Annotated in this window: 51 protein-coding genes (2 of these 51 only partly in view); 25 read left to right on the forward strand and 26 right to left on the reverse strand. The window is 48.3% G+C overall.

The annotated features are described in order from the left end of the window. The 3 genes from msrP to ilvY (IMCC21906_RS12565) all read right to left on the reverse strand — a co-directional run. Nucleotides 1-612, reverse strand: partial view of a protein-methionine-sulfoxide reductase catalytic subunit MsrP gene (gene msrP, locus IMCC21906_RS12555; protein ID WP_047012453.1) — the 5' portion only. 366 nt of this gene lie to the left of the window's left edge; only the first 612 of its 978 coding nucleotides appear in the window; it begins with the start codon at nucleotides 610-612; its stop codon lies beyond the left edge, outside the window. Nucleotides 613-690: 78 nt separating this feature from the next. Further along, entirely contained in the window at nucleotides 691-1,545 is an 855-nt protein-coding gene (gene pssA, locus IMCC21906_RS12560) for a CDP-diacylglycerol--serine O-phosphatidyltransferase (protein ID WP_082117558.1), read from the reverse strand. A 45-nt stretch (nucleotides 1,546-1,590) separates the two neighbouring features. Further along, nucleotides 1,591-2,502 carry an HTH-type transcriptional activator IlvY gene (gene ilvY / locus IMCC21906_RS12565; protein WP_047012454.1) on the reverse strand — a complete coding sequence of 304 codons (912 nt, stop codon included), beginning with the start codon at nucleotides 2,500-2,502 and terminating at the stop codon, nucleotides 1,591-1,593. Between the two features lie 162 nt (nucleotides 2,503-2,664). Here ilvY (IMCC21906_RS12565) and ilvC (IMCC21906_RS12570) point away from each other — a divergent pair, with 162 nt between their 5' ends. Together ilvC (IMCC21906_RS12570) and IMCC21906_RS12575 are read left to right on the forward strand one after the other, a co-directional pair. Then, nucleotides 2,665-4,140, forward strand: coding sequence for a ketol-acid reductoisomerase (ilvC, locus tag IMCC21906_RS12570; RefSeq protein ID WP_047012455.1), 1,476 nt, complete (start codon nucleotides 2,665-2,667; stop codon nucleotides 4,138-4,140). A gap of 176 nt (nucleotides 4,141-4,316) precedes the next feature. After that, nucleotides 4,317-5,096 (forward strand): RMD1 family protein, encoded by a 780-nt coding sequence (locus IMCC21906_RS12575; protein WP_047012456.1) that lies wholly within the window; start codon nucleotides 4,317-4,319, stop codon nucleotides 5,094-5,096. Between the two features lie 7 nt (nucleotides 5,097-5,103). Here the strand turns inward: IMCC21906_RS12575 and IMCC21906_RS12580 are convergent, their stop codons facing one another. Then, complete coding sequence (locus IMCC21906_RS12580; RefSeq protein WP_047012457.1) at nucleotides 5,104-5,985, reverse strand: fatty acid desaturase; 882 nt, start codon at nucleotides 5,983-5,985, stop codon at nucleotides 5,104-5,106. Between the two features lie 136 nt (nucleotides 5,986-6,121). Here IMCC21906_RS12580 and IMCC21906_RS12585 point away from each other — a divergent pair, with 136 nt between their 5' ends. After that, nucleotides 6,122-7,141, forward strand: a complete 1,020-nt coding sequence (locus IMCC21906_RS12585; RefSeq protein WP_047012458.1) for an AraC family transcriptional regulator — start codon at nucleotides 6,122-6,124, stop codon at nucleotides 7,139-7,141. An 18-nt stretch (nucleotides 7,142-7,159) separates the two neighbouring features. Here the strand turns inward: IMCC21906_RS12585 and IMCC21906_RS12590 are convergent, their stop codons facing one another. From IMCC21906_RS12590 to IMCC21906_RS12605, 4 genes are all read right to left on the reverse strand, one after another. Further along, nucleotides 7,160-7,984: an alpha/beta fold hydrolase gene (locus tag IMCC21906_RS12590; protein ID WP_047012459.1), complete on the reverse strand. Its 825-nt coding sequence runs from the start codon at nucleotides 7,982-7,984 to the stop codon at nucleotides 7,160-7,162. A 451-nt stretch (nucleotides 7,985-8,435) separates the two neighbouring features. Next, on the reverse strand, nucleotides 8,436-9,815 hold the full coding sequence (locus tag IMCC21906_RS12595; protein ID WP_008251345.1) for a cytochrome P450: 1,380 nt from the start codon (nucleotides 9,813-9,815) through the stop codon (nucleotides 8,436-8,438). Between the two features lie 50 nt (nucleotides 9,816-9,865). Next, nucleotides 9,866-10,186: a 2Fe-2S iron-sulfur cluster-binding protein gene (locus tag IMCC21906_RS12600; RefSeq protein WP_008251347.1), complete on the reverse strand. Its 321-nt coding sequence runs from the start codon at nucleotides 10,184-10,186 to the stop codon at nucleotides 9,866-9,868. 150 nt (nucleotides 10,187-10,336) lie between these two features. Beyond that, entirely contained in the window at nucleotides 10,337-12,856 is a 2,520-nt protein-coding gene (locus IMCC21906_RS12605; RefSeq protein WP_231580266.1) for a TonB-dependent receptor, read from the reverse strand. A 301-nt stretch (nucleotides 12,857-13,157) separates the two neighbouring features. On the opposite strand from IMCC21906_RS12605, the gene IMCC21906_RS12610 reads away from it, so the two are divergent. The 4 genes from IMCC21906_RS12610 (at nucleotide 13,158) to IMCC21906_RS12625 (ending at nucleotide 17,710) form a co-directional block, all read left to right on the forward strand. Continuing rightward, a complete protein-coding gene (locus IMCC21906_RS12610) occupies nucleotides 13,158-14,678 on the forward strand; it encodes an aldehyde dehydrogenase (protein ID WP_008251352.1) in 1,521 nt (506 codons plus the stop codon). 48 nt (nucleotides 14,679-14,726) lie between these two features. After that, nucleotides 14,727-15,917: an iron-containing alcohol dehydrogenase gene (locus IMCC21906_RS12615; RefSeq protein WP_008251353.1), complete on the forward strand. Its 1,191-nt coding sequence runs from the start codon at nucleotides 14,727-14,729 to the stop codon at nucleotides 15,915-15,917. Nucleotides 15,918-16,016: 99 nt separating this feature from the next. Beyond that, nucleotides 16,017-16,442, forward strand: coding sequence for a hypothetical protein (locus tag IMCC21906_RS12620; RefSeq protein WP_047012461.1), 426 nt, complete (start codon nucleotides 16,017-16,019; stop codon nucleotides 16,440-16,442). A 254-nt stretch (nucleotides 16,443-16,696) separates the two neighbouring features. Continuing rightward, nucleotides 16,697-17,710, forward strand: coding sequence for an AraC family transcriptional regulator (locus tag IMCC21906_RS12625; protein ID WP_047012462.1), 1,014 nt, complete (start codon nucleotides 16,697-16,699; stop codon nucleotides 17,708-17,710). Nucleotides 17,711-17,724: 14 nt separating this feature from the next. Here the strand turns inward: IMCC21906_RS12625 and IMCC21906_RS12630 are convergent, their stop codons facing one another. From IMCC21906_RS12630 to ilvY (IMCC21906_RS12645), 4 genes are all read right to left on the reverse strand, one after another. Continuing rightward, complete coding sequence (locus IMCC21906_RS12630) at nucleotides 17,725-18,123, reverse strand: PaaI family thioesterase (protein ID WP_047012463.1); 399 nt, start codon at nucleotides 18,121-18,123, stop codon at nucleotides 17,725-17,727. Further along, nucleotides 18,116-18,640, reverse strand: a complete 525-nt coding sequence (locus IMCC21906_RS12635) for a PaaI family thioesterase (RefSeq protein ID WP_052763527.1) — start codon at nucleotides 18,638-18,640, stop codon at nucleotides 18,116-18,118. Before IMCC21906_RS12635 ends, IMCC21906_RS12630 begins: the two co-directional genes overlap by 8 nt. A gap of 150 nt (nucleotides 18,641-18,790) precedes the next feature. Further along, nucleotides 18,791-19,570: a VC_2705 family sodium/solute symporter gene (locus IMCC21906_RS12640; RefSeq protein ID WP_369795775.1), complete on the reverse strand. Its 780-nt coding sequence runs from the start codon at nucleotides 19,568-19,570 to the stop codon at nucleotides 18,791-18,793. A gap of 45 nt (nucleotides 19,571-19,615) precedes the next feature. Next, complete coding sequence (gene ilvY / locus IMCC21906_RS12645; RefSeq protein ID WP_047012454.1) at nucleotides 19,616-20,527, reverse strand: HTH-type transcriptional activator IlvY; 912 nt, start codon at nucleotides 20,525-20,527, stop codon at nucleotides 19,616-19,618. A 162-nt stretch (nucleotides 20,528-20,689) separates the two neighbouring features. Here ilvY (IMCC21906_RS12645) and ilvC (IMCC21906_RS12650) point away from each other — a divergent pair, with 162 nt between their 5' ends. The 5 genes from ilvC (IMCC21906_RS12650) to IMCC21906_RS12670 all read left to right on the forward strand — a co-directional run bounded on the left by ilvC (IMCC21906_RS12650) (nucleotide 20,690) and on the right by IMCC21906_RS12670 (nucleotide 27,455). Beyond that, entirely contained in the window at nucleotides 20,690-22,165 is a 1,476-nt protein-coding gene (ilvC, locus tag IMCC21906_RS12650) for a ketol-acid reductoisomerase (RefSeq protein WP_047012464.1), read from the forward strand. A gap of 307 nt (nucleotides 22,166-22,472) precedes the next feature. Next, nucleotides 22,473-23,624 carry an NAD(P)/FAD-dependent oxidoreductase gene (locus tag IMCC21906_RS12655; protein WP_231580354.1) on the forward strand — a complete coding sequence of 384 codons (1,152 nt, stop codon included), beginning with the start codon at nucleotides 22,473-22,475 and terminating at the stop codon, nucleotides 23,622-23,624. Between the two features lie 89 nt (nucleotides 23,625-23,713). Next, nucleotides 23,714-25,381, forward strand: a complete 1,668-nt coding sequence (locus tag IMCC21906_RS12660) for an NAD(P)/FAD-dependent oxidoreductase (protein WP_047012465.1) — start codon at nucleotides 23,714-23,716, stop codon at nucleotides 25,379-25,381. 153 nt (nucleotides 25,382-25,534) lie between these two features. Further along, nucleotides 25,535-27,079: a PAS domain-containing sensor histidine kinase gene (locus IMCC21906_RS12665; RefSeq protein WP_047012466.1), complete on the forward strand. Its 1,545-nt coding sequence runs from the start codon at nucleotides 25,535-25,537 to the stop codon at nucleotides 27,077-27,079. Beyond that, nucleotides 27,066-27,455, forward strand: coding sequence for a response regulator (locus IMCC21906_RS12670; RefSeq protein WP_047012467.1), 390 nt, complete (start codon nucleotides 27,066-27,068; stop codon nucleotides 27,453-27,455). Before IMCC21906_RS12665 ends, IMCC21906_RS12670 begins: the two co-directional genes overlap by 14 nt. Before the next feature lie 46 nt (nucleotides 27,456-27,501). On the opposite strand, the gene IMCC21906_RS12675 is transcribed toward IMCC21906_RS12670, so the two are convergent. Beyond that, nucleotides 27,502-27,939: a BLUF domain-containing protein gene (locus IMCC21906_RS12675; protein ID WP_047012468.1), complete on the reverse strand. Its 438-nt coding sequence runs from the start codon at nucleotides 27,937-27,939 to the stop codon at nucleotides 27,502-27,504. 215 nt (nucleotides 27,940-28,154) lie between these two features. Between IMCC21906_RS12675 and IMCC21906_RS12680 the strand changes: the two genes are divergently transcribed. Then, nucleotides 28,155-29,936, forward strand: a complete 1,782-nt coding sequence (locus IMCC21906_RS12680; RefSeq protein WP_047012469.1) for an SLC13 family permease — start codon at nucleotides 28,155-28,157, stop codon at nucleotides 29,934-29,936. A gap of 576 nt (nucleotides 29,937-30,512) precedes the next feature. Here IMCC21906_RS12680 and IMCC21906_RS16885 read toward each other — a convergent pair. Further along, nucleotides 30,513-30,830 (reverse strand): hypothetical protein, encoded by a 318-nt coding sequence (locus IMCC21906_RS16885; RefSeq protein ID WP_156166047.1) that lies wholly within the window; start codon nucleotides 30,828-30,830, stop codon nucleotides 30,513-30,515. Between the two features lie 31 nt (nucleotides 30,831-30,861). Between IMCC21906_RS16885 and IMCC21906_RS12690 the strand changes: the two genes are divergently transcribed. Beyond that, nucleotides 30,862-32,408 (forward strand): IS3 family transposase gene (locus IMCC21906_RS12690; RefSeq protein ID WP_369795754.1). Its coding sequence is split into 2 segments (ribosomal slippage): nucleotides 30,862-31,324 and nucleotides 31,324-32,408, totalling 1,548 coding nucleotides; the frame shifts between segments, so codons are not numbered across the junction. A gap of 12 nt (nucleotides 32,409-32,420) precedes the next feature. Here IMCC21906_RS12690 and IMCC21906_RS12695 read toward each other — a convergent pair. From IMCC21906_RS12695 to hsdR, 5 genes are read right to left on the reverse strand one after another with little or no spacing between them, the layout of a single operon-like run. Next, a complete protein-coding gene (locus tag IMCC21906_RS12695; RefSeq protein ID WP_156166048.1) occupies nucleotides 32,421-34,394 on the reverse strand; it encodes a hypothetical protein in 1,974 nt (657 codons plus the stop codon). Beyond that, nucleotides 34,391-35,551 carry a hypothetical protein gene (locus tag IMCC21906_RS12700; RefSeq protein WP_047012471.1) on the reverse strand — a complete coding sequence of 387 codons (1,161 nt, stop codon included), beginning with the start codon at nucleotides 35,549-35,551 and terminating at the stop codon, nucleotides 34,391-34,393. The genes IMCC21906_RS12695 and IMCC21906_RS12700 overlap by 4 nt, the downstream gene beginning before the upstream one ends. Next, the gene (locus IMCC21906_RS12705) at nucleotides 35,548-37,311 is read right to left on the reverse strand and encodes a restriction endonuclease subunit S (RefSeq protein WP_047012472.1); all 1,764 of its coding nucleotides are present in this window, start codon (nucleotides 37,309-37,311) and stop codon (nucleotides 35,548-35,550) included. The genes IMCC21906_RS12700 and IMCC21906_RS12705 overlap by 4 nt, the downstream gene beginning before the upstream one ends. Next, nucleotides 37,311-38,804, reverse strand: a complete 1,494-nt coding sequence (locus IMCC21906_RS12710) for a class I SAM-dependent DNA methyltransferase (protein WP_047012473.1) — start codon at nucleotides 38,802-38,804, stop codon at nucleotides 37,311-37,313. Before IMCC21906_RS12710 ends, IMCC21906_RS12705 begins: the two co-directional genes overlap by 1 nt. Before the next feature lie 20 nt (nucleotides 38,805-38,824). Further along, entirely contained in the window at nucleotides 38,825-41,164 is a 2,340-nt protein-coding gene (hsdR, locus tag IMCC21906_RS12715; protein WP_047012474.1) for an EcoAI/FtnUII family type I restriction enzme subunit R, read from the reverse strand. Nucleotides 41,165-42,163: 999 nt separating this feature from the next. On the opposite strand from hsdR, the gene IMCC21906_RS12720 reads away from it, so the two are divergent. From IMCC21906_RS12720 to arfB, 5 genes are all read left to right on the forward strand, one after another. Next, entirely contained in the window at nucleotides 42,164-43,141 is a 978-nt protein-coding gene (locus IMCC21906_RS12720; RefSeq protein ID WP_047012475.1) for a glutathione S-transferase family protein, read from the forward strand. 37 nt (nucleotides 43,142-43,178) lie between these two features. Beyond that, a complete protein-coding gene (locus IMCC21906_RS12725) occupies nucleotides 43,179-45,032 on the forward strand; it encodes a monovalent cation:proton antiporter-2 (CPA2) family protein (protein WP_047012476.1) in 1,854 nt (617 codons plus the stop codon). A 153-nt stretch (nucleotides 45,033-45,185) separates the two neighbouring features. Then, the gene (locus tag IMCC21906_RS12730; RefSeq protein ID WP_047012477.1) at nucleotides 45,186-45,461 is read left to right on the forward strand and encodes a YrhK family protein; all 276 of its coding nucleotides are present in this window, start codon (nucleotides 45,186-45,188) and stop codon (nucleotides 45,459-45,461) included. A 316-nt stretch (nucleotides 45,462-45,777) separates the two neighbouring features. Continuing rightward, a complete protein-coding gene (locus tag IMCC21906_RS12735) occupies nucleotides 45,778-46,341 on the forward strand; it encodes a hypothetical protein (protein ID WP_047012478.1) in 564 nt (187 codons plus the stop codon). Between the two features lie 73 nt (nucleotides 46,342-46,414). Then, nucleotides 46,415-46,828 carry an alternative ribosome rescue aminoacyl-tRNA hydrolase ArfB gene (gene arfB / locus IMCC21906_RS12740; RefSeq protein WP_047012479.1) on the forward strand — a complete coding sequence of 138 codons (414 nt, stop codon included), beginning with the start codon at nucleotides 46,415-46,417 and terminating at the stop codon, nucleotides 46,826-46,828. A gap of 84 nt (nucleotides 46,829-46,912) precedes the next feature. On the opposite strand, the gene IMCC21906_RS12745 is transcribed toward arfB, so the two are convergent. Continuing rightward, nucleotides 46,913-47,761 (reverse strand): universal stress protein, encoded by an 849-nt coding sequence (locus tag IMCC21906_RS12745; RefSeq protein ID WP_047012480.1) that lies wholly within the window; start codon nucleotides 47,759-47,761, stop codon nucleotides 46,913-46,915. Nucleotides 47,762-47,797: 36 nt separating this feature from the next. Further along, nucleotides 47,798-49,288, reverse strand: coding sequence for a SulP family inorganic anion transporter (locus IMCC21906_RS12750; protein WP_047012481.1), 1,491 nt, complete (start codon nucleotides 49,286-49,288; stop codon nucleotides 47,798-47,800). Nucleotides 49,289-49,639: 351 nt separating this feature from the next. On the opposite strand from IMCC21906_RS12750, the gene IMCC21906_RS12755 reads away from it, so the two are divergent. The 4 genes from IMCC21906_RS12755 to IMCC21906_RS12770 all read left to right on the forward strand — a co-directional run bounded on the left by IMCC21906_RS12755 (nucleotide 49,640) and on the right by IMCC21906_RS12770 (nucleotide 52,630). Then, complete coding sequence (locus IMCC21906_RS12755) at nucleotides 49,640-50,275, forward strand: glutathione S-transferase family protein (RefSeq protein WP_047012482.1); 636 nt, start codon at nucleotides 49,640-49,642, stop codon at nucleotides 50,273-50,275. Nucleotides 50,276-50,634: 359 nt separating this feature from the next. Continuing rightward, entirely contained in the window at nucleotides 50,635-51,105 is a 471-nt protein-coding gene (locus IMCC21906_RS12760) for a hypothetical protein (protein ID WP_047012483.1), read from the forward strand. 99 nt (nucleotides 51,106-51,204) lie between these two features. Further along, a complete protein-coding gene (locus tag IMCC21906_RS12765; protein WP_047012484.1) occupies nucleotides 51,205-51,924 on the forward strand; it encodes a DUF2971 domain-containing protein in 720 nt (239 codons plus the stop codon). Nucleotides 51,925-51,991: 67 nt separating this feature from the next. Then, complete coding sequence (locus tag IMCC21906_RS12770; protein WP_052763528.1) at nucleotides 51,992-52,630, forward strand: hypothetical protein; 639 nt, start codon at nucleotides 51,992-51,994, stop codon at nucleotides 52,628-52,630. A 236-nt stretch (nucleotides 52,631-52,866) separates the two neighbouring features. Here the strand turns inward: IMCC21906_RS12770 and IMCC21906_RS12775 are convergent, their stop codons facing one another. Continuing rightward, nucleotides 52,867-53,406 carry a hydrolase gene (locus IMCC21906_RS12775; protein WP_197085898.1) on the reverse strand — a complete coding sequence of 180 codons (540 nt, stop codon included), beginning with the start codon at nucleotides 53,404-53,406 and terminating at the stop codon, nucleotides 52,867-52,869. A gap of 101 nt (nucleotides 53,407-53,507) precedes the next feature. Further along, the gene (locus IMCC21906_RS12780; protein ID WP_047012485.1) at nucleotides 53,508-54,788 is read right to left on the reverse strand and encodes an NAD(P)/FAD-dependent oxidoreductase; all 1,281 of its coding nucleotides are present in this window, start codon (nucleotides 54,786-54,788) and stop codon (nucleotides 53,508-53,510) included. A 353-nt stretch (nucleotides 54,789-55,141) separates the two neighbouring features. On the opposite strand from IMCC21906_RS12780, the gene IMCC21906_RS12785 reads away from it, so the two are divergent. After that, nucleotides 55,142-55,576 (forward strand): hypothetical protein, encoded by a 435-nt coding sequence (locus tag IMCC21906_RS12785; protein WP_047012486.1) that lies wholly within the window; start codon nucleotides 55,142-55,144, stop codon nucleotides 55,574-55,576. An 8-nt stretch (nucleotides 55,577-55,584) separates the two neighbouring features. On the opposite strand, the gene IMCC21906_RS12790 is transcribed toward IMCC21906_RS12785, so the two are convergent. The 3 genes from IMCC21906_RS12790 to IMCC21906_RS12800 all read right to left on the reverse strand — a co-directional run bounded on the left by IMCC21906_RS12790 (nucleotide 55,585) and on the right by IMCC21906_RS12800 (nucleotide 56,960). Beyond that, on the reverse strand, nucleotides 55,585-56,022 hold the full coding sequence (locus IMCC21906_RS12790) for a DUF2721 domain-containing protein (protein WP_047012487.1): 438 nt from the start codon (nucleotides 56,020-56,022) through the stop codon (nucleotides 55,585-55,587). A gap of 62 nt (nucleotides 56,023-56,084) precedes the next feature. Then, nucleotides 56,085-56,450 (reverse strand): Rieske (2Fe-2S) protein, encoded by a 366-nt coding sequence (locus IMCC21906_RS12795; RefSeq protein WP_047012488.1) that lies wholly within the window; start codon nucleotides 56,448-56,450, stop codon nucleotides 56,085-56,087. Nucleotides 56,451-56,495: 45 nt separating this feature from the next. Then, complete coding sequence (locus IMCC21906_RS12800; protein ID WP_369795782.1) at nucleotides 56,496-56,960, reverse strand: Lrp/AsnC family transcriptional regulator; 465 nt, start codon at nucleotides 56,958-56,960, stop codon at nucleotides 56,496-56,498. A gap of 281 nt (nucleotides 56,961-57,241) precedes the next feature. Between IMCC21906_RS12800 and leuA the strand changes: the two genes are divergently transcribed. After that, nucleotides 57,242-57,671, forward strand: the beginning of a protein-coding gene (gene leuA, locus IMCC21906_RS12805; protein WP_047012489.1) for a 2-isopropylmalate synthase. Its footprint extends 1,256 nt past the window's final position; the window shows 430 of its 1,686 coding nt (coding positions 1-430); its start codon is at nucleotides 57,242-57,244; the stop codon falls past the right edge of the window.

Genomic DNA, 57,671 nt, shown 5'->3' on the forward strand with positions numbered 1-57,671 from the left:
TTCATCCATGCGCAAGCCTTCTACATAAGGCCAGTCAATAATGGCGAAAGAGGAACGCTGACCACGCATTTCACTGGGGCGATGAACGGTTTTAAATTCAACGTACTTGGCATCAGAGGTGGGCTGAAACCGTTTAAGAAGGTCAGCCAAGGGAAAGCCCACCCACGGTATGACCATCGACCACGCCTCAACACAGCGTAATCTATAGATGCGCTCCTCAAGAGTGACTTGCTTGAGAATATCTTCCAGATGAAAGGTGCCCGTCTTTTCAGCCGCCCCCGTCACCTCAATCGACCAAGGGTCTGTCGTTAGGCTACTCGCGTATTTGGCGGGATCAGATTTGTCAGTGCCAAACTCATAGAAATTATTGTAGTGCGTCGCCTCTTCAAAGCTGGGCTGGGCTTCATCGGTATAAAAGGGATTACCTTCTTTTGTCTTAACCGCCTTATACCTCAAACCCTGCGAGGAGGCTGCAAAAACCGAGGCAGGCATTCCCATCCCCGCTGCCGCAAGCATCGCCCCAGCGCCAAACATAAACTCACGACGCCGGAGATAAACCGATTCCGGTGTAATTTCACTGCTGAGAATATCTGACTTTTGGCGAATCAACATAATGGCCCCTTATTATGATTCCGAGTGGACATTGCCGTCCTGTTGGAAATGAGATGCTTGGGCCGACCCTTTGTTACATCATTTTTTTACAAAACGTCGGTACCCTGCCATTACGGGACCAGAGAGCGCATAGATCAACGCAGCGCAAAGCAACACTCTAGCTGGGTCAATAGATACCAGGCCAAACAGCAAGACTGTCGCGATCATCATGACAAAAGGCACCCGCCCTCGCAGATCGATGCTTTTAAAGCTGTTATAGCGAATATTGACGATCATCAATAAACCCACAAACGCCATTAGCAAACCAGCAATAACCGCAACTTCGGTAGGCAAGTCATATTCAACAAGGCCCTCTTCTGCACAAACCCACACCAAGCCCGCCATCACCGCCGCCGCCGAGGGACTCGCCAAACCGGTGAAGTAATTTTTATCGGCAGTATCAATCTGGGTATTAAAGCGGGCTAAGCGCAATGCTGCGCAGGCCACATAGATGAAGGACACTGCCCAACCAAACTTACCTAAGTCACCCAACGCCCAACTAAACACCACCAACGCTGGCGCCACACCAAACGAGACCATATCGGCCAAGCTGTCATATTCAGCACCAAATTTACTCTGGGCATTCATTAACCGAGCAACCCGGCCGTCCAGTCCATCAAAAATCATTGCGGCATAAATCGCGATGGCAGCATTGGCAAAATTACCGTGCATAGCAGAAATAATGGCAAAAAAACCTGAAAACAGCGCCGCGGTTGTAAACAGATTAGGCAATAAATAAATCCCGCTCTTAAGTTCGGTCTTACCGTCTACCGAGACCTCTTCTTCGTGATCATCAATCAGGGACAGCGCCTCCCGGTCAAATTGCAGCCGCGAGCTTTTACTGGTCTGCGCTTCGCCATTGTCCGATGTAGATGCCTCTTTCTCGTCTGACATGATTTTCCCTAAAATTCGATTAGCGTGGGCAAAGCCCATCATAAATTAAATCGCTGAACTGTACGATGATTGGGCGCAATCCCAAAAAGCTTTAACCAGCGGGTTCGTCAACCGTTGCTGTAAAGCCACCACCCCTATCGCCATAGTGGGCAACGCCGGTTCTACCGGCATAACGCGAACCCGCTCTCGTAAAAAACTGGTAGTCAACACCAGTTCTGGCACCACTCCTATTCCCAAACCCAGCCCCACCGTGCTGACAATCGCCTCGTGACCACTGACTTGGGCGTAAACGCTGGGCTTTATCTGCAATTGCCGAAACCACTGCTCAACCAAATTACGCGCAACCCCTCGCTCCGGAAGAATAAAAGGCAAGCCCGCCAACAACTCGGGGGTAATGTTCTCCCCCGCCGCGCTAATCTGTTCATTAACCGCACAGGGAATATTCGGCACCAATAATCGCAACGACGAACGCGTCAGCTCTTGGTAACTGACCCTCGAAGACATCTGACGAGGTTTAGCCGTAATACCAATATCCTCGCCCCCCTCCGCAATGCGCTCGATCGCGTCGGCCTGATCACCCGTATGCAGCTTTAACTCTATAGCAGGATAACGTTGCCGGAATATTTCCAACACATTGTTCAATACACCATACGACGCCGTTACCGAACAAAACACACTAATCTCACCTTGCAACGACTCGCCGCGAAACCCTAAGCGCTGCACAATCGACCGCCAGTTAACCAGCGCCTGTTCGGCATAGCGCAAAAACTCTCGTCCTGCCGCATTCAGTTGAACGCCCCGGTTATCTCTTTCAAACAATTTCGCGCCAACTTGCTCCTCCAGCCGCTGCAACGCCCGGCTAACAGCCGAAGCACTTAAATGTAGGGCATCGCCAGTGCGGCCAAAGTGTAACGACTGACTGAGATGAACAAATATTTCCAACTCTTTGTTATTCAAAAAAACTCCACGCTGCAAACATGTAACAATGCGAAAAACGCAACACAACATCAACTATATATCATTTTACGCAATGCGAAACCCTTGTTAAAGTGCCCGCCATTGTGGAGCAAACCACGCCTTATTCTTTTATTACATCTATATACCAACAGGAGCCCCACCATGGGACAGAACTACTTCAACAGCCTACCACTGCGCCTGCAGCTGGAAGAGCTTGGCAAATGTCGCTTTATGGACCGCAGCGAATTCGCTGATGGTTGCGAATACCTGAAAGGCAAAAAAATTGTCATCATCGGTTGTGGTTCACAAGGTTTAAACCAAGGCCTGAACCTTCGGGACTCAGGTTTGGACGTGTCTTACACCCTCCGCGCCGAAGCCATCGCTGAAAAGCGTCAAAGCTGGAAAAACGCCACCGAAAACGGTTTTACCGTTGGCACTTACGAAGAATTGATTCCACTTGCTGACGTAGTAATGAACCTGACTCCAGACAAGCAGCACACCCCAGTGGTGACCGCGGTTATGCCATTAATGAAAGAAGGCGCTTGCCTGGACTACGCCCACGGCTTCAACCTGGTTGAAGAAGGCATGCAAATCCGCAAAGACATCACTGTGGTGATGATGTGCCCGAAATGCCCAGGCACCGAAGTGCGTGAAGAGTACAAGCGCGGCTTCGGCGTACCGACACTGATCGCCGTTCACCGCGAAAACGATCCCAAAGGCGAAGGCCTGGCCATTGCCAAAGCACTGGCATCGGGTACTGGCGGCGACCGCGCTGGCGTTTTGGAATCCTCCCCCATCGCTGAAGTTAAGTCTGACCTGATGGGCGAGCAGACGATTCTGTGTGGCATGCTGCAAACGGGTGCTATTTTGAGCTTCGACAAAATGGTTGAAGAAGGCATTGATCCCGGTTATGCCTCCAAGCTGATTCAATACGGCTGGGAAACGGTCACCGAAGGTTTGAAATACGGCGGCATCACCAACATGATGGATCGCCTATCTAACCCCGCCAAAATCAAAGCTTTTGACCTGGCTGACGAGCTAAAAGACATCATGCGTCCGCTGTATCAAAAGCATCAAGACGACATTATCAGCGGCCACTTCTCCAAAACCATGATGGAAGACTGGGCGAACGACGACAAAAACCTGCACGGCTGGCGTGCCGCAACAGCGGAGACGGCGTTTGAGAAAACTCCCGCCACCGACGCTGACATCAGCGAACAAGAATACTACGACCACGGCATTCTACTGATTGCCATGTGTAAAGCGGGTGTTGAGCTGGCCTTTGAGTGCATGGTTGCTGCCGGTATGGAGCCAGAGTCTGCCTACTACGAATCGCTGCACGAAACGCCACTGATCGCTAACACCATTGCCCGTCGCAAGCTGTATGAAATGAACGTGGTTATTTCAGACACCGCTGAATACGGCTGCTACCTGTTCGATCACGCTTGCCGCCCACTGCTAGCAGACTTCATGAGCAAGGTATCTACCGACATTATCGGTAAAGGCCTGAACACCAAAGACCTGGGTGTAGACAACCAAGAGCTGATCACCGTTAACGCGGCGATTCGCAACCACCCTGTTGAAGTTGTTGGCCGCAGACTGCGCGGTTACATGACGGCAATGAAGAAAATCGTTTAAAAAACGCATTTTCAGCACAGCGAAGGGGCCTCACAAGGGCCCCTTTTTTTATGCCTGATTTTGTTCAAAATTCGACCAATAAATATTGCCTAAAAAATAGACTGCGAATATGATTCGCGACCAGTGGCATCCCGCCACTTTCCGACCGGCCGGCGCGCCCCGCACGAGGTGGCAATATGCCATTTTGCAGCTCTACCATTAGCGTTATCAACCTAGGAGACGCATTCCAAATACCAGAGCTTGAAAGCGCGGCCCTAGCGCCCTATGAGTTCACCCGCTATCGCGACGCCTATCACGTGCCCATGGCATCTGGCGAAGCTTGGCTGTTTCAGTACGGTATTGTGGTATTTTGGGCCGTGTCTGACGACGACCAACAGTTACTCATAACCCGCGTAACGCCTTACATCCTGCTGGAATCAACTAAACGCGGCCGCGAGCTATTTCAGTTTACCCTGAACGCCGAGCAGCTCAGCGTTCGCGGCGACCAAATATCGCTACCCAGCGACGACCACTTGCTCAGGTTGGCGGTATCTCACGCGCTGGCGCAGTCTACCCAGCTGATCGTGTTCGAAACCATGGTATTGGACAATATCAAGGCCACCGCGCATATACCTGCAACCCTAGCAGAAAAGGGTAAAATCCCGCTGCGGCGCAAAGAACTGGCCAAAATTCGCGGCCGCTTGTTCGCTGCCAAAAGCGATATTATTTTGCATTATGGCTTGCTCGATACCCCAGAGTTTTTCTGGGAGCACCCAAACTTAGAATCAACCTATATGCAGCTCGCGCGCTATCTCGATATTAAACCGCGGGTAGACGTATTATCGCAAAAGCTGGGCACCATACACGAGCTTTTAGAAATACTGGCCGACGAGCAAAACCACAGCCACAGTGTTTTTCTAGAGTGGATCGTTATTCTGTTGATCGGCTTTGAAGTTGTGATGGCGGCGTTTCACTAAGCTTTTACTAGGTCACTGGCGCCCGGCTCCAAATCCCTATGATTGGCGTACCATGCGCGCGGAGTATCGGCTCAATTTCGCGATGCAGCGCATGGTAACGATAGAACGGCACCCGAGGAAACAAGTGATGAATCGAGTGCAAATTCTGCCCCAACCAAAACCACTCCAAAGGCCGCATCCACTTAGGCATGATCAGGCTACTCGTGTTTTGATAGCGCTTTGTATTGTCATAGGGAAAATGCGGACGATAGGCAAACCAATACGCCGTAAAGAAGCCACCCATGAAATAACCAAGCAAAACAACAATAGCGATACCCGGCTGCTCGATCAGCAGAATAACAAGTAAGCGCCATGTTAAGGAAAGAAACAGCTCAGCACTGTAAATAACACGTTCACTAAGCCGAGCGGATCGCCAATTGTTTTTCGCGAAAAAGCTATTCTGGGTCCAAAAGAATTTGGCCGTAGTCAGTACAACGCTGACTAGCCCGCTGCGCATACCACTAATTAAAAAATCTGGGTCTTTACCTTCAATATTAGTAAAACGGTGATGGGTAAAGTGCTCGTGTTTATGCGACGCAAAGGGCACACCGATAATCGGTGCAACAAGATAACCACATAAATCGTTCAGCCATCGTAAACTCGCCTTACCGCCATGAATATTGCCGTGTACCGCTTCGTGCAAAGTCGTATACGACATATAAGTCAACACGCCGATGAACGGCGTAGCTAGCCAAACTGAAATCAAGCCCACAGCGAATGCCCAAATACATAGCGCGAAAAGGCTCGTTACAAGCAGTGTCAGGACAACTGTAGGCCACGCCACCTTCCCCATATGATGTATCGCTGCACCTAATGCCTTCTTATTTAAATCTATTAGCTCTTCCTGCATTATCATTACCATGTAACTATTAGAAAGTGAATGATTCAACAGTACCGAGAAGCCATCGAAAATAACATGGCACTTATGTCCTTTCGTGCGACACTTATGGCCACATACTAGTTCTACCTAACTCAGGTTTTATACAATGGGAAATACCCAGACCACCCGTCGCCCAATCGCAATAAGCAAAGTAATGATAAATTTTGCGAAAAATCACGGTGTAGATACGGAAACCTGTCTATTTGGAACCGACATCTCAGAGACCAGCCTTAACAACGGCGCTGCACTCATAGAGCGTGATCAGGAAATGCGGCTCATTGAAAACATCATGCTCGCACTACCCAATATACCCGCACTAGGCTTTAAAATTGGCCTTTGCTACAACATCGCCACTTTCGGGATTTGGGGTTTCTCATTGCGAACCTGTCGAACCCTCAGGGAAGCCCTCAACACCGCACTGCGTTTTCTACCTTTAAGCACCGCTTATTGCGAGATTAGCGCCTTTGAGGAAGACGGCTATTTTGGTTTGCTCATGAACCCACAGTCCATACCCAGCCATCTCCGTGCTTTCTTGTTAGAACGAGATATGGCCGCCAGCATAATAATCATCAAGGAGCTTAGCCTAAATGAAATTCAGACTATGCAGACCGAATTTAATACCTTGGATACCACAAACTCAGCCTACATAGAGTCGGTCTGCGGGGTTAAACCACTTTATCAAAGCAGGCGCAACGCCATTCGCGTTCCTATTAAATATATTGATAAACTACAGCCTACTTACGATGCCAACCTAGCGAGACTATTAAGCGATCAATGCACAAGGCAATTGCGCCAGCGACAAACTGGCGGAATTCGCGATAGCGTTAGGAATCAAATTTTAGGCGACTTAGGGCTAATGGCATCGCTAGACGATGTTGCGTCGGCAATAAACTTATCTAGCCGCACACTCCGGCGCAGATTAGATCATGAAAACACTAGTTTTCGCGCTCTGGTAGAGGAGGAGCGAAAACAAATGGCGTTCCAACTTCTAGTAAGTAGCGACATGAAAATAGATGAATTGGCTGCGCATTTAGGCTACACCGACACAAGTAGTTTTACTCGAGCCTTTCGACGCTGGAGCGACTGCTCGCCGAGAGATTACCGACAGACCCAAAACGGTGGGTAAGTAGCAAAAAAGCCTACACTAAGAGCTGACTGTAACAACGTTATGCTCATCACCCTTTGTTAGGAAGCTTTTAACTATTTCCATAACCTTTCTCGGGTCTTCATGGTGCGGGACATGAGCTACTCCGTCCATAATAACGGCCAAAGAGTGTCCTGACACAGAGCCGGCAATGAAATTGGGAAACGCGACTGATCCGTATTCATCATTGTCTCCGTGAATTGCCAACACCGGACACTGCACCTCCTTTAGATGGCAAACCAGATTCCAACCTCTAAACTCAGGATCAAGCCAAGTTTCAGTCCACGCAGCCAAGACCCAGCGAGCTTTATTACCATGGTATTTGGTAAGTTTTTCCATATTGATCGGATTACGGAAGTACTGCTTCGCAGCTTCGATCCCGCTTATTGTTTGTTCTTCAATAAATGGCTGCGCAGACTCGGCAATAAGACTAGAGCAGAGCTTCGCTCGGGAGTGAATAGCAGCAACTGCTATCGCCATACCACCGCCGACACTATGACCAAATGGAACCACCGCCTCCAAGCCTAGAGACGCACAAAGTGATGGGAAAACAATTTCCGCTTCTTCGTCAATGAATCTGCGCGACGGTCGTTCTAGGCGTTCGCTGGACCTGCCAAGCCCCAACCGGTCATAGGCGACAACTGTGCGACCAAGGCTAAGGGAAAGCTGAGCCGGGAACTCTCGCCACAGAGCTACGCAGCCTAACGAATCGTGCAACAGGACGATTGGAGGTGACAGTGACGGCTCTACTGGATGCCAAACCCGGACATAAATACTTCCACCCGGAACATCAACATATTTTTCTTCTGTTTTTCCGCGCCACATAAATTATACCGCCCCTATTAGCTTGAAGATGGCACGACAAGCATTGGGAAAATAGCATTCAGCGTTATCAAGGAAAAGTATCGCGATCATCCAGAATATCTCATTGTCGGTTAATGAACAAAATATCGCCTTCAACGAAATTCTGCCGCAGACGTTTAACGCAATTGACGGCAACCTAGAAAGTCGGCGCTAGCTACAATTAAGAACATGAATAAACGAGGATAAGCACTACAAAATAGACGATTATTTAACTATATATGTACTATATACGTAAAATTATTTCATAAAAAGGCCCCCGAAGGGGCAAGGGCAAGGGCATCGTCAATTACTCAGCTATAAACGCCGAGAAAACCAGAATATTAATTCTAATAAATTTAATTTAAATACAGTACAAGGGAAAGCTAATACACATTGGCACCAAGCTCACCCGTATTACTAACACTACTCTAAACTACTTCGATGTAAGTTTAACCATCATCTTCGAATAGCCTTTTACAAAGTTAGACTGCACATACTCGGGCTCGCCAACTACTTCGATTTTATCGAATCTCGCTAACAATTCTTCCCACAGTATACGCAACTGCAACTCAGCAAGACGATTGCCCATACAGCGATGCACGCCAAAGCCAAAGGAAAGGTGGTTACGCGCGCCTTTACGATCCACGATAAACTCATCAGGCCGCTCAATCGCGCGCTCGTCTCTGTTGCCAGAGGCATACCACATTACGACCTTGTCACCCTTTTTGATGGTTTTGCCATTTAGCTCCACATCCTGCTTCGCGATACGACGCATATACGCCAGCGGCGTTTGCCAGCGGATAATTTCTGACACCATGTTCGGAATCAAGCTAGGATCGCTCTTCAGCTTAGCAAACTCGTCAGGGAAGCGATTCAAGGCAAGAACACCACCGGACATCGAGTTACGGGTGGTGTCATTACCACCAACAATTAAGAGAACTAAATTACCAAGGAACTCCATCGGCTTATTAATCAGATCCTTAGTATCTGGATTATTCTGTAACATACCGATCAGATCAAAACCTACTTCGCCACCAGCAGCAATCTTTTCCTCTTTAACGCGCCAAAGTTGAGAAAAATGCTTGGCCATATCCCTCATGCCCTCGAACAGCTCGTCGGTATTGGTCGAGCCGCCAGTCATCTCGGCACCGCCGCCAGCCAAATCTGACCAATAAACAAGTTTTCGACGCTCCTCGTAAGGGAAGTCCAGCAGTGTTGCTAGCATTCTGGCAGTCAGCTCGATAGAGACATCCTCTACCCAGTCAAACGGCGTATCTAGCGGCAGCTGATCTAGGACCTCTTGAGTACGACTGCGAATCAGACCCTCCATTTCTTTGAGATTCTTCGGTGCCACAACACCCTGCACAGCTTGACGCTGCACATCGTGCTTAGGTGGATCCATCGCGATAAACATCTCAAGTGCGAGCTCTTTCGGCGTAGCGCCAATAATGATAAACGGTTCGGCAGAAAAGAGGTCGTGATGTTTATCTACGTAGACAATGTCTTCATAGCGCGTAATTGACCAGAACGGACCGAATGGACTTTTTTTCTGATAATGAACGGGGCATTCATCGCGCAACCGCTTGAAATACGACTCCCAACGATTTTGCTTAAACAGAAATGGATTACTAACGTCAATATCGTCGATCGCCAGCGTTGACACTTCAGGAACAGGTGCTTCTACAAACTCCGGGAATTTAGTGTACATACCTAGCTTATTTTTAGCCTTGTACAGCATATGACCGGCTTTAATTTGTAAGTGCATCGGGACGCTTGCGGCGCCCTTTTCAGCAACCAAATCAACAATTTTCATAGTCTTTCCACCTTTTCGCATTATTCGTTGAGTATTATTCTTGTACTTTTTTACATCTGAAATTCAGGCAAGCGAGCAACCATGCCATCCATCCCGTCAGTGGTGATAATCTGGCAAGCAAGCCTGGAGGTTTCACTACGCTCGGGAGTCAGATCTAACATTTGTAATTCATCCTCGGTCGCGCCGCCGGTAATATTGACAGCACCACCTTCAATAATTACATGACAGGTACCGCAGGCGCACACGCCACCGCAATCAGCGTCAATACCTGGAATTCCATTATCCAAGGCAATTTGCATCAAGGACTTCCCAGCCTCAAAATCTACTATGTGTTCAGTGCCATTGTGCTCAATAAAAGTAATACTTCCCATAGCGTTCTCCTTCGTAAAGCTGTTTGGCCGCATTAACCACTTGTACCCCAACCTTGTCGCACAAGTAGAAAATGCCCCAAGCAATATTTACGACTTAAATTTTATTAAATAATGTGACCGTAAAATAATTATTTATAACGAAATTGCTCATTAAAATTTATAGGTCGCATCCACACCAAAGGTACGCGGCGGACCTGCCTGGAAATAGTCGAACCCAAACCCAGCCTGAAGATTGATCGCATAACCATCATACTCTTCGTCTGTAAGGTTTTTCGCCCAGATTGAAACCGAGTAATCTTCATTAATTCCTCGCCAGGTCATACGAGTATTCACCAATGCATAGGCATCTTGTTTGATATTTTCATATCCGCCTTTATCGTTATAAGCGCTATACCACTGCTTATCCTGATAATTAGCATTAACATTCCAACTGAGATAGCCGCGATCGCCATTGTAAAGCTCGTAATCAATTGAGATATTACCGCTGACTTTAGGAGCCGAAATCAGCTCATTACCAGCTAAGTCAACTTCGTCATCTGGGTTGTTAAGGGTTTGGGTGTCTGACAAGGTCAGCTCGGTATACTCGGTATCAAGATAGCCAAGCCCCATCATCAACATTAACTTTTCTGTAGCGGCAAACATAATCTCAGCTTCTAAGCCTGCAATAGTAGAGCCACCGGCATTTTCCAAAAAGTTGGATACACCAACAACGTTGATAAACTGCTGATCTTTATAATCGTATAAAAAGGCTGCGGCATTAACACGAGCACGCTGATCATAAAAATCAGATTTGAAACCTACTTCATAAGCATCTATGTACTCAGGTCTCGCATAGGCATCTTCGAAATCGCGCTCACGATAATAAACACCGCCATTAAAATTACCGGAACGGAAGCCCTTGCTATAACTTGCGTACATCATGAAGTCGTCATTGAAACGATAATCTAAACCAAGCTTACCGGTAAATTCTTGTTCCTTTGCCGACATTGGCGTCGAGGAGTCTGTGGTATACGGTCCGTGGGTATAACCAACCTCACCCGTTGCAACTAAATCCTCGACCGTTGTTTCTCCACTAAGTAAATTTTCTAGAAACACATCGATTTCAGCAATACCGGCATCGCCACCAAGGTTCAGCGGTACAAAGGGCTCGTCATATCGACTAGTATTACCAGGAACATATGTACCGCGCGGGCTACCATCGTAACCTTCTCTAGATATATTAAGGTAGGCAAGGTCAATTTCGTCGACGGTATAGCGAATACCAAAGTCGATTCCAAAGTCTGCGGTTACGTCAAAACGAAGCTGCGTATAAGCGGCGTAACTTGTTTTATCGGTGATCATTTTCTGGTCTAGCTGACCAAAATCAAGCAGGTATGGATAGAACCCGGTCGCACCGGGATACGTTACCGCAACCCGAACATCGGGCGGTGTGCCGTAAATTGCGTATTCATTATGCATATCCATTTCTTCTTCGGCGTAATATAAACCGCCAATGAAATTGAACATGCCGTCGTAATTACTCGAAATTCGCAAGTCCTGACTAAACGCCGTAGTGTCTACCGCCCAACGTATCTCAAGCAGCTCTTCGGGTGAGCCGTCAGTATTCTGCTGCTGAGCGTAGTCAGAAATGCTAATTGACGAGATACTTGTGAGGGTGTGGCTATCGCCAATAAACTCTAGTTTGTTTACCAACATATCCGAATTAACTATTAACGGACCGGTAAAGTTATCTTCAACCTCATGATGCCCGAGGTTTTGCGACGACGCCGAATAACCCGTGTTATCCATATAACCACTACTGTCGTCACCTTGGGCCAGAGAGCCCGTCACAATACCGCCTACGCCAAGTAAGCCATCACCACCATCAAGATTTCCACGTGGTTCGTTTCTCGATGCATTGGCTAGTGAATCATTTTGCCCATGGGTTAATTTAAGAACGTTATTTAAATTCTCAGATATCTGCCAATTTAGCGTTAAACGCAAGGCCTGAAAATCAATAGAGGATAAATTTGGACCGCCTAACCGATTCTCTGTATAACCACTATTTCGGGAGAAGGAATATGCAAGGCGAGCAGCCAAGGTCTCGTCAATTAGCGTTCCCTCGACACCTAAATCGCCCACTCGAGAATCATAATTTCCCGCGCCCAACTTAAGATTTACATGCGTTCCGTCATCAATCATTGGGGTTTTTGTTATGATGTTTATAGCTCCACCCGTAGTGTTTTTGCCGTATAGGGTGCCTTGGGGGCCGCGCAATACCTCAAGACGCTCAACATCAAAAAAGTTCATACCATGGGTATACACGGCGCCCATATACGACTCGTCGGAGTAGACACCAATTGGGCTAGCCTGATTAGAGCTGTAGTCAGACATACTGACTCCGCGAATAGCGAAGATCGGTTGTACTTCACCAAAAGGCCCGCTAACCTGCATATTCGGTACTTGTGCAGAAATATCATTTGCACTCGCGAAACCGAATTTTTCTAACGAATCAGAAGTCATACCGGTAATCGCAACAGGAGTATCCTGCGTACTCTCCGAGCGCTTCTGCCCCGTAACAACCACTTCCTCGAGCATTGGCGCGGCCAACGAAGTCATTGGTATATAACTTAGACTAGCTAAAGATGCACCTAACGTGATCTTTTTTAAGTAACTCTGAGATATGCGCATTTAATTATTATCCCCTCTAACACTATCGATCAAGTGCACATAATCCACCAAAAGCAATCTCACGTCTTTTCCGATGCGGACAACTTTTTGGCAAATTAGGACAGCCGCATTGGCAATTCTCAAATGACAAAAAAACGTCCTAAAAAGCCAATACCAATCAACACTAAACATCAATAATCAGTTCAAACAAATAAACAAATAAACAAATAAACAAATAAACAAATAAACAAATAAACAAATAAACAAATAAACAAATAAATAAAACATTTATATCCATACAGACCAACATCAAGGACATTAAATGAACAACGCCCATGAATTACCGCTTTATCATCACATCATTAACGGCGATATAGTAAAGCCAAACTCTGGTCACTATATTGACGTGCATTGTCCTGCCACAGGCAATCTAATAGCGAAAACCGCCGATGGCGATGCGACCGATGTAGACCTCGCGGTAAACGCAGCCAGCCGTGCATTGAAAAGTACAGATTGGCGCAATATTAGCGTAACCGCGCGTTCCAAATTGCTGTATCAAATCGGTAACACGGTATTAGCGAATGCCCAAGAGCTAGCTATTCTAGAGGTTCAAGCCTCCGGCGGAACGATCAAGCGGGTAATGGGACTAGATATCTTGGCCATCGCCGATTTATTTTTCACTCTTGCCGAGTCCATCAAAAACTACCCATTTATCGAAAACCTTTCACCAAAGATTTTGCCAGAACAAGTTCACACCATGGTCGTCAAAGAACCTGTTGGCGTCTGCGGCATTATTACCGCGTGGAACTTTCCGCTTCTTTTACTTTCTTGGAAAATAGCCCCAGCCTTAGCTGCAGGTAACACCGTGGTCGTAAAAGCATCAGAATTAACGCCAACATCGACATTTCGCTTAATTGAGCTAATTAATCAATTTTTACCGGCTGGTGTATTGAATCTAGTAAGTGGTACGGGGGTAAAAGTGGGTGACGCCCTAGTCAAACACCCCAAAGTAAATAAAATATCTTTTACAGGTTCCACTCAAACAGGTAGAAATATTCAAGTTGCTGCAGCTGCCACGCTAAAGCGAGTCACGCTAGAGCTCGGTGGCAAAGGCGCGGCTATCGTAATGCCTGACGCCAATATCGACTTGGTCGCGCATGGCGCACTGTTCGGCATCATGATGAACTCTGGGCAGGCTTGTGAATCAGCTAGTCGATTAATTGTCCATGTCGATATCCACGATGAACTCATCGCCAAAATGAAGACCTTGGCAGAAAAAATAGTCGTAGGTAATCCACTCGATCCTGCAACTGGCATGGGCCCTATTGTTTCGGAGCAGCAGTTTAATCGGATTGAGGCCTATCTTAAATCGGCTCAAGAGCAAGGCGCCCACATCGTTACCGGAGGAAAACGCAAGATTGTGTCAGGCTTCGAAAATGGCTATTTCCTCGAACCGACTATTATCACCAATTGCCAGAATGATATGAAACACACCTGCGAAGAAATATTCGGCCCAGTTGTGTCTATTATAAAATTTACCGAGCTAGACGAAGCCATAAACATCGTAAACGATTCAATATACGGACTGTCGGCCGGCATCTGGACCGAGGACATCATTGGCGCCCAAGCCGTTGCTCGCCAACTCGAAGCTGGCTCAGTTTGGATAAATGACTGGCACATGATGCGTACAGACGCACCCTTTGGCGGAATGAAGCAAAGCGGCTATGGTCGGGAGATGAGTCATAACAGCCTAAACTCGTATACAGAATTGAAATCGATTTCGACAGCGTTTGAACGCGACCCAAGTAAAAAATCAACTTACCACTTGGTCCATACGTTTTAAGGTTCGCGACCCAGCTAATTGAACGCTAATTATTAATAGGATACCAGCATGTCTAGCTCACATTACTATCAGTACAATATGCGCAGCACGATTCATTGCGCCGCAGGCTCAGTTATTCGCATACCCGCGCTATTTGAAGGCATGGGTGCCAAAAGAGTGGTGCTATTTAGCGATATTGGTCTCGAACAGGCCGGCATCGTAGACCAAATAAAGGCAGTATTCGCCAGCTGCTCTAGCAATAAAGCCGTGCTAGTAGGCGTTTATACCGGCATAAGCCAAGACGCAGCCTGCCAATCCGTAAACGCTGCAACTGCTTATGCTAGGTCCGTGGCGGCCGATGCCATTCTGGCAGTGGGTGGCGGCAGTGTTCTAGATGCCTCAAAAGGTGTCAAATACTCCCTTCAACACGGGGCAACAGATATCGCCGACTTACTTCAGAGTGGGATTAAAATTGATGCCTGGCCAAGCTGCCAGCACTCGGGGATCCCTCATATCGGCGTACCTACCACTGCTGGCACAGGAGCAGAGGTTTCACCAGTAGCGGTGTTCTACAATGAAGCCTTAGGTATTAAAACCAACCTTGTCGCGCCTTTTCTAGAGCCCGACATGGCGGTACTAGACGGGAATCTGTGCTTAGGACTACCGGACTTCCTCACCGCTGCAACAGGAATGGATGCTCTAACACACGCACTGGAGGCTGTCGCCTCGCCAACTGCGAATGCCATGACAGATGCTCACGCATTTCATGCCGCACAAATGATTGTCGAAAATTTGCCCAAGGTGATCGATAATGGCAAGGACGTTGTCGCGCGCTCAAATATGTTACAAGCGAGCAGCCTAGCAATCGACGCCTTCGGCGGTAGCCTAAACGCAATCCCCATTCACAACTGCGCCCACGCATTCGGCGGCATGTTCCACATCCCCCACGGCGACGCCAATGCCGCGCTCCTTCCCGTCGTGATGGAAGCATGCCCTGAATTTTATGCAGGCAAAGGGCAGCGGCTCGCCAAAGCACTCAATCTTTCTCAAAATGGTAGTGACCAAGAACTATTGGGCAATTGCATTAAATTCTTAATAGACTTCCAACAGCGCATAGGCTGTACAACCAACTTTAAACGCTGGGAGGTCAACCAAGATAAGCAAGATGCTATTTACCATGCGATTGCATCTGACCCTGCCGCAATGTTTTACAATATACCCCCTGCAGCGATGGCTAAAATTGTTCAAGCGGTATGCTGAGAGGAGCGAATTAAAGCAGCGTAATACTGGATGTATTAGCTTACTCAAAGAGCATGGACGCTCGTATAACCCCGTCACTTTTATATACCGGAGAAAATAATGTTAAAAAAACTACTTCCGTACTCAACTTTAACCGCAGCATTAATGACTGGCCCATCACTTGTCAACGCCCAAAGCTTAGGTCCGCTTCAGGGTATTACCGACACATTGGGGAGCCTAAGCGGGGGATTAGTGGTGACGCTAGTTGACCCACTCCAAGCAACCACCGCAGCCATTGGGTTAAATTCGTCACCGCTATTCAATATACTGCCAAATAATCCATTACTAATCACTTATGATGTTCTATTAAAAGGGCCGGAAAATACTATCGTTATCAGCGATCTACTACAGGGCAACCTAATCATAAATAACGTTCTCTCCGGATTACCTGGTGGCGATGTAATACAGGCGACTTACAGTGAAAATTTAAAGCCATTTATTCCAACCCTTCCCCTAATCGATGGGCTGATTAATTCACAACTTTAAAACACCTTTCACCGCTCGCCCGTAAATGCGGGCGAGTGTTCCCGCGCTATATTTAGTTCGTCATACAGTAGCCCCCCGAAACCAATATAAACAAACAGCACCAAAGCAGCCGTGCAGACAATGGGTAGCTCCCCCGCCTACACCGAAGTGCCACTCATTCCCTGAGTAGGAAACTCTGCATATTCTTGCTATGCTCCGAGCAGATCAAAAACGTACCCACAACGATAACAATACCTATATACCTGTGAGACTCAATGACTGCACGCGTACGGGCCAGCTGCCTAAATAATTTTGTATCCCTAATTGAGGAGCTACAAGGTAATGCTGAGGATTTATGCCTCAAAGCAGGTATAGATTACAGTCAACTAGATCAGGAAGACTATTTTTTCCCATATCAAAGCTTTATCGACCTACTTGAGTTAAGTGCCACAAGCCTAAATCTACCCAATATTGGCTTACAACTTGCTATGCGACAGGATCACTCTATTCTTGGTCCAGTTGCTTTTTTAGCACTATCTGCGCACGATGTCAGGTCAGCATTAACAAGTGTAGGAAAATTTCTGTACCATTTCACCCCCGCCATTTCACTCACATTGAGAGAGAGTGAGGACCAGCCAAGCTATGCCTGCTTAGAGCTCGTCAACGCCAATAACAGCCGCCAGGCAGTAGAGCACGCTGTCGCTTGCACACTTCACATTATTCACCTGCTTACCGAAGGAAAATTTAAAGCGCGGGCCGTTCATTTCCGCCATTCAAAAATTGGTCCCGAAAAGCATTATCAAAGCGCGTTCAATTGCCCAACGGTATTTAATCAAAAATATGATTCAATAGAGCTCGACACCGACTTTTTAGATATCGAATTGAGCTCCCACAACCCTCAGCTTCACGGTTTGGTATCCAGCTACCTCTCGATGGTAGAAATAGATTCCAACTCCACAAGTAAACCGAATTTATCGACCAGCAAGCAAGCTCGTCATTTAATTCAAAAACTGCTACCGACCGGCCAACTGTCACGCCCCGTAATTGCAGAAAACATGAAACTTCATGAACGTGCCCTGCACCGAAAATTGCAATCTGAAGGGTATACCTTTGAAGCACTTGTTGACGAAGTTAGGATTACTGAAGCTAAAAAACTTCTTGCGCACGACGCCATACCCATGTCACAAATAGCGGGTTTATTGGGGTACAACGAACAAAGCTCATTTAATAGAGCGTTTAAACGCTGGTTTAATATGACGCCAAAACAATATTTGCAAAGCAAACCTTAGGCTAAATTAAAGTTTCACTCTTTAACCAAAAACTGCGCCCTAGCCATTGCTATAGGCGCAGCTTCATCTTCCTGCCACGCACTTATACTCACGTTAATCATTCGCCTACCGAGATAGACCAACTTGCAGCGCGAATGTGTAGCCACATACTTGCCTGCACGCACATAGTCCACCGCGAAATCGACCACCTTGGGAAATTTTTCACTGTTGCTATGCCGCAAGACATACATCATTGCCGACAACTCCATAAAACCAGCAATTGCCCCACCATGTAACGCTGGCAGTGTCGGGTTGCCGATATTGCTCTTTTTGGTCGGTAACAAAAAGCAATCGTTCTCCCCTCCCACTTGTATACCAAGCGTTTGCGCATAAGGAACTCGGTTAATAAGTTGATGCAATTCCAAATCATTCATTGTCGCTACCACGGGACTTCTGCCCTGATTGTTTCAATTTTTGCGCTGCACGAAACTCACGACGCATATCGGTAAACAACGCGAGCTCCATTCGGAAGAAATTACCAACAGCGGATGCAATTGGCTTCTCGCGATCACCATGATGGGCAAGAGCTCGCGCAAAAATCACACTCTCAGTGACGCGATAAACCTCCGCGTCGGCATACACCGTTTGGCCAGGGGTCGCCGCGCGCATATAATCGATACGTAAATCGATGGTTGGCGTCATCGCCAAATCTACTAATACCGTCGCGGCGGCAAAGCCACAGCAAGTATCCAATAAGGCGGTGATTGCGCCGCCATGAATAACGCCCGTATCCGGGTCACCAATCAATGTGTCGCTGTAGGACATAGACATACCAACCCGATGACGCTCAACATATTCTGGGCGAATGCCTAAGGTCGTAAAATGATCGCCTTCATTGGCCGTTAAAACGGTATCAACGAAACGAAGTAGCTCTTCAAAATCCAATGCCATTATTTATCCCGAAATAGCTATTCGACCGAGTATAAACGGCCGCAGCCCAGCATTTTACCAAGTTAACGTCTAAAAGGGTGAAAACACCATAAGACAAAAAAAGCCGCCACCGAAAATCGGTAGCGGCTTGGCGCCTCGCGCTATGTGAGCTTAGTGAACTTGGGCTTCACCCGCTCCCTGTGGGTAGCGAATACTCTCTACCATATCCTGTACATCTTGCGGTGGCGGCGGTGTTAAATGGCACACCACAGCGGCCACTGCAAAGTTAACAATCATGCCTAAGGTACCAATCCCTTCTGGCGACACCCCAAACCACCAATTCTCAGGCACGCTGGCCGCAGGATTGATAAATTTGAAATACACAATATAGGTAGCAGTAAACAAGAGACCACTAACCATGCCCGTTATCGCACCGTATTTATTCATGCGTTTGTAAAAGATACCGAGGATGATGGCAGGGAAAAAGCTCGATGCCGCCAAGCCAAAGGCAAAGGCCACCACTTGGGCGACAAAGCCCGGCGGATTTATCCCCAGATAGCCAGCGATACACACCGCCACCGCTGCCGCACTACGTGCATAACGAAGCTCCATTTTGTCCGATATATTCGGCATCAGATTTCGCTTCAGCAAATCGTGGGAGATCGATGTTGAGATAACCAGTAGCAAACCTGCCGAGGTAGACAAGGCTGCAGCAACGCCACCCGCGGCAACTAGGGCAATCACCCATGCAGGAAGATCGGCAATCTCGGGGTTGGCCAAGACCATAATATCCCGATCAATATGCATCTCGTTGCGCTCGTCGCCGGAGTAGAACATACGGCCATCTTCGTTTTTATCTTCCCAGCCGATTAAGCCGGTTTTCTCCCAGTTGGTCACCCACGTCGGCGCTTCGCCATTATCCGATGTAGATGTCTCTTTCTCGTCTGACATGATTTTCCCTAAAATTCGATTAGCGTGGGCAAAGCCCATCATAAATTAAATCGCTGAACTGTACGATGATTGGGCGCAATCCCAAAAGGCTTTAACCAGCGGGTTCGTCAACCGTTGCTGTAAAGCCACCACCCCTATCGCCATAGTGGGCAACGCCGGTTCTACCGGCATAACGCGAACCCGCTCTCGTAAAAAACTGGTAGTCAACACCAGCTCTGGCACCACCCCTATTCCCAAACCCAGCCCCACCGTGCTGACAATCGCCTCGTGACCACTGACTTGGGCGTAAACGCTGGGCTTTATCTGCAATTGCCGAAACCACTGCTCAACCAAATTACGCGCAACCCCTCGCTCCGGAAGAATAAAAGGCAAGCCCGCCAACAACTCGGGGGTAATGTTCTCCCCCGCCGCGCTAATCTGTTCATTAACCGCACAGGGAATATTCGGCACCAATAATCGCAACGACGAGCGCGTCAGTTCTTGGTAACTGACCCTCGAAGACATCTGACGAGGTTTAGCCGTAATACCAATATCCTCGCCCCCCTCCGCAATGCGCTCGATCGCGTCGGCCTGATCACCCGTATGCAGCTTTAACTCTATAGCAGGATAACGTTGCCGGAATATTTCCAACACATTGTTCAATACACCATACGACGCCGTTACCGAACAAAACACACTAATCTCACCTTGCAACGACTCGCCGCGAAACCCTAAGCGCTGCACAATCGACCGCCAGTTAACCAGCGCCTGTTCGGCATAGCGCAAAAACTCTCGTCCTGCCGCATTCAGTTGAACGCCCCGGTTATCTCTTTCAAACAATTTCGCGCCAACTTGCTCCTCCAGCCGCTGCAACGCCCGGCTAACAGCCGAAGCACTTAAATGTAGGGCATCGCCAGTGCGGCCAAAGTGTAACGACTGACTGAGATGAACAAATATTTCCAACTCTTTGTTATTCAAAAAAACTCCACGCTGCAAACATGTAACAATGCGAAAAACGCAACACAACATCAACTATATATCATTTTACGCAATGCGAAACCCTTGTTAAAGTGCCCGCCATTGTGGAGCAAACCACGCCTTATTCTTTTATTACATCTATATACCAACAGGAGCCCCACCATGGGACAGAACTACTTCAACAGCCTACCACTGCGCCTGCAGCTGGAAGAGCTTGGCAAATGTCGCTTTATGGACCGCAGCGAATTCGCTGATGGTTGCGAATACCTGAAAGGCAAAAAAATTGTCATCATCGGTTGTGGTTCACAAGGTTTAAACCAAGGCTTGAACCTTCGAGACTCAGGTTTGGACGTGTCTTACACCCTCCGCGCCGAAGCCATCGCTGAAAAGCGTCAAAGCTGGAAAAACGCCACTGAAAACGGTTTTACCGTTGGCACTTACGAAGAATTGATTCCACTTGCTGACGTAGTAATGAACCTGACTCCAGACAAGCAGCACACCCCCGTGGTGACCGCGGTTATGCCATTAATGAAAGAAGGCGCTTGCCTGGACTACGCCCACGGCTTCAACCTGGTTGAAGAAGGCATGCAAATCCGCAAAGACATCACCGTGGTCATGATGTGCCCCAAATGCCCAGGCACCGAAGTGCGTGAAGAGTACAAGCGCGGCTTCGGCGTACCGACACTGATCGCCGTTCACCGCGAAAACGATCCCAAAGGCGAAGGCCTGGCCATTGCCAAAGCACTGGCATCGGGTACTGGCGGCGACCGCGCTGGCGTTTTGGAATCCTCCCCCATCGCTGAAGTTAAATCTGACCTGATGGGCGAGCAGACGATCCTGTGCGGCATGCTGCAAACGGGTGCTATTTTGAGCTTCGACAAAATGGTTGAAGAAGGCATTGATCCCGGTTATGCCTCCAAGCTGATTCAATACGGCTGGGAAACGGTCACCGAAGGTTTGAAATACGGCGGCATCACCAACATGATGGATCGCCTATCTAACCCCGCCAAAATCAAAGCTTTTGACCTGGCTGACGAGCTAAAAGACATCATGCGTCCGCTGTATCAAAAGCATCAAGACGACATTATCAGCGGCCACTTCTCCAAGACCATGATGGAAGACTGGGCGAACGACGACAAAAACCTGCACGGCTGGCGTGCCGCAACAGCGGAGACGGCGTTTGAGAAAACTCCCGCCACCGACGCTGACATCAGCGAACAAGAATACTACGACCACGGCATTCTACTGATTGCCATGTGCAAAGCAGGTGTTGAGCTGGCCTTTGAGTGCATGGTTGCTGCCGGTATGGAGCCAGAGTCTGCCTACTACGAATCGCTGCACGAAACGCCGCTAATCGCCAATACCATTGCCCGCCGTAAACTGTACGAAATGAACGTGGTTATCTCCGATACCGCAGAATACGGCTGCTACCTGTTCGACCACGCTTGTCGCCCGCTGCTAAAAGACTTTATGAGCAAAGTCTCTACAGACGTTATCGGCAAAGGGATTAACGTGAAAGACAACGGCGTAGACAACGCCGAGCTGATCGCTGTGAACGCCGAAATCCGCAACCACCCGGTTGAAGTGGTCGGTCGCAAACTGCGTAATTACATGACAGCTATGAAGAAAATCGTCTAAGCGATCAACTGCTCAATATTGAAGGCGCCAACATGGCGCCTTTTTTGTTTCAGCTGTTTCAGCCATCGCAACGCCCTCCAACCCACTTCAAAAAGAAGCCAACTCAACTGCCATCCCAGGATATAAGCCCGGTATAATCCCGCAACGAAATTAAACCGCCCGAGCTGCCCTCACTACTATGTCTAATGATTCAAGGCCCACAAGCTTCTCGGCCAATTCCTCGTCGCTTGCATCCCAAGCCAGTGCCAACAGCAATCGCTACGACGTTATCGTGATCGGTGCTGGGGCATCAGGGTTGTTTTGCGCTATGACGGCGGCCCAACGGGGACGTCGGGTACTGGTGCTGGAACGCGCGAATAAAGTCGGCAAGAAAATTCTGATGTCCGGCGGCGGTCGCTGCAACTTCACCAATCATTTTGTCAGCGCAGAAAACTTTATTTCTGCCAATGAGCACTTCTGTAAGGCCGCGCTTAGCCGCTACAGCCAGTGGGATTTTATCGCCATGGTTGAGCGCTACGGCATTCCTTATGAAGAGCGCAAACACAGCCAACTTTTTTGTCTTAGTTCAGCCAAAGATATTTTAAACATGCTGTTAGACGAGTGTAGCGACGCCGGCGTGGAGATCCGCAGTCACTGCGAACTCACATCAGTCAGCGCGCTAGACCACGATAACAGCCGCTATCAACTTAAAGGCCACCAAAATCAAACGCCACTGCAACTGGCTTGTCAGTCACTGGTGGTTGCCAGTGGCGGCCTGTCTATTCCAACCCTAGGCGGCAGTGGTATTGGCTACGACATTGCCACTCAATTCGGTTTGGCCGTCACTAAAAAACAAGCTGGACTGGTGCCCTTTATGTTCAGCGATGCCAGCAAAGCTTTGTGTGAGCGGCTTTCTGGCTTAGCCGTTGAGGTAGAAGTCAGTTGTAACAATACGCTGTTTAGAGAAAACCTATTGTTTACCCACCGAGGTATGAGCGGCCCGGTTATGTTGCAAATCTCCAATTACTGGAACCCCGGAGACACGCTCTCCATTAACCTTTTGCCCGATACAGATATCATCCAGTGGTTGCAGGAGCTCAAACAACAACAGCCGCGCTCACTGCTTCGCAGCGGCATCAACCAGAAATTAAGCAAGAGCCTGACTAGCGAATTACAGGCCTTGTGGTGGCCCGAAGAGGCGGACAAACCCTTGGCTGAATTCAGTGACCGCCGACTATCAGAGATCGCCCAAAAATTAGCCGCATGGCAGCTAAAGCCCTCTGGCACCGAAGGTTATCGCACCGCAGAAGTCACTCGTGGCGGTGTAGACACTGCCGCCATCAGCTCCAAAACCATGGAAACGAAGCATCAACCCGGCTTGTATTTTATTGGCGAAATACTCGATGTGACCGGCTGGCTGGGCGGCTTTAATTTTCAATGGGCTTGGTCTTCTGGCTACAGTGCCGGACTCAATGTTTAAAGGGCTTATCACCAAGGCCGTTTCTGCGTAAATGTACCCACGGCAAATATGCTAATATTCCGCGCCGCCGCCATGACGGGAATCCCCCAATGCTCAGACTAAATGACCTCAAGTTGCCACTCGACCATAGTGAAGCGGCATTACCTCAAGCTATTGCCGCCAAACTCGACATTGCCGAGAGCAAGCTAAGGTCATTCGACATTTTTAAGCGCAGCTACGACGCCCGTAAAAAAGGCGATATCCAGCTTATTTATCAATTGGATATTGCGCTTGACGACGCACTTGAAGTCGAGCTGCTTAGCCGTTTTGCTGGCAAATCGTTTATTGGCCCATCACCGGATACCGAATACCATTTTATCGGCCAAGCCGAACCCAGCTTCCCAAACAGTGCGCAGCAACGACCGCTAATTATTGGTTTCGGTCCCTGCGGTCTACTTGCTGCGCTATTGCTGGCACAAATGGGATTAAAGCCAATTGTGCTGGAACGTGGTCAAGACGTGCGCCAGCGCACCAAAGACACCTGGGGGCTGTGGCGGCAACGCAAGCTTAATCCCGAATCGAATGTGCAATATGGTGAAGGCGGCGCAGGAACCTTCTCCGACGGAAAACTTTACAGCCAAGTAAAAGACCGCCGGCACCTTGGCCGCAAAGTATTAAAAGAGTTCGTAAAAGCCGGTGCGCCAGAAGAAATACTCATGGTGAGCAAACCGCATATCGGCACCTTTAAGCTCGTCAAAATGGTCGAAAACATGCGCGCCGAAATTGTTCGCCTCGGCGGTGAAATACGTTTTGGCCAGAAGGTGGAAACGCTACACAGAGAAGCCGACACAACCGGCGGCGAGCAAGGCCAAGTTACCGGCATCACCCTTGCCAGCGGCGAGCATATCCCCAGCCGCCACATTATTCTCGGTATCGGCCACAGCGCCCGAGATACCTTTCAAATGCTGCTGGAGCAAGGTGTCTATCTTGAAGCCAAACCCTTTTCTATCGGCTTCCGTATCGAACACCCCCAGTCTGTGATTGACCGCGCCCGATTTGGTGAGCAGGCAGGACACCCCATATTGGGTGCCGCCGATTACAAGCTGGTACATCACTGCAAAAATGGTCGCAGCGTTTACAGCTTTTGTATGTGTCCCGGCGGCACGGTGGTGGCGGCCACGTCTGAAGCAGGTCGGGTAGTAACCAATGGCATGTCCCAATATTCTCGCAATGAGCGCAACGCCAACGCGGCGATTGTTGTTGGCATCGAGCCAGAAAAAGACTACCCGGAACACGTCTTGGCTGGTGTTGATCTACAACGAAAACTTGAGAGCTTGGCATTTGAGCTGGGCGGTGGCGACTACAGCGCCCCCGCTCAACTGGTCGGCGACTTTCTTAAAGACCGCCCCTCAACAACCTTGGCCAGTGTTACGCCCTCGTATAAACCGGGTATCACCCTTGGCAACCTTAGTGATGCACTTCCCCCCTTTGCCGTAGCTGCAATTCGCGAAGCCATCCCCGCCTTCGATAGAAAAATCAAAGGTTTCGCCATGAATGATGCCCTTCTGACCGGTGTAGAAACTCGCACCTCCTCACCCATTTGTATTCGCCGGGGCCGTGACTATCAAAGTCTAAACACAAGAGGGCTGTTCCCAGCTGGTGAAGGTGCGGGGTATGCCGGTGGCATATTGTCTGCGGGCATTGATGGCATCAAAGCCGCTGAAGCCGTTGCTATCGACCTATTGCAGCTGAACACCCCCATTCCTGACGGGCGCTAAGACTTCTACACATTGGCGCCACACAAGCTTCAATCGCCGCCCTCCAATCACAGCTAAAACGTGTGTTAAGTGATATTCCTAATACGATGAGAGTTTATAAATGCTTAAGCTTCAAAGTTAGCAGACAATAAAATTATGATTATCGGATAAAACATGAATAAACAGGACGCCGTTAACGATCTACTCTCCAGGACACGCGCCATTGTAGAAACCATCGTTGACGGTGTTATTACCATCAGTGACAAAGGTATTATTGAAACCGTAAACCCCGCCACCGAGAAAATATTTGGCTACAGCGCCAGCGAGCTAGAAGGCAAAAATGTCTCAATTTTAATGCCCAACCCAGATCATACCCGCCATGATCAGTACCTAGGAAACTACCTAGCCAGTGGAAAAAAGAAAATTATCGGTATAGGTCGTGAAGTTATCGGACTCCGAAAAGATGGCTCAACATTCTCGTTAGACCTGGCCATTAGTGAAATGGAAGTAAACGGACAGCGAATGTTTACTGGCATTGTTCGTGACATCTCCGAGCGAAAAGCCACCGAAGATCAACTCCGAGAGCTACTGGCCCGCAAACGAGCTATTTTGGCCACCATGGTAGACGGCGTTATTACTATCAGTGATCGCGGTATTATCGAAACGGTAAACCCCTCCGCCGAACTCATTTTTGGATACACCGAAGCAGAAATGTGCGGCAATAATGTTTCTATGCTGATGCCAAACCCTTACCGGGCGGAACACGATCAATATATCGGCAACTATCTAACGACCGGGGAAAGAAAAATTATCGGTACGGGCCGAGAAGTCACCGGGCTACGAAAAAATGACCAAACGTTTCCGCTGGAACTTGCCATTAGCGAAATGGACTTTAACGGCCAACGGATGTTTACCGGTATTGTCAGAGATATTTCCGCTCGCAAAGAAACCGAAGAGCAGCTCAGGCAAGCGATGCAGCGGGTTCATGAGCAACGCGTCAAAGACGAATTTATTTCCACAGTTAGCCACGAGCTGCGTACGCCGCTTACCTCAATTAAAGCGTCGTTAGAGCTGATGATTGCCAACGCCGTTGGCGAACTCCCCGATCAGGCAAAAATGTTGTTGGATATTGCTCACCGCAATAGTGACCGACTATTGCTGCTGATTAACGACATTCTGGATATTTCCAAACTGGAATCAGAGGAAATGCCCTTCAATATCAAACGGGTAAAACTCATCTCCTTGCTCAAGCACGCAATATCTAACAACCAATCTTATGCGGATAAATACGGTGTCAGTTTTGCACTACAAGAATGTCCGGCGGAATTGTATTTAAACATTGACTCTGACCGAATGATGCAAGTACTGAGTAACCTTATGTCTAACTCCGCCAAATTCTCTTACCCCAACTCTACGGTCACCTTATGCGCCGTTGATAAGAAGGACCATATTCGCGTGACCGTAAAAGACAAAGGTGCAGGTATACCTGAAGAATTTCAAAGTCGTATTTTTGAAAAATTCACCCAAGCCCAACATGACAATAAACGGGAAATAAGCGGTACAGGCCTGGGGCTTTACATCACCAAATCCATTGTTGAAAAACACGGCGGCAAGCTCAGCTTCTATTCAGAGCCAGGCAAAGGTTCAGAATTCTACATCGACATCCCCTACGTCACCGCTGAGCCAGAACAGCACGGGAGCATTCATGACAATGCTTGAGCGCGTTTATTATGTAGAAGATGAAGCCGATATTCGTCTTATCGCCGAACTGGCCCTCACTCAAGTAGGTGGACTGCAGCTCAAGATGAGCGACAGCGGCACAACCGCCATCGAAGATATCGACACCTTCCAACCCCAGCTGATCCTGTTGGATGTAATGATGCCGGGAATGGACGGCCCAGCCACCCTCAAACATATTCGCAAGCAAGCGCGCTTTGACAAAATTCCGGTAGTCTTTCTTACCGCCAAAGTTCAGGCGAATGAAGTCGAGGAGCTAAAAAGTTTAGGCGCCCACGGCGTCATCTCCAAACCGTTTGATCCGATGAAGATAGCCGATGAACTAAAAATACTGTGGGAGAAATCGAAAAGCGATTGAGCCTAAGCCATGCCCAATTGCCCTTCTTTATACTGACTGCCCTTCGTTATAACCGCCACTTACCCGAAATAAACTGTCGCACCAGCCGCTTCGCTCTGCCATTCGCCACATAGCGAAACGGCCCTTCGGCGGCAAAGTAATCGCTCTGAGCTTTCATTTGCTTAAACGAACGCTTTATCGCTTCGCCATATGCCGTCGTCCAATCCTGGAAAGAACGCTGATTAATGGGTTCTTCGATAATTTTCACCATTTTTTGATGCGCTCGATCCTGGCAAAAGCTGCGATACAACAACTCCACCTCATCGCGGTCGCCCTCTATTACCTGAAAGCAGTGACCACTTTCATAGAGTGACAATCCGGTGATTGATTTACCACGCTGATGTACAAGCGCCTCAGTTAAAGCAGCCTCGTCCAAGTCAGTTTGTACGCTGGAGGCAAAAATGCAATGCACCAAGTTATTCTTTTTTTGTAGGAGTTCAACCACGAAAACACCATCACATAAGCATAAGTACTTACCCCTATCTTACATAGCAATTTCGTTAGATCAATAACACATTCACTTTTATGCGTGTCATCTCACAAATCAGCACCTGACCATAAGCCAAAATAGAATATCATTAGAAGATTATATTCCTTAAAGGAATACTAAAATCGCCTTATATTAGCGGCTTATTTTCTGATTTGAGTGTTTTCTACACAATGGACTGGCAGGGATGGTTCGCGTTTGGCCTATTAATTAGCGCTTTACTGACACTCGTTTTTACTCGTATTGGTCCACACATTGTCATGATGGCGGTGCTTGCCACGCTTAGCGTAGTTGGCATTCTCAACCCAAATGAAGCACTGGCTGGCTTTGCCAACTCAGGGCTAATCACGGTAGCCGCCATGTTTATTGTCGCCAGCGGTGTGCATGCCTCTGGGGGAATCGAGCTACTGGTGAATACCTTACTGGGCAAACCTACTGATCTGCGTCCGGCACTCCTTCGAATTTTTGCGCCAGTGGCACTGCTCAGCGCCTTTTTAAACAATACCCCGGTTGTTGCCACCATGATCCCGGCTGTTCACAGCTGGTCACGCCGAATCAATATTGCCCCCAGCAAATTGATGATTCCCCTCAGCTATACCGCAATTTTGGGTGGCACGCTCACCATGATCGGCACCAGCACCAACCTTGTGGTAAACGGCCAGTACCAGGAACTGACTGGCCAGGCCGGATTTTCTTTGTTTTCCATTACCCTGGTAGGCCTACCCGTCGCCCTCAGCGGCTTGGCATTCATGTGGCTATTTTTCCCGAAGTGGCTACCAAATCGACAAAAAGACCTGCTATTAGATAATTTGCGCGAATTTACACTAGAAGTCAGTGTTACCGCAGACGGGCCACTAGTTGGCAAAAGTATCGTGGCTGCTGGGCTAAGAAACCTAAGACGGATCTATCTGGTAGAAATCGAAAGAGACGGCAATATCGTGACCGCCGTTTCCTCAGAGGAAATACTTCGAGGCGGCGATAAATTGGTTTTTGCCGGTGACACTCAGGCCATTACAGACCTGTTGCGAATGAAGGGCATCGAAGCCTCTGAACACAGGGATCACACCCCCAGTTTGGCAAAGGTCCGTCCCGAACGCAGGCTAGTCGAGGCCGTTGTCTCCCCCCATTGCGGCGCCATAGGTAAAGCCATCCGAGACAGCCGATTTCGAGACCGTTACGGCGCGGCCATTCTTGCCGTGGCAAGAAATGGTGAGCGGGTTACCGGTAACTTAGGCACCATCAAACTCCACGCTGGCGACACCTTGTTATTAGAAGCTCGGCCCGCCTTCGTCAGTAGACAACGTGATAACAAAGATTTTCTACTCATCAACGACCTGGATCAGCAGCCACCCCACCACGAAAAAGCGTGGCTGGCCTTGACGATATTAATCAGCATTGTTGGCGCGGCAGGTTTCGGCCTGATTTCAATGCTAAATGCCGCCCTCATTGGCGCAGGCCTCATGATCGCCTGCCGTTGCTGCTCGGTAAGTCAGGCCGAACGCAGCTTAGATCTAAAGGTCATCATCACTATTGCAGCCTCATTCGCGCTGGGCTCGGCGCTTGAAAAAACCGGCGTCGCCAATTTACTGGCTCAAGGAATTATCTCCTTAAGCGATGGCCGAGCGTGGCTGATATTAGTGCTCACCTATGTGGCGGTGTCTCTACTCACAGAAACCATCACCAACAATGCCGCCGCCATCTTAATGCTACCCATTGTGTTAGAAACCAGCGAGAAAGCCTCACTCAACCCTGAGCCCTTTGTATTTGCAATCATGATGGCGGCATCAGCCAGCTTTGCAACGCCCTTGGGTTACCAAACCAACTTGATGGTTTACGGACCGGGAGATTATCGTTTTATCGATTTTCTTAAAGTCGGCATACCGATGAACCTGTTCATTGGCACAATCACTCTCATTCTGTTGATAAGCATTTGGCCTTTACAGCACAGCTTTTAATGCCCGCTGTTAACAAGCATGTGGCGAAACGCGTTGCTTTTGAGAATGAGCCTTTTATTCACAGTTTCGCATGAGAATAAATCTCATTAATGCACATTCGGAATGGAACAGGATAACGTCGTCCAGAGCATCGCTAAGCAATGTAATGGAGCCATAGGCTACTTGAATTCGGCGCCCCAGAACTGCTCAACTATAAGGGAAGGCGAATTTCCGCCGAACCCAAGCGGGCGACGTGCTTGAGGCCTGCAACTTACTCTGTACCTGCCCGCCGCTATACCGTGGATTAAAGATTGTATAAATTGGGCGTGTTAATTGGATTAAAGATTGTAGTTTTTACGACTGCAACTCTCTGATTCAATTAAGAATCGTACTTTTTAATCCTCGCCACACCAGTACCACATCGAGTTGCAATCATATGTAAAGCTCTGAAACGCATTGTTGCTGAGGACAATGAGCTGTTAGCAGTCGCCATCATCTATGGCGCTGCTTAGACCTAAACATAGGATCAAGTGCTCGACAATCTTCATGCGCGTATTGGAGCGTTATGTTGGAAGAGGTTTCACTACCAATTGATATTCAGGCATTAACTTCGTCCTGCTGCTGAGCAAATACCTCTGGCAAGTATTTATTGCCAACAAAGCCCAATAACTGCAAAGCATTCTCGTTAACTCCGGAATATGTATCGCTTGCCTTCGTAATTAAAGACTTCAAAACAACTTTGTCTAGCTGTATTTTACCTGTAGCAATACCCATTAAAAGATCAAGGGCAGCGTTTTCTGAGCCCCCAGCGTTCTCTTCAATTAACCTTTCTAGTATTCCAGAAAACTCATTGCTGAGTTCAGCAGAACTACGATAACCCCCTCTGTCAGGATAGTTGTCGTGTCCAATTTTCAATTAATACTCGGGGGGCGCTCAGGAATGAGCAATGAAACAATACCCAGAAGAACGCAAGCAGGCGGTGCTTAGAAGAATGATGCCGCCAGAAAACACCCCGGTACGCGTGCTATCAGAAGAGACGGGAATCTCCGACGTGACCCTGTATCATTGGCGCAAACAAGCCCGATCAGGAGGGATGGTAGTGCCAGGGGATGGAAGGAATCCGGAAGGTTGGTCGCCCGAAGACAAGTTTGCAGTCGTGCTGGAGACCGCCGCTCTGAACGAGGCGGAGGTGGCCGAGTACTGCCGCAAGAAGGGGCTGTATGCGGAGCAGATACTGGCGTGGAAAGAGGTTTGCATGCACGCCAATGCCACGGCAGTAGAACAGGCCAGGTCAGCGCGGGATCAGGCTCGATCGGCGAAGAAAGAGATCAAGGAGCTGAAGCGCGATCTGCGTCATAAAGAGAAGGCGCTGGCGGAAACCGCTGCGTTACTGGTGCTTCGAAAAAAGATGCATGCGATCTGGGGCGAGGGAGAGGACGAATGATTAGCACCCCAGATCGCGAGCGAGCCGTCAGGCTGATCAAGGAAACAACCGATGCTGGTGCCCGGACCTTCAGGGCGTGCGCAGAAATGGGCATAGCCATGCGCACCTATCAGCGCTGGACCCGGGAGGGGGATGTTAAGGCAGATGGTCGCCCTGGTGCGACCCGTCCGCCACCGGTTCACAAACTGACACAGCAAGAGCGCGAGGCCGTGCTGGTCGCCGTGAATAGCCCAGTACACAGAAGCCTGCCACCCAGCCAGATTGTACCGGCCCTGGCGGATGAAGGGTGCTTTATCGCCTCTGAGTCCACGTTCTATCGTGTGCTTCGTGAACAGAGCCAACAGCAGCACCGGGGCCGCAGTAAGGCACCGACCGCCAAGCCACTCAACACGCACTGTGCCACCGGCCCGAATCAGGTGTGGTGTTGGGACGTGACCTGGTTGCCCGGTCCTGCCAAAGGAATCTTCTTCTACCTGTACCTCATCCTCGACCTGTACAGCCGCAAGATTGTGGGCTGGGAAATCCATGAGGGAGAGTCCAGTGAACTGGCGTCAGAACTGGTAACCAAGGCGTATTTACGTGAGGGTATTGCCGGTGTACACCTGGTTCTGCACTCGGACAACGGCAGCCCGATGAAAGGCGCGTCACTGATGGAAACCCTGTACCGACTGGGTATCATGTCGTCCTATAGCCGCCCTCGGGTCAGTAACGATAATGCCTATGCTGAGTCGATCTTCCGAACGTGCAAGTACCGCCCTGATTACCCTTACAAAGGCTTTGCAACACTGGGCGATGCCCGGGCCTGGGTACTCCAATTTGCGACCTGGTATAACCAGGAACACAAGCACAGCGGGTTGAAGTTCATCACTCCGGCGCAACGGCATAGTGGCCAGACGACAGAAGTCATACAACAGCGAAAGGCCGTTTACGAGGCCGCGAAAGCAGCCAATCCGAAGCGCTGGTCGGGGAGAACTCGGAATTGGGATTTGCCAGAAGAGGTCTGGTTGAATCCTGAGAAGGAGAGTCGCAGCTTAGAGGCCGCTGCGTAAAAAACACGACAACTATGCTGACAAACAGCGATAATCCATCTCTCTAATATTAGCGGCACGCCACAAACAACTTTGTAGTAAAGCATCAGTCAACCTAGTGAAATTATCAGGTGCTAATACGGCATGTTGATAGACATAACTGAAAAGTGAATCTTTATCTGTATTTGAATACGGCTTTTCACGCAATCCTTGTAAGATTGATGAAATTGTTAAGTAAACAGCCTCGTGATCGATTATTTTTGGGTCATAGTTAGTGGTACCCCAAAAAGCGAAGTCGCGAGTAAAACTCAAACGCTCATCAATTTTGAGTGATGGCGTACCTATAGCCCCTTTTAAACCATCTTTGTGATTTCGAAGTAAACTAGCTCGGTGCTTCCAAAAGTCCGAATCAAGATGTTCGACTACTTTTAATTCTTGCGACCAGCTATTCTCCTCATCAGTATGCCCGATATACACTGATTTATAGCTGAGAAACATGTACTTCATTCCATTTGGCCCATAAATCAAACTGTTCCGAAATTGATCGAAAGCAGATTTGCTTGTAGATACTACAAATGGAGATATGAAAATACGGTTTCCCAAGTGGCCTGAAATCCTCAGATTTCTATTTAGCTTTAGAAGAGTCTGCCCGCTACCGGTCACTGGCATCGCCACCACTACGGCCTCATTACCTTTTATTTTCTTATATGCATCACTAATATCTATTTTCGTAAAGCTGTGGATACCATTTGCTTGCATCCTTTTTTCGATTGAGTCAGCTAGAGTTACACTTGCTAGGTCAATTCCTCTATACACAAGCCAACTGGTTTTTGATGGTACATACCAGTCAATTACCTTATCTAACCACCCTAAAAACTTTACGTCGGACTCAAGATATTCGTTGCAATCGAAATAAACCGAGTTGACGGCGAGATCTGCACTCACTTTACGATTCAGCTTAATAAGGCCACTTTGGATATTAGGTACAATCAGCTTTGATATCGCCGGTGTCTTGTGCTCGGCTCTAATATGAACAGGATTAGGCTTTTCTACCTCTGCGGTGAAGTTTTCGCCCCAAACCTTTACCTTCATCAACGAACCGTTGACGATCTCTCTTTCCGCAGATTCCGACAAAGATGCAATATTGACTAAGATTTCATCGCCAACATTTCCCTGCTGAGTTGGTGTATAAGAAAGTAGCGTTATGACCTGATCATTTTCAAGCTTCCAGTCAGCGGCCATATCAATTCCCATACTATTACTTCTTGATGCAGAAATGATTAGCCATACATTCTCACTATCTTCAGGCTTGGCCTTGTCCTTACCTCCGTAGGAACTATAGCTATGATATGTGGCTTGCTTGCACTCAGCTCCGGTAAATTTTACCCAGTAATAGAGTAAAGCTTCAATGAAGCTTGAAATGCTGTTCGTATCTATATAAATTCGCCGAATATCACGTTCTCTGGGTGCTCTGCTAAGTAGCGAAAATCCGACAAATTGGTTCTCTGCGTAACCCACTGCAAGCTCGCTAGCTTTGATAAATTCATCATACTCCTTAGCGGAAGGCTTAATAAAAACCGTACCCGAAGGAGCCTTCTGTATCACTTGATCTTTTCTTGTTCGAGCAAGGCTATATACCCCCTTACTAACAATCTGATCTCTTAAGGAGCTTATATCATCAGTTAATGCTGACATCTGATTTATCGACTCAAGAACAACATCACCCCTGATATCGAATGGAGCAAGAGATACGGGAATTTCATCGCCATACCTCACGATATTCCTATAAGCTTGACCATCCTTTATAAATATTTTGGTGACCGCTTTTTTAATGTATTCCGGATAAACAAAAATCACCTCTTCCGGACGATTCTTGAATTTCTGATATCCACTCTCGATTAACTGCGAGTACGCTAATTCGCCCCCCTCCAGCTGGCCTGAGAAAACAACTAGAATTTCCTTTTCAGTACTGCCTAGCTTTACCCGAGCTTCGAAAAAATACATCATCGATCTCCAAGCAAGCTTTCAAGCGGTATAACAACGTTAAATACTACACCCTCAAGAAAATCTTTCTTTTCTTTGATGTCCTTTAACTCAATGGTATCAACGCCGTCATGATTGAAAAAAGATTTCTGAACTAGCGTCCTACCGGTTCTCAACCTAAACCAGCCACGCAACGCTTTAAGATCACTCAAAACATTTGATAAGCCCGAGCCCGATGAGTCTCCGCTACCAGTTGATTTATGTTTGGTAAAGCAAGCAAGAATGGATTCCTTTTCAAGGTCAATAGTCAGCTGATCTTTGTCTAGCTTTTGCCACCGACGAGCATAACCTGGCCCCGAGTCAACTACTGTAATATCAAGAGCTTTAAACTGCTTATTTCCCTCCGGCTTCCAATCGGCAATAAACAGAGTCAAATCTCCGCCACCGGATCTGGCTATATCTTTCAACCGACTACTATTCATACTCATCGAGTTGAAGATAATCCCTCGAAAGTTTTTGTCTAAAGGATTACCGTAAACATCAGCTCTACCGTGGCGGTGTGTATTCGTAAATAGCTCTCTAATTATTTCCGACAAATGAGAAACAACAGAAGAATCGATATCTCTAGCACGAGGTATAATCGCGGACAAAGCATTAAAAGTGATTTTATTGAACTTTAGCGCACCCACCACTTCTTCTTTGTTGTACAGCGGACTGTCAAACTCTCGATCCCGTCCACCTCTTATAACTGGCGATTTTATTGCAGGCAATGCCAAATACAATCCTTTGAATGACGACTTAAACTCCTCACTTCGAATATTATTTAGTATGGGTATTGCAGGTCTCAGTGCATCTACAAGATTTACTTCTTGCTTACCCGACAAGAGAATCGAATCAGAAAGGCGCAACGCAATTAAGCCAAAAAGACTATTACAAAGATCATTGAAACTGTCAGGCTTTAAATCCTGAATCGATGTATGTAGAGTATGAGTACTTGAAGCTCTAAACCATGTGCCTAGCAATTGTAATATGGCACCTTCCATACCAAAACCACCTGAAAAAGAAAGTGAGTTTGGTATTTGTAGCTTTTCGGGCTTCTCAGCTAATATTTTTTCTGCAAGTTTTTCAATTTCTGAAAAATTTACATCTCGCTTCAGCTGTATATTAGACATCTTATTCATAATGACACTAATGCCCGTTTGCAGAGTATATCGGCAAACTTCAATCTAGTAGACTGCGCAATAGATAGGTTAGTTTTTAGGCTATCGCACAGCTTCATAAGCTCGTCAACTTTCGAAACTATGCGGCACTGTTCCTCTATGGGCGGAAACGGGAAAACGATAGTTCGACTTTTTGTAACTGAAATATTATCCTGCCCAGCCGTCCCAATAAGCTCAATATAATTTAGGAAAATACCGGCCTTTAGATATGTGTACAGAAAGGAGTTCACCCTTGAATAAATTGGGCGGAAAAAAGCAATTGCTTGATTACAATTCCACTCTGGATACGTTTTTGGAATAATGGCAACCTTGCCAAGTGGCGGCCCGACTATATTCATTACCACATCTCCCGGGTACAAGATCGAGCGCTTCAGCCGCCCCTCGTGACAATCAGGCAAGACAAACTGTGACCTATATTCAAAATCAATGTTTTGATTTCGTATGTTGTAGACTTTCAAGTACGGTACACCGTTCGTTTCGTGGAAATCCGACTTCGGTGGCGTAGAGCCAGATGTAATCCAAGCACAAATATCATCAAGCCTCGTATAACTCCACCCCTTCGGCAAATCAAACGGCTTCTCCTCGTCCGAGATCGGCGGCAATGGCTTTTGCTTTTTGATCTTGCCTTCTTTTATCAGTTTGGCTTTTTCAGCAGCGATTTTTTTAAGGAGTTCGCTTGCAGGTTCATCATCGGGATTCTGGGGGACGAGCTTTCCCATAACAGCGAGCTGGAGGATGGTTTGTTTGAGTTGGTCGATGCTCCACTCGGTGGTGAAGAGGGTGTCAAAATGCTCGGCGATTCTTGCCCACGCAGCGGCGAAGCCTTCTCGGTCGCAGCCCTTAGTGAGTGCGCCCAATAAGGTCTGAACCAGCGTTTGGTGGGCACCGATACTGGACTCTTGTTGCTGCTCTAATTGGTCGCAAAGGGCCATGAGTTCGTCGACTTTGGCAACAATGCGGCGCTGCTCATTTTCTGGAGCAATAACAAACGGTATCGATGCCCACTTACCTTTATTGAGAATCGCGAGGGTTGTGCTTGAAGAGTTTTCCAATGCGATTCTCTGGAAATACGACGATTGTAATACCTTTTCAACATAACCGCCGATTCGGACATATGGCGTAACAGAGTTGATCTGCTGGTTAAATGACACAGCCCGATCGACTCTTGCGCATTTACCAATGGTACCAATACAAACCATCAATACAGAATCAGATGCGGCAATGCGATCCAGTTGTTTTGCTCCGACCTCAGATAAGCCATCATTTTCGTACGAATTAATTCGACCATCAGTAATGTCACCTGGCTTAATAAATGGTAAAAAATCACCGTAATGATCGGCGTCGGCTTTTTTAGGGGTGCCTCCTGTTTGAGTGAGTCCGACATTACCAAGACGCTCCCAACACCAGCCTTCAGGTACTTCGAATGGTTTTTCTTCGTCTCCAACTGGTGGCAATGATTCAAATCGTCGGAGCTTTCCCGCCTCAACTAATCGACTTTTTTCTGCGGTTATCGCCTTCAGTAACTCGGATGCTGGTGCATCATTCGGATCTTGCGGCACCAATAAGCCCCGCACAGCCAATTCTAAAATCAACTCCCGCAGTTTTTTGATGCCGTACAGCTCGATCTTCTTACTGGTACCACGGCCCGCGCTGGATTTGGCTTTTACAGCAGACGACCAAATATCAAGGTTGTCGGTAATCAGTTGTTCTACAGCAGCCATTACTTGGCACCCGCTAGGGCTTCAGCCAATATGCTCTTCAACTGATCACGCAGGCTTTGGATTTCGGCTTGTTGCTGACTATATTCAGCAAGCAATTGCTCTGGGTCATGATTGACCTGCTCACCAACATGGGGGTTTTTAATGTCGAGGTTGTAATTGCGGGCGGCGATATCTTCTATGCTGACCTGCCAAGCTTGCTCGGTTTCCTTTCGGCTTTTGAAACCATCTTCTTCTTTGCCCCACCAGTCGATTTCAGTCTGGAACTCTTCAAAGCGCATGGGCTTGGTTTTGTTATAGCTGGTAATGCCCTCTGGGTAAGGGTGATCGTAAAACCAGATGTGCTTAGTGGCAAGCTGTTCGCTTTCCGGCTTTTTAGTGAAAAACAAAATATTAGTCTTAATGCCGGTGTAGGGCGCAAACACGCCATTGGGCAGACGCACAATGGTGTGCAGATTGCACTTTTCAAGCAGATCTTGCTTAAGGCGGGTTTTCATACCCTCACCAAACAAAAAGCCATCTGGCAAAACCACTGCGGCGCGACCATTATTCTTTAACAGCTTGACGACTAGCGCCATAAAGAGGTCTGCCGTTTCACGGGTGCGGTAAGTGGCGGGAAACTGGTTCTCTACGCCGTCTTCTTCCGTGCCGCCAAAGGGCGGGTTCGTGATAATCACGTTTACCCGATCCTTTTCGCCGTAATCCACAAAAGAGCGGCGGCTGAGCATATTGTCGTGTTCAATTTGGATAGGCACGTCGATGCCGTGCAATATCATATTGGTGGTGCAGAGCATGTGCGGCAGCGCTTTTTTCTCTACGCCGTGAATGCTGTTAACCAATGTGCCTTCGTCCGCTGCGGATTTAACGTAGTTGTTACGCTTATGGTCGATGGTGCAAGCCAAGAAGCCACCAGTGCCGCAGGCGGGGTCGAGTACACTTTCCTCTAATTTAGGATCGACGCGATTAACGATAAACTGAGTCACTGCACGGGGCGTATAGAACTCACCTGCATTACCGGCGCTTTGTAGGTCTTTGAGGATTTGCTCGTAAATGCTGCCAAAGGTGTGGCGATCTTCGGTGTTATTGAAGTTTATCTCGCAGATCTTGTTAATTACCTGGCGTATTAAGGTGCCCGATTTCATGTAGTTGTAGGCATCTTCAAAGATATTGCGAATGACTAAGGCTCGCTGCCCCGTTGGCCCATTCAAATCGAGCTTTTCTTTTAAGGTGGGGAAGAGTTGTAAGTTCACAAAGTCATTAAGGCCATCGCCAGTCATGCCTTCAGGGTCGGCCGCCCAATTACGCCAGCGCAAATGCTCGGGAAGCGGCGATTTGTAGTCGTCTTCTAGCAGCTCGATTTCTTCTTCGCGGTCGTCGTAGATCTTTAAAAAGAACATCCACACCAATTGGCTGATCCGCTGAGCGTCACCGTCGACACCGACGTCTTTACGCATAATGTCTTGAATAGATTTAATGATACCGCTTACGTTACTCATGTAGATTCCTAAAGGGGGGATTATGCGCCCTGTTTAAAGAGCTCACTTTCTAATTCTTGTAAGGCATTTTCGTAGCTGGCTTTGCCGCCAAATACGTTATTGATGATTTCTACCGGTGTACCCATGGCGTCAAAGGGTTTGAGCTTGAGCACTTTGGGGCTTTCGATGGTGGTAATACCCTCGTCGGCGTATTTATCCAGCAGCGCTTCTAGCACTGCGCGGGCTTGATCGCCGTATTTGGTAAAGTAATTGCGCTTTTTGACGTTGTTCGCGCGCTCTGCACGGGTCAGCGGCGGCTGATCATACGCGATATGGCAAATCAGATCGAAGTCGCCATAGTCGGCGCCAATTTCAATGGCCAGCTTTGGCAGCTCGATGCCGTACTCCGCCAGCTCATTAATAATGGCTTCTTTTTTCTTAGCCGAATTCCATTTGTTAATGAACACGTCCAACGACGCGTACTCTTCAAGGATGTGCTTGCGGCTGTAGTCGCGATAGGACTCTGTGACCAATTGGCCGTCTTCACCAAGGTATTCAACCCGCTTAGCGAGAATTTTAACGTCGACGCCGCTGACTCGTACTTTGTATACGCCTTCTGGTTCGCTGATTTCATCGTCTTCGCCATCAACTGGATCTGGGTCTGGCGGTACCGGATCGTCGCCATCGCCTGGCTCGTAAATAACGACCGGCTCACCGTCAAAGTCCGGGTCTTTAAACAGCTCGGTGGCTTTTTTAAAGTCCATGATGGTGAAGAAGAATTTATTGTTCTCTTCATCTATACGGGTACCACGACCAACGATTTGCTTGAAGGTGGTCATGGAGCTGATGTTCTTATCCAGCACGATTAGCTTGCAGGTCTTAGCATCTACCCCTGTGGTCAGCAGCTCAGAGGTGGTGGCTATTACAGGAAAACGGCTTTCGGGGTCGATAAAGTTATCGAGCTCGGCTTTGCCTTCGACGCTGTCGCCGGTAATACGCATCACGTATTTGGGGTTATCGACGGCAATGCGGCCAGCGGCGTTCACAATCGCAATGCGCATACGCTCGGCATGGTCGATGTCATCGCAGAATATGATGGTTTTTGAATACAGGTCGGTGGCGTTAAGCAGATCTACCACGCATTTGGCGACCAGTTTGGTGCGCTTGTTCAGCACCAAAATTCGATCCATGTCTCTCTGGTTGTATTCTCGGCGCTCAAGCTCCTTGCCGAGGTCATCTACCATGCCCGGCGGCGGCGTCCAGCCCAGTACGTCTTTGTCTAGGTCGTAGCGCACCACCTTATAGGGCGCCAGAAAACCGTCTTGAATACCTTGTTTTAGGGTATAGGTGTAGATTGGCTCGCCAAAGTACGTAATGTTCGATACGTACTCGGTTTCCTTTGGGGTGGCGGTTAAGCCAAGCTGATAGGCGCCATCAAAGTAGTCTAAAATTTCCCGCCACGCGGAGTCATCGGCGGCGCTACCACGGTGACACTCGTCAATCACGATGAGATCAAAAAAGTCGCGTGACACGTTTCTAAAGATTTTGTCTTCTTCTGCTGGGCCAGTCAGTGCTTGGTATAGGCCTAGATAAATCTCATAAGACGGGTCGATCTTGCGGTTCTTGATTTTGGTCATGACCGAGCCAAAGGGCTTAAAGTCATTCACCAAGGTTTGATCAGCAAGGATATTGCGATCAACCAAGAACAAGATGCGCTTGGCCTTTTTAGCCTTCCAAAGGCGCCAGATGATCTGAAAAGTCGTATAGGTTTTACCGGTACCGGTCGCCATGACCAGCAATAGACGCTTTTGGCCCTTAGCTACTGCCTCTACCGTGCGGTTGATGGCTTCGGACTGGTAGTAACGTGGCGACTTGCCCAAACCATCATCAAAGTATGGCTCTAGTACCAGCTCTTCCTCATCCTCGGTAATATTGCGATAGGCTTTGTAACGGTTCCAAAGCTCTTGCGGCGAAGGAAAAGCCTCTAGCGGGAACTCGTGTTCGATGTCTTCACCGGCTGCTGGCACTTTATTGTGCCCGGCAAAGGCATCACCATTAGAGCTAAAGGCACTTGGGACTTGCAGAATATCCGCATAACCGAGAGCTTGCTGCATGCCGTGACTAACGGTTTTGGTGTTTTCTTTGGCCTCGACTACTGCAACCGGCACGCCTGCCTTCCACTGCAGTACATAGTCGGCAAACTTCTTTTTCTTGGTGTTGCGTGACGACATATTGCCCCGAACAACAACAGGGCCAGGGGTTAAAGTAACTTCACGGCGAATTTGGCGTAATTGATCCCAACCTGCACCCTTGATAGAAGGGGTTATAAACAGGTCGCAGATGTCGATTTCGCTGAGACCTTGCTTTTCTTTTTTATCCATTCAGCCACATTCCTTGTCAATACACGCTATATCGGGTCTTAATCATTGTTATGGGCACAATTTTAGCAATTGCTCACTATTGCTGACAGCATTTGCGGGCGAATCCATCGCTCGCAGAGTCGACAAAAACGCTCCCAGAGGCAGCCAATTCCAGCGCCCGTGCAGCTAGGTATTATAAATACTCAGCTCAAGATACAGCAGCTGCCACCACATCAGCGATAACCATGCTGCTAAGGCGAAATATAACACCTTTGTATCCGATAACGAGGCCCTTGAGCGAGGATATAAACACGTGAAGAGGAGGGCTAGCCCTCTAGAATTTAGGCGGATAAATCGATAGTTGGCCTTGGCTGATTCAATTCTTTTGCGTGGGTATTTACCGGCTTTAAGAACTTTCTGGCCTGCCGCCATTTCCAACGTCCGGTGGATTACGCACTACACTGCTAGTTCGTTATTTTCTCTAGTGCTCGCTTTACTAATTTACGGTATTTATCGCTACTACCGCCATAGCGCTTTAGACATTTCCTTAAAAGTCACACCTGTTAAATATTCCTGCTTATAAAACTTAATATCGTCGGACAAGCCGATTTTATCAAGCTTTAAGAGAATAATTTCTACATCAATTTACGTGTCGATTTCCCTGCCGCCCATGGTATTGAATACCAAATTTTCTGCAATGGAACTACTTTCCAAGCCATCTAGCTCAGTACGAAGCCTAGATGCGACGCGCTTTTGCGGTTTACTCAAAGGAGATCCTGGTAGGGAAGTGCCGTTATCCCTAACGGCATAGTCTACGCTACGCCAGGTTTTCAGCTGATCTCTGCATATGTTAGCCACATGCCCAAGCGCAGTGAGCCGCTTGGCAGCAGCGCCAACATTAATTCATCGAATTTGTAGAACATTACCGGCAGATATTTGCGATATTAATTAATTTTTCTGTTCTTATACTAGTGTCACCATACAAGCAGCATCTCACAATCCTACTCTGTGGAGGCGTAAATGGGACTATTAGTAGACGGCCAGTGGCAAGACAAATGGTACGACACCAAATCTAACGACGGCGCATTTAAACGGGAATCCGCGCAATTTCGTCATTGGATTACCACCGACGGTAACGCTGGCCCCACTGGCCAGAGCGATTTTACGGCTGAAGCAGATCGCTACCATCTCTATGTATCACTGGCCTGCCCTTGGGCCCACCGCACCCTGATTTTTCGCAAGCTTAAGCAATTGGAATCATTCATTTCGGTGTCGATAGTCAGCCCGCTTATGCTGGAACAGGGTTGGTCTTTTAAGAAAGACGAAGGTAGCAGCGGTGACGACCTCTACGGCTTCGACCATCTGCACCAACTGTATACCCGCCAACTCCCCGACTACACCGGCCGGGTCACAGTGCCCTTGCTGTGGGACAAGCAGCAACAATGCATTGTGAACAACGAGTCTGCCGATATTATTCGCATGTTGAATAATGCCTTTAACGACATCACCGGAAATCATGATGACTACTATCCCGCTGCCCTTCAGGATGATATCGACGCGGTCAATGATGTGGTCTATCCCAATATCAACAACGGCGTGTATCGCTGCGGCTTTGCCACTCGCCAAAGCGCGTATGAGAGCGCTTATGCAGATTTATTTACAGCACTGGACACACTGGAATCTCGACTCTCAACCCAGCGTTATTTATGCGGCGACGAGATAACCGAAGCCGACTGGCGGCTGTTTACCACCCTGATTCGCTTTGATGCGGTTTATCACGGTCACTTCAAATGCAATCGCCAGCGTCTGGAAGACTTTCCCGCACTCAGTCATTATCTGCGGGACTTATACCAACATCCCGGAGTGGCAGAAACCGTCAATATCGACCATATTAAACGTCATTATTACTACAGCCATGACACGATAAACCCCAGCCGCATTGTGCCCGTCGGCCCGGATATCGATTTTTCCACCCCCCACAATCGGGCAAAACTCTAAACAATCGGGCCACTCGGCCACGTAAAGGAACAACACCATGCTGAGTAGTGCCCTTATTTATTTGTGTGCCGCCGTTCTGTCTGTCCCCATTGCTAAACGACTTGGACTCGGAGCGGTGTTGGGATACCTGCTAGCTGGGGTATTGATTGGCCCCCATCTTTTACATTTAGTCGGCGAGCAAACCGAGGTGATGCACTTTGCCGAATTTGGCGTAGTCATGATGCTGTTCTTAATCGGTTTGGAGCTTCGCCCCAGTCGGTTATGGGAAATGCGCCGCCCCATTCTTGGCCTTGGTGGTCTGCAGCTTATTCTCACGGCCGCACTTATTGCATTCGCGCTGTCCTTTATCGAATCACTGGCATGGCAAACCGCCGCGGCGATTGGCCTGACATTGGCACTGTCATCTACCGCCATTGTTATTCAGTCTTTAACCGAACGCGGGCTACTCAAAACCCAAGCCGGGAATAACGCCTTTGCCGTATTATTGTTTCAAGATATCGCCGTCATTCCCATTTTGGCTTTGCTGCCGTTATTGGCAGTAGGCAACGGCAGCACCGAGCTGTCTGGCGGCGGACATCACGGCGGCTGGATTCACGATTTACCTGCCGCAGCTCGAGTCGGTATTACCTTCGGCACCATTGCCGCCATTGTTATTGGCGGCAAGTATCTGGCCTCGCCCATGTTTCGATTTATTGCCGAAACCCGCCTGCGAGAAATCTTCACGGCTTTTGCACTATTAATTGTGGTGGCTATTGCCACATTGATGATCAATATCGGCCTGTCACCGGCCCTAGGCACTTTTCTCGCCGGTGTCGTGTTGGCAGAAAGCGAGTTTCGGCACGAGCTTGAGGCCGACATCGAACCCTTTAAAGGTCTGCTATTGGGGCTGTTTTTTATCACCGTGGGCGCCAACATTGATTTCCCGCTGATGATTGAACAACCCCTACTCATCGGCGGTGCAGTGTTGGCGCTACTACTGGCTAAAGCCGCCGTACTTGCCCTGCTCGCCACCATTTTCAAGATGGGCTACCAACACGGATTGCTCTTTACCCTCGCCTTGGCTCAGGGTGGCGAATTTGCCTTTGTTCTGGTCTCTGTCGCGAGAGAAAGCAACGTCTTCAGTCAACACATCGGCAATGTCTTAATCGTGGTGGCTGCCCTCTCTATGCTTATCTCACCGCTGTTGATTTTGCTGTATGAAAAGCTATTCAGCCGTCCCGGCCAAAAAGCCCAGGCCGAATACGACAAAGAAATCACCCCTAGCTGTCAGATTATCTTGGCAGGCTATGGCCGCTTTGGTCAGGTGATCGGCCGACTGCTTACCGCCCAGGGCCATCAACTCACCATACTGGACCACAGCCCCGGACAAGTTGAAATGGTGCGCCGATTTGGCAACACGGTTTTTTACGGTGACGCCTCCCGCAAAGACCTATTGGCCGCCGCTGGCGCAGAAGACGCCCAGATATTAATTATTGCCGTCGACGAAGCCGATAAAACCTTAGACATCATTAAAACTGCGCAAATGCATTTTCCTAATTTAAAAATTCTGGCGAGAGCCATAGATAGACGCCATACCTATGAACTAATGCGCAGCGGAATTGCGGGACTCCGTCGCGAAACCTTTGATTCAGCTTTAAACCTGGGGTTGGATGCGCTGAAACTCATGGGCCGCTCAGCAGAACAGGCGCAACGGGCCGGTGAATTATTTCGCCAGCACGACGAGCAGTCGCTAAAAGTATTGTCAGAACTCTGGGGAGATGATCGAAGCTATGGGGTTGCCGTAAGGCAGCGCCTAGAAGATTTGCGGCAGGTGCTCGCCGCCGATCGGCAAAACACCACCGCGTCTAAACAAACCGCTTCGGGCAGTCCCCCACTGAATAAACAGCCTTAGATAAGGGCATCGATGCGGTATTGCCAAAACCGCGGGCTAAAAATCTTACTAAAGCACGATGGCGTGCGAACATTTCACAAAAAATCTTGCCCAACAAATGACAGACTATTATTGATTTTCGACTCACTATCCAGGGGATGTTGAAAAGAGACTATGGGAATTAGGCTGACCGATAACCCATTAACCTTGACCGTAGGCAATAAACAGCTTCTTATTCGCCGACGCTATGAAGCCCTGAGTATCTTCAATGATTTTCTGGTTGCGATCTGGTTTTTACTTGGCAGCATTTTGTTTCTCTACCCCACTAAAGAGAAACTCGCCATTGCCCTGTTTATTGTCGGCAGCGCACAGTTTTTAGCAAGGCCCAGCATTCGCCTTGCCGCACATATACACCTGCGACGGCAGCCAGAAAGCCATTGGCAACAATAAGCTATTAGTCTTCGCGACAGACAAAAGCTGCGTGCTTTTAGGGCAGAGCCGACAGAATTGGACGGACGTAAATAACAGCTGCAATCCAAGAAGTTTTGAAGCAACATCACGACAATGTAATACTTTTAGGACAATCTTTTAACAATCAAGGGTATAGCTCTGCTTACAAAACCAAGCTAACCGCCCTAGTAACAAAACGTGCAATAGCTTCATGTAAGGGCATATAAATTGCAGCTATTACGCACATTAGAATACGAGTGTTGCCGCCTGATGCGGATAGACGGGACTGCCACCATTACGGTAAGGACGCCAGCATATGATGCTTGAGCAATTGATTATTCCTACTGACGCCTGCACTGCTCTACAAGGGTTGGGGCCGTATCAACTAATTGACGACATCAGCCTCGATGACATTCAATACACCGTAGAAGCCATGCCCGGCTTGCTAAAAAACCAGCCTTTTATCCGCTTGCGCGTCAGTCGCAAAGGCAAAAGTCGTCGCGACAGCTTTTCTCGCAGCTTGGTTTGGCCGGTCGCCAATGCAGAAAACCCTGTCGAGCTGGCCGTCCTTGCCCGCATCATTCTAGGTGGCACACTGGCTATTCGGCCCCGCCGAGATCCTAGAAAATTAAGCCTGCGCTTACGCGACTACCTTTCTCGAATCCGCCTGATAAACCATATCGAAGAGGTTGCCAGTGTAAAAGTGCCGGGCCTCGGTCGAATCCGTTTGTCTGCTACGGTATTTGAAAATGCCCAGCACCACGAATTAGCCACGATATACCAACATCGCACACATCGGCGTCGCATTGCGTTAACGCTACCCATGTCCTCTGTGGCTAAAGTTCAGCAGTGGGCCCTATGCACTAAAGCCCACCACTAACTTCGCTGCTAACCCGTCCATAGCTTGTTACACTGGTAGCAGATTGGCTGCTACTGAGTGTATTACCTGAACAATGCTGAAAATTTCCAACACGATCTCTATCCCCGAACGAGAAATTGAACTGGACGCCATCCGCGCCCAAGGTTCGGGCGGTCAAAATGTTAACAAGGTGTCTTCGGCTATTCATCTGCGCTTTGATATTCAAGCGTCGTCGCTACCCACTGTTTACAAAGAACGCTTGCTCGCCCTGCAAGACCAACGCATAAACAAAGATGGGGTGATTGTGATCAAGGCTCAGCAGTTTCGCACTCAAGAACAGAACCGGGAAGATGCTTTTACCCGGCTGGCCGAGATCATTCGCCAAGTCACTATTGTGCCTAAAAAGCGCCGCCCAACTCGGCCCAGCAAGCGCGCCAAAGCCCGCCGCATGGACTCAAAAAATAAGCGCGGCAAGATTAAAGCGCTAAGAGGAAAGGTGGTCGATTAAACGCAGAACAAACTGTCCCCAACGTACCTGTATCACTATGCTTGAGATCAGTACGTTGGGTAATCAGTAAATTAAAGCAGAGGATTAACGCAGCAGTAAAACCGGAATATCACTGAGGCTCACGGTACGAGTGGTATTACTGCCCACAAAGAACTGTCGAATCCTGGAGTGACCGTAGGCCCCCATCACCAGCATCCCAACATTATGTTGTTGCTGATATTGCTGCAAGGCCGAATGCACATCGCCTTGCAAACGCTGACTCCTTACAGCAAAACCAGCGCCCTGTAACTTCTCTTCTGCCTGAGCCATTTGCTTAAGCCGCTCATCCCCTTCCGGACAGACCGTTAACAAATGACACTCCAGGCCCTTTAAGAGAGGGCTGGCAATAACCATATCCAGCGCTTTCTCAGCCGTGGCGGAGCCGTCATAGGCAATCATAAACGACGTGGGTACAGAAAAATCGGGCACCGCCACCAAAATGGGCCGATGGGATGTGCGGATAACATTTTCTAAATGGGAGCCGATGGTATGCGCTGAGCTTTCATGTCCTTCGCCTAGACGACCAATCACGATAACCCGAATATCGTCTTCTAACTCAGCCACCGTATCAACAAGGCTACCGTGACGCTGCAAACTCGACACCTGCTCAACACCATCTTCTTTTGCCCGGCGTTCAGCTTCTGCCAACATATGCTGACCATGCTCCAAGGCTAAGCGACTGCGACGCTCATCAAGCGCGACCAGCTCATCCAGCAAATGCTCTCGACTGTCCACCCCAAGGCTACCAGACAGGTCGCCGGCCAAGGCCGATTCGCTACGCTCCAGCACATGCAACATTTTGAGCGGAACATCTAGACGCAAACTGGTCCACGCCGCCACATCACACACCGCAGAAGCAATGGGAGAGCCGTCAATAAACGCATAAACCTGCATACTACTTTCTCCTTGTTGTTATTCTTCAGCGGCGACTTAATGACCACCAAGTAGCTTTTCAACTTCTTCGGGTTTGTCATGCACCCCAAAGCGATCAACAATCGTGGCACTGGCTTCATTCATTCCCAGCACAACCACCTCTGTGCCTTCTCTGCGAAATTTAATAACCGCTTTGTCCAACGCAGAGACGGAGGTAATGTCCCAAAAATGGGCGTCGCTCACATCGATAATGACACGGCTTAACGCTTCCTTGAAGTCAAAATAGTCAATAAACGCATCTGCCGAAGCAAAGAATATCTGGCCCGCTACGGTATAGCGCCGCTCACTACCGTCTTCACTGATCACACTTTTCACCAGCATAAGCCGGGCAATTTTATTGGAGAAAAACAGCACCGCCAGCAACACCCCAACCAACACGCCCAAGGCCAGGTTGTGGGTCATCACCACCACCGATACCGTCGCTAGCATCACAATGTTACTGGATAAAGGATACTTGCGAAGATTGCGAATAGAATCCCAAGAGAAGGTACCGATTGACACCATAATCATAACGGCGACCAATGCGGCCATGGGAATCTGACCAATCCAATCATCAAGAAACACCACCATAATGAGCAGGAAAACCCCCGCCGCAAAACAAGACAGCCGTCCCCGACCACCCGATTTTACGTTGATAATCGACTGGCCAATCATGGCACAACCCGCCATACCGCCCAGCAAGCCCGCGCCGATATTCGCCAAGCCCTGACCTTTACACTCACGGTTTTTGTCGCTGGACGTATCAGTAAAGTCATCGACAATCGTGGCCGTCATCATCGACTCCAGCAAACCCACCACGGACATAGCAACCGCGTAGGGGAAAATAATCTGCAGGGTCTCAAAATTTAATGGCACTTCTGGCCACAAAAATACCGGTAGCGCGTCAGGTAATTCCCCTAGATCTGCCACGGTCCGAATATCCAAACCCATAAATAAAGAAGCAACGGTAAGGCTGACAATGCACACCAAGGGAGATGGCAGTGATTTGCCAATAACAGGTACATAGGGAAACAAATAGATAATACCCAAACCCACCGCTGTCATGGCATACACATGCCACGTCACATTGGTCAGCTCAGGGAGCTGGGCCATAAAAATCAAAATGGCCAAGGCATTCACAAAACCGGTCACCACCGACCGCGACACAAATCGCATCAGGCTTCCCAGCTTTAAAAAGCCCGCTCCAATTTGTAGTACACCCGTGAGAATTGTCGCCGCCAACAGATATTCCAGACCGTGATCTTTAACCAAGGTCACCATCAGCAGCGCCATCGCTGCCGTAGCAGCCGAGATCATACCCGGACGGCCGCCAGTGATTGCCGTAATCACGGCGATACAAAACGAGGCGTACAACCCCACTTTGGGATCAACACCGGCAATAATAGAAAAGGCAATGGCTTCAGGTATCAAAGCCAAAGCAACAACGGTGCCCGCCAATAAGTCAGCGCGAATATTGGATAGCCAATCTCGCTTCCAGGTTTCTATCATGCTCTCGATCTCGTGTTGTCAATTAATGGCGCTGTTCCCTCACCCAATATGAGTGGGTCAACCGGCAAGCCGCGTTGTCAGATAAATAAGCTGCTATTAGGTCTCTTGAGCAGACACAAGCCTCTACAGATTAACATTCAGGCTTAGTCAGCATGGAAAAACGCAGGATGAAAAACAGGCACAGCGGTTGCCACATAGCGCAGCAAATCGACGCGCACCTTAACACATCTGCCATTTCGGGAAAACTCTCGCCCTGACTATGATCTCCCGGCAAACTTGTTATGATCCCTCTAAAGAGGCCCAGCTATTCACTTCAGCAAGCCCGTCATTCTTATAAAAAAGGACGTCATTATGATTACCATCTACCACCTGGGCGTATCCCAATCTGACCGCATAGTCTGGCTAATGGAAGAGTTAGAACTGCCCTACCAGCTCGAATGGTTCGATCGCGGCCCCGACGGGCTGGCACCCCCCGAATACACCGCACTTCATCCTGCCGCCACCGCACCCATTATCAAAGACGGCAACAAGGTCATGGCCGAGTCTTCAGCCATCTGCGAATACATTTGCTGGCGTTACGCAGACGGCAAACTCAGCGTTGCCCCAAAAGAAGACCACTATCCAGACTATTTGTACTGGATGCAGATGAACAACAATCTACAGAACATTTTCTTTGCCCAAAAAGCCGCTGGGCCCGAGAATGAACACAACGCCTTGATTCTCAGCGCCATGACCCGGCGAGAACATGCCTTTTACAGCTACCTAAACCAACGGCTTGGCGAAGTACCCTACTTAGCTGGCCAAGAATTTAGCTGCGCCGACATTATGATTATGTTTAACCTCACCTCACTGCCCTTATTTGGTGGCCGCAGTATAGAAGACCTGGACAATGTAAAAGCCTACGTGCAGCGCGTGAGTCAGCGCCCCGCCTATCAAAAAGCCATGGCCATTGCCGGACCGCAAGCACCAAAACCACTAGCCTTGTAGCTTTAGCTACAGGGAATAACTAGCTTGGCGCGGATACTACTTGCGACTAAAACGCCCGCGCCGAGTTAATTCACTAACATGCCTATTATTGTTTAATCAGACCAAGTAGCCCACTATCTACATGGCCAGTTACTTAACTCATTGAAATTTATAAAAACCGCGATAAGATCAAGGCAAAGGAATACTTGGCAGAATTAAAGGGAATTCATCTTCGCTTGATCGACGCTCGCTTATAGCGAGACCTACATCTCATTGAATTTCCTAGAATTTATCAATCAACAATTAAGCCCATTTCCTGATAAGGGGGCCGGAGTGATGTATGGCTCGAGTCTTCATAACAACTATTATGTATTGAAATCATGGATATAGTAGTTAGTACAATAAAGATAGTAGGGCTGATCGGCCTGCTACTGTGGTATTTGTTTTTCGCACCTAGCTGGGTCCGCGAATGGTCAGAAAATGCTCTGCTATCCATTCAGGCAGCTGTGTTTTGGTGTCTTGATGTCGCGATCAAATCTATTGATATAGCAGTACACCTTTTTCACTGGTTCGGCAGATTTTTTGTTGTGATGATTTTTGTCGGTGCGGCAATAACTCTATCTGACAACATGGCGGCGATATTTGATCTGAGAATCTTAGAGCCAAGTGGAGCCGTTTTTGAAATGACTAGGTTGTTTGAGGATAAGATTACGTGGGTTGCCTCTACGGCAATAGTGGCTACCACTGTCGCGCTAGGCCACTTCAAGACACTCGACCTGAACTATGAAAAACATAGGGAAGAGGTACGAGAAAAACTACGAGAAAGCCGTGCTCGTAACCAAAACACATAACCAGGCCAATCACAGCGATGGCTTTTCCGTTGCGGCTTCGCCTCCACTCCAATGCCAGGCGTGCTGGCAGCCTTATAAGTTAATAATGGTAGTCTGCGCATGAACATAAACTGCGTCCATTTTGCAGGAGAGGCCGTTAATTCACCTTTGATATTGTACAAGTATCGAGAGGTAAGCGGGTACGCCTTAGAGGGGCTTATCAATTCGAGCCTCTATTTTTCAGATCCATTTTCATTTAACGATCCCTTTGAGCCGGTGAAGGCATTGGATAAATCCCCCTTTCAGGAGAGAATATATTATCAGCTTAAAAACTCCGGAATTCTGTGTTTGAGCGACTCTTCGACATCCGTACCAATGTGGTCCTGCTATGGTGGCGCCCTGAAGGGATTTTGTGTTGGATATTCAACAAAAAGACTTCTGGAAACAACAGAACCAGACGCATTGAAACGTGTATACAAGGTTCAATATAGAGAGACCCCTTATAGGTCTATTGATTCTGATCGACTTATAAGTACGGAATTTTCAGAGAAAGACCCTGAATTAATCAAAATCTTCGCAACGAAGCACGTCAGTTTCGAGCGTGAAAACGAGTACAGGATAGTGATTGAGCCTAGAGCTGCTATAGAACCGGGCAACCCAACAAATGGCCTTTACTCTCATTCCCCGGATTCATTGGAAGAAATTATTTTTGGTGCCTTAATGCCGGAAAATCAAATCCAGGCGGTTAAAGCTATCTTTGAGAATAGGAAGCATATTCCGATATTTAAAAAAATTAAATTCGGAGCGACAAGCTATGAGCTATTTACAGTTGACCTATAACAATCAAAGATAGCCGATGCTAAAAACACGTAGCTGCTTTGGCCGTTCTAACTTTATGGAGAGCTGAGTGAATCGCAGCTTAGAAGATCAAAAAGTCGCCAATGAGATGTTTGACAAGTTCAGAGATGATCTTCTTAAGCGCGAGCTGTCAAATAGCGAAAGCTACGACAAGGCAATTTTGGCACTATCTTCGGCTAGTTTGGGCTTTTCCCTGACCGTTATTAAATTCATAGTCCCTGTCGATACCTCCATTCATATTTGGCTATTAATCCTCTGCTGGTCACTTTTAGTTTTAAGTGTAACCCTCTCGCTATCAGCATATCTCATAAGCAATAAGGCAATCCAAACGCAACTCAACAATGCGAGAGACTATTACAAAAATGGTATTGAGGATGCTTTTACTAGAAAAAACATCTATGCATCGATCAATACATTCTTGAATCAAATTACAGGCTTTTTGCTAGCAATAGCTATTACTATTATCGTGGTTTTTATCAGCATCAATATTACTAACGGAGAAAACGAAATGTCCAAAGAAAAGTCATCTGGAACATGCATTGAAAAAAGTGCAAACATTCCAAGCATGGAGCAAGTATCAACTCCTGTAGACAGCGCAACTAATAGCGCCAATGTGCCGACAATGGAGCAGGCCCCTAATACAGGAACAACTTCCAAAGGCGGGTCGTCGTCCGAAGGTAAGAAATAGTTATGTTATTCGGCTCAATCGCACCCGCTCGCCGTAGATTACGGCGTTGAGGCCTTATAAATACTTACCTATTTCCGTCGAGTTCGGGATTCGTGATAGGCCGATTATTACCAACACCGTCCTTTAGTAGACCAATCCAAACCGGCTTAACCATAAAATGACCAACGCTAATTTTTCACCATACGTTGGTCAACTCAAACATTTAATGGTGTTAATTTACAACCATCAATTGACCATTAACGAACAATAGGCAAAATCGCTTTAAAAGCTGCGCTGCTACTATCACCAACCAGCTCGTACAATGCCATTTCTACCGAGCTTAACCCCGCTCCGGCGCTGGCTAGTTTTTGTAGTGCGATGTTGCGATTATTGACGGTTCGAGATGACACTGCATCTTCAACAATGTCCAGTTGATAACCCTCCTCTAACATATCCATTGCAGTTTGATAGACACACACATGGGTTTCGATTCCACAGATTAGCCACTGTTTTCGGCCACTATGGTGAATCGCTTGTCTAAACTCTTCATTTCCCCAGCCACTAAATGTGGTTTTTGCTATGGGCTGCCCCAGCAGTAGCGTTCGTAACTCATCTACCGTTTCCCCCAAGCCTTGGGGATATTGTTCCAAACAAACCACTGGCACGGAAAGCGCCTGGGCACCTTGAATCAGCTTGGCAATATTATTAATAACACTTTCACTATTATCGACAATACGGGCGAGTTTGCCCTGCACGTCCACAATAATTAATCCGGTATTCTCCAGCTTCAGCATCATTCAACCTCATTACCACCGCAGATAACCGACTACTGCGGTGTGTTTTAACAGAAAAGCTCGCCCGCCGAGGGTTGGCGGCAAGCTTTTTATCTCGCGCTATATTAATGCAGTTTCAGTCGCGGGCGTAATAGCCGGTTAAAACGCCCAGCCAGCAGCAACATAAGGGTGCGGGGCCAGCCATACAAGGCCGCTTGATGGAGTCGATACAAAGAGACGTACATCATGCGGGCCAGCCAGCCTTCGACAAAAAAGTTGCCGCCCCGTAAATTCCCCATTAGCTGCCCCACTGCCGAATACTCTGACAATGACACTAGCGAGCCGCGATCTTTGTACACAAAGGGAACGGGTGAATCACCGCGCTGCAGGCGACGAAATGTTTTCGCGAGGTGAAGTGCCATCTGTTGTGCTGACTGGGCACGTGGCGGTACCAATTTATCGTCTCCCAAAGGACAGGCGCAGCAATCTCCCATGGCAAAAATAGCGGGGTCGCTGGTTTGTAAGCTCGCGTCTACCTTGAGCAAAGAGGCTTTGCCGCCCTCCAGTCCTAATTCATCTAACACCGGGGGGGCTTTTATGCCTGCCGCCCAGACTAATAACTCTGCCTCTATGCGCTCGCCAGATTTAGTCGTCATCACACCCTGCTGAACCTCTGCCACCATGGTATCGACCCGCACAGTGACGCCCATAGTTTCTAATTGCTTCTGGGCATTGGCGGCTAGCTCTTCTTTCAAGCCGGGCAGTATTCTCGGCCCCGCCTCAATGAGTTGCACATTAAGGCGTTTGCGGTCCAGCTTGTCATGGCCGTAAAGCTTCAATAACGACACGGCATGATGCAGCTCTGCCGCCAGCTCAACGCCGGTGGCGCCGCCACCGACAATGGCGATGGAAATAGGATGGTCTCGATAATTTGCGCTGAGGCAGTGATCGAGAAAAATCTCATGAAAACGATCTGCCTGAGTGCGCTTATCAAGAAAGAGGCAGTGTTCAGACACGCCAGGAATGCCAAAATCGTTGCCCACACTGCCAATCGCCAGCACCAAATAGTCGTAGTTTATTTGGCGCAGCGGCAATATTTCTTCCCCTTCGGAATTAATATACGGCGACAAAATAATGTGCCGATCTTCTCTATTAATGCCACTGAGTTCACCAAGGGCAAAACGGTAATGGTTTTGATGGGCGTGGGCCCGGTAATCGACCGCATCCAGGTCGGCATCAATCGCGCCGGTGGCAACCTCATGGTAGCGCGGCTTCCAAATATGGCTGGTGCTACTGTCTACCAGCGTAATTTTAGCCTTACCCTTCTTACCGAGGCTACGCCCCAAATAAGTCGCTAAGGGCAGGCCACCGGCACCACCACCTACTATCACGATATGATCGGTCATAAGACACCTCCAGACATTAGAATTTGGCAGAACCGGCCAACAGGTTTCACCGCTCCAAGATGGAGGGAGCTAGGATGAAACGCGGTTAGACACGAAAAGATGCTGAATGCTCAAAGCCGGGTAAATAACAGCGCAAGCCGAGGCAACATTCAAAAAGCTTATAGATCGAGGGGAATAGCGCATTTCCTATAAGTAAATAGTGGAGTAAGTAAGCAAAACCCGCAAGGGCAAGAACAAGCTCACAAGTCTCAATACCGCTAAACGCCCGTAATCCGTGACCGTTTTGTTCATAACAGCAAGGCGTCTACACCGTCTTAGCATCGGCAAACGCGTATACTGACCTGAGCATTAGTATGCTTATATTGCTGATAGGCAAAGGCAATACAGGAGGCAACAATAAGAGGCCCCACAAGACTAAGGGTATTTTGCTGGTGATGATGGCTGAACAGACAACACAAAGACGGCAATATTTTCGTCTGCCCTACCCCGACACCTCTCAACCGCCATTTAAGCTCGATAATGGCAAAGACAATTATCGCGTGTTGGAAATTGCCGAGAACAGCCTTTTACTGGAGCTCAGCTCTGAGCAAAGCCTCTCAGTAAACACCCCCTTGGCAGGCGAGATTATCTTTCACGATATGAGCTCAGAATACCTTAGTGGCACAGTATTTCGCCTGGACGACCGGGGCGCGGTGATATTACTCAAACGCGGTATTAGTTTTCGGCAAGTTATCCGCGAACAGCTCTATATCAAATCCCACTTTCCGCGGTTTTTCCGTCACCGTTAAAGGTGCTCTCAAGGTCCGTTTAATATGACTCTTGTTGCCAGCTGAATTTCACGCAAAAAACCAATCAAGGCACTAATTAAAAACAGCATCGCTAATACAAACAGTGCGGCCACCATTAGCCCGCTATTCCACTCCGCCACCGCGCTAATAAACAGCGTGGCAATCACAATACACACCAGCAAGGCGCTGGTGGTCGCAAAGCCAATCGCCCTGTGTACCACGCGCCCCCGCCGGACCAATACCGCCAGCTCCCGGTCAATGCCTTGTCGACGCGGGTCGTCTGCGGTTTCCAGACGGGCGTGTAATGTTCGGCTACGGTCCACAATACGGGACAAACGATTGGCGAGCACATTTAAAATAGCGCCCACACCTGCTAATAAAAACACGGGCGCGACAGCTTGTTGTATTGCATGAGTAATCGCCATTACGGCAATATCTGCAGCCATTCTTGTTTACCAACGCTAGTTATTTTAAGCCAATAAAGCGGGGAACCCCCGCTTTATTGCAATCATATCCGGACGTAAACCGCCTCGCCTTCGCACTCAACAGGAAAGGTTTCTACCGGCTGGGGAGACTTGCCCAGTGCGACTATTTTTTGCATCCACACTGGCAGCGGAATACCAAAAAAGGTGGTGGTCCATTCCACATTGTTGCCGCTCAACAAATCAAATGTAGAGCCATGAAATGGACAGGTCACCGCGCCATCGCAAATTTTGCCTTTTGACAGCGGTAAACCCAAGTGAGGACAACGATTTTCAATTGCGGCTATTTGACCGTTCACACGGGTCAGCAGCAGTTTTTTTCCCTCTGCCTGACAAGATAAAAAACGACCTTCAGGCACCTCATCTATATTGGCAAGCTTGACCTTGTTCATATCCGTTACTCTCCTGTGATGTCTCTTTTTATAAAACTGCTCGTATCATAGTATCGGCAATGCGGTTTTCTGCAATGGCGATTTCATAACAAAGCTGGAATGGACCCCGGTCACCCCCTCAATTCGGGTCAAACGCTCCAACAAAAGCGCTTGAAACCCATCCATATCAGCGACGATAACTTTAAGCAGATAGTCGGCCTCTTGCCCGGTAATTAAATGGCACTCCAACACCTCCGGACAACTTTTAATATGCTGCTCAAAATTTTCAAAGCGCTCTGGAGTATGCCGATCCATGCTGATATGGATAAACGCCATTAAACTTAAACCCAGCGCGCGGGCATTCACCAAGGCCCGATAGCCCTCTATCAACCCCACCTCTTCTAAACGCCGCACGCGGCGCAAACAAGGCGATGGCGACAAGCCGATTTGATCTGCCAGCTCTTGATTACTCAACCGACCATTTTCTTGCAGGGCAAGCAGAATCTGTTTATCGTAGCGATCTAACTTCATAAAAAAACCACGCATATTCATTTATTTGAAATAATATGCCAATAAAATAAAGATAAATAGCATAAACATGAAATATTCCTCTCTATTTACGCAAACTTCGCAATCTTCTGCCGTCGGTTTTTTCCTATACTGTTCACCGTGGAGTTACCCCTCTGCAAATACTCAAGATGACTGGCAACACCCCGCCAATCATTAACGAGATCACAGGCTTCTACCCGAAACCTTAAGATGCCCGGCTCGCCGGGCTTTTAAACTTTTTACACATCCAGCAGGGAATAGACATGAGCTTCGACCATCGCAAATACCAAGCCACTCCCGGCGTCGCCATCAGCGACCGTCAATGGCCAAACAATAGTCTGACCACAGCGCCCATCTGGTGCTCAGTGGACTTACGCGATGGTAACCAGGCGCTAGTAGAGCCCATGACCGTTGATCAAAAGCTGCGGATGTGGGATTTGCTGGTCAAACTGGGATTCAAGCAAATTGAAGTCGGCTTTCCCTCCGCTTCACAACCTGACTTTGACTTTGTTCGAGCACTGATTGATGGCAATCGTATTCCCGAAGACGTCACTATTCAGGTGCTGACCCAAGCCAGAGAAGAATTGATTGCCCGTAGCTACGAGGCAATGGATGGCGCAAAAAAAGCCATTGTCCACGTATACAACTCCACCAGCCCGGTGCAACGTGAGCGGGTCTTTGGCATGGACAAAG

The organism is Spongiibacter sp. IMCC21906, from assembly GCF_001010805.1.
In the GTDB taxonomy this organism is placed as follows: domain Bacteria; phylum Pseudomonadota; class Gammaproteobacteria; order Pseudomonadales; family Spongiibacteraceae; genus Spongiibacter.

Coding starts and splice junctions, on each gene's coding strand:
- IMCC21906_RS12580 (WP_047012457.1), bottom strand. CDS start 5,985: ATGCAGGAAGAGCTAATAGATTTAAATAAGAAGGCATTAGGTGCAGCG.
- IMCC21906_RS12630 (WP_047012463.1), bottom strand. CDS start 18,123: ATGAATGATTTGGAATTGCATCAACTTATTAACCGAGTTCCTTATGCG.
- IMCC21906_RS12655 (WP_231580354.1), top strand. CDS start 22,473: ATGACGGCGGCCCAACGGGGACGTCGGGTACTGGTGCTGGAACGCGCG.
- IMCC21906_RS12730 (WP_047012477.1), top strand. CDS start 45,186: ATGGGAATTAGGCTGACCGATAACCCATTAACCTTGACCGTAGGCAAT.
- IMCC21906_RS12780 (WP_047012485.1), bottom strand. CDS start 54,788: ATGACCGATCATATCGTGATAGTAGGTGGTGGTGCCGGTGGCCTGCCC.
- pssA (WP_082117558.1), bottom strand. CDS start 1,545: ATGTCAGACGAGAAAGAGGCATCTACATCGGACAATGGCGAAGCGCAG.
- IMCC21906_RS12590 (WP_047012459.1), bottom strand. CDS start 7,984: ATGTGGCGCGGAAAAACAGAAGAAAAATATGTTGATGTTCCGGGTGGA.
- IMCC21906_RS12615 (WP_008251353.1), top strand. CDS start 14,727: ATGTCTAGCTCACATTACTATCAGTACAATATGCGCAGCACGATTCAT.
- IMCC21906_RS12725 (WP_047012476.1), top strand. CDS start 43,179: ATGCTGAGTAGTGCCCTTATTTATTTGTGTGCCGCCGTTCTGTCTGTC.
- IMCC21906_RS12795 (WP_047012488.1), bottom strand. CDS start 56,450: ATGAACAAGGTCAAGCTTGCCAATATAGATGAGGTGCCTGAAGGTCGT.
- IMCC21906_RS12640 (WP_369795775.1), bottom strand. CDS start 19,570: ATGTCAGACGAGAAAGAGACATCTACATCGGATAATGGCGAAGCGCCG.
- arfB (WP_047012479.1), top strand. CDS start 46,415: ATGCTGAAAATTTCCAACACGATCTCTATCCCCGAACGAGAAATTGAA.
- hsdR (WP_047012474.1), bottom strand. CDS start 41,164: ATGGATAAAAAAGAAAAGCAAGGTCTCAGCGAAATCGACATCTGCGAC.
- IMCC21906_RS12660 (WP_047012465.1), top strand. CDS start 23,714: ATGCTCAGACTAAATGACCTCAAGTTGCCACTCGACCATAGTGAAGCG.
- ilvC (WP_047012455.1), top strand. CDS start 2,665: ATGGGACAGAACTACTTCAACAGCCTACCACTGCGCCTGCAGCTGGAA.
- IMCC21906_RS12760 (WP_047012483.1), top strand. CDS start 50,635: ATGGATATAGTAGTTAGTACAATAAAGATAGTAGGGCTGATCGGCCTG.
- IMCC21906_RS12785 (WP_047012486.1), top strand. CDS start 55,142: ATGCTTATATTGCTGATAGGCAAAGGCAATACAGGAGGCAACAATAAG.
- IMCC21906_RS12705 (WP_047012472.1), bottom strand. CDS start 37,311: ATGGCTGCTGTAGAACAACTGATTACCGACAACCTTGATATTTGGTCG.
- IMCC21906_RS12680 (WP_047012469.1), top strand. CDS start 28,155: ATGGACTGGCAGGGATGGTTCGCGTTTGGCCTATTAATTAGCGCTTTA.
- IMCC21906_RS12745 (WP_047012480.1), bottom strand. CDS start 47,761: ATGCAGGTTTATGCGTTTATTGACGGCTCTCCCATTGCTTCTGCGGTG.
- IMCC21906_RS12735 (WP_047012478.1), top strand. CDS start 45,778: ATGATGCTTGAGCAATTGATTATTCCTACTGACGCCTGCACTGCTCTA.
- IMCC21906_RS12800 (WP_369795782.1), bottom strand. CDS start 56,960: ATGAAGTTAGATCGCTACGATAAACAGATTCTGCTTGCCCTGCAAGAA.
- IMCC21906_RS12605 (WP_231580266.1), bottom strand. CDS start 12,856: ATGCGCATATCTCAGAGTTACTTAAAAAAGATCACGTTAGGTGCATCT.
- IMCC21906_RS12710 (WP_047012473.1), bottom strand. CDS start 38,804: ATGAGTAACGTAAGCGGTATCATTAAATCTATTCAAGACATTATGCGT.
- IMCC21906_RS12765 (WP_047012484.1), top strand. CDS start 51,205: ATGAACATAAACTGCGTCCATTTTGCAGGAGAGGCCGTTAATTCACCT.
- ilvC (WP_047012464.1), top strand. CDS start 20,690: ATGGGACAGAACTACTTCAACAGCCTACCACTGCGCCTGCAGCTGGAA.
- IMCC21906_RS12595 (WP_008251345.1), bottom strand. CDS start 9,815: ATGAAAATTGTTGATTTGGTTGCTGAAAAGGGCGCCGCAAGCGTCCCG.
- IMCC21906_RS12720 (WP_047012475.1), top strand. CDS start 42,164: ATGGGACTATTAGTAGACGGCCAGTGGCAAGACAAATGGTACGACACC.
- IMCC21906_RS12755 (WP_047012482.1), top strand. CDS start 49,640: ATGATTACCATCTACCACCTGGGCGTATCCCAATCTGACCGCATAGTC.
- IMCC21906_RS12775 (WP_197085898.1), bottom strand. CDS start 53,406: ATGATGCTGAAGCTGGAGAATACCGGATTAATTATTGTGGACGTGCAG.
- IMCC21906_RS12750 (WP_047012481.1), bottom strand. CDS start 49,288: ATGATAGAAACCTGGAAGCGAGATTGGCTATCCAATATTCGCGCTGAC.
- IMCC21906_RS12585 (WP_047012458.1), top strand. CDS start 6,122: ATGGGAAATACCCAGACCACCCGTCGCCCAATCGCAATAAGCAAAGTA.
- IMCC21906_RS12600 (WP_008251347.1), bottom strand. CDS start 10,186: ATGGGAAGTATTACTTTTATTGAGCACAATGGCACTGAACACATAGTA.
- IMCC21906_RS12635 (WP_052763527.1), bottom strand. CDS start 18,640: ATGGCATTGGATTTTGAAGAGCTACTTCGTTTCGTTGATACCGTTTTA.
- IMCC21906_RS12665 (WP_047012466.1), top strand. CDS start 25,535: ATGAATAAACAGGACGCCGTTAACGATCTACTCTCCAGGACACGCGCC.
- IMCC21906_RS12610 (WP_008251352.1), top strand. CDS start 13,158: ATGAACAACGCCCATGAATTACCGCTTTATCATCACATCATTAACGGC.
- IMCC21906_RS12625 (WP_047012462.1), top strand. CDS start 16,697: ATGACTGCACGCGTACGGGCCAGCTGCCTAAATAATTTTGTATCCCTA.
- IMCC21906_RS12575 (WP_047012456.1), top strand. CDS start 4,317: ATGCCATTTTGCAGCTCTACCATTAGCGTTATCAACCTAGGAGACGCA.
- IMCC21906_RS12695 (WP_156166048.1), bottom strand. CDS start 34,394: ATGATGTATTTTTTCGAAGCTCGGGTAAAGCTAGGCAGTACTGAAAAG.
- IMCC21906_RS12700 (WP_047012471.1), bottom strand. CDS start 35,551: ATGAATAAGATGTCTAATATACAGCTGAAGCGAGATGTAAATTTTTCA.
- IMCC21906_RS12670 (WP_047012467.1), top strand. CDS start 27,066: ATGACAATGCTTGAGCGCGTTTATTATGTAGAAGATGAAGCCGATATT.
- IMCC21906_RS12620 (WP_047012461.1), top strand. CDS start 16,017: ATGTTAAAAAAACTACTTCCGTACTCAACTTTAACCGCAGCATTAATG.
- IMCC21906_RS12790 (WP_047012487.1), bottom strand. CDS start 56,022: ATGGCTGCAGATATTGCCGTAATGGCGATTACTCATGCAATACAACAA.